The organism is Cryomorphaceae bacterium 1068 (assembly GCA_027214385.1).
In the GTDB taxonomy this organism is placed as follows: Bacteria; Bacteroidota; Bacteroidia; order Flavobacteriales_D; family Cryomorphaceae; genus JAKVAV01.
Map to the genome: position 1 here is coordinate 112,605 of JAPVXR010000005.1, position 57,671 is coordinate 170,275.

Annotated in this window: 51 protein-coding genes and 1 tRNA gene (1 of these 52 only partly in view); 19 read left to right on the forward strand and 33 right to left on the reverse strand. The window is 44.2% G+C overall.

Annotated elements, in window-relative coordinates; all coding sequences use genetic code 11:
- Nucleotides 1-3,314, reverse strand: the 5' portion of a protein-coding gene (locus tag O3Q51_08845) for a M1 family aminopeptidase (protein ID MCZ4408913.1). Its footprint begins 271 nt before the window's first position; 3,314 of the gene's 3,585 nt are visible here — the first part of the coding sequence; the start codon lies at nucleotides 3,312-3,314; its stop codon lies beyond the left edge, outside the window.
- Between the two features lie 3 nt (nucleotides 3,315-3,317).
- Nucleotides 3,318-4,199 (reverse strand): ABC transporter ATP-binding protein, encoded by an 882-nt coding sequence (locus tag O3Q51_08850; GenBank protein MCZ4408914.1) that lies wholly within the window; start codon nucleotides 4,197-4,199, stop codon nucleotides 3,318-3,320.
- Between the two features lie 715 nt (nucleotides 4,200-4,914).
- Here O3Q51_08850 and O3Q51_08855 point away from each other — a divergent pair.
- On the forward strand, nucleotides 4,915-6,375 hold the full coding sequence (locus tag O3Q51_08855) for a T9SS type A sorting domain-containing protein (GenBank protein MCZ4408915.1): 1,461 nt from the start codon (nucleotides 4,915-4,917) through the stop codon (nucleotides 6,373-6,375).
- Nucleotides 6,376-6,525: 150 nt separating this feature from the next.
- Here the strand turns inward: O3Q51_08855 and O3Q51_08860 are convergent, their stop codons facing one another.
- On the reverse strand, nucleotides 6,526-7,185 hold the full coding sequence (locus tag O3Q51_08860) for a hypothetical protein (GenBank protein MCZ4408916.1): 660 nt from the start codon (nucleotides 7,183-7,185) through the stop codon (nucleotides 6,526-6,528).
- Between the two features lie 83 nt (nucleotides 7,186-7,268).
- Nucleotides 7,269-7,886 carry a hypothetical protein gene (locus O3Q51_08865; GenBank protein MCZ4408917.1) on the reverse strand — a complete coding sequence of 206 codons (618 nt, stop codon included), beginning with the start codon at nucleotides 7,884-7,886 and terminating at the stop codon, nucleotides 7,269-7,271.
- Nucleotides 7,887-8,288: 402 nt separating this feature from the next.
- Here O3Q51_08865 and O3Q51_08870 point away from each other — a divergent pair, with 402 nt between their 5' ends.
- The 4 genes from O3Q51_08870 to O3Q51_08885 all read left to right on the forward strand — a co-directional run bounded on the left by O3Q51_08870 (nucleotide 8,289) and on the right by O3Q51_08885 (nucleotide 13,295).
- Complete coding sequence (locus O3Q51_08870) at nucleotides 8,289-9,680, forward strand: ATP-binding protein (GenBank protein MCZ4408918.1); 1,392 nt, start codon at nucleotides 8,289-8,291, stop codon at nucleotides 9,678-9,680.
- Nucleotides 9,681-11,012 carry an FAD-dependent oxidoreductase gene (locus O3Q51_08875; GenBank protein MCZ4408919.1) on the forward strand — a complete coding sequence of 444 codons (1,332 nt, stop codon included), beginning with the start codon at nucleotides 9,681-9,683 and terminating at the stop codon, nucleotides 11,010-11,012. It abuts the gene before it with no gap.
- Between the two features lie 512 nt (nucleotides 11,013-11,524).
- Nucleotides 11,525-12,451, forward strand: coding sequence for an Ig-like domain-containing protein (locus O3Q51_08880; protein MCZ4408920.1), 927 nt, complete (start codon nucleotides 11,525-11,527; stop codon nucleotides 12,449-12,451).
- A 1-nt stretch (nucleotide 12,452) separates the two neighbouring features.
- Nucleotides 12,453-13,295, forward strand: a complete 843-nt coding sequence (locus O3Q51_08885) for a hypothetical protein (protein MCZ4408921.1) — start codon at nucleotides 12,453-12,455, stop codon at nucleotides 13,293-13,295.
- A 17-nt stretch (nucleotides 13,296-13,312) separates the two neighbouring features.
- Here O3Q51_08885 and O3Q51_08890 read toward each other — a convergent pair whose 3' ends face one another.
- On the reverse strand, nucleotides 13,313-14,239 hold the full coding sequence (locus O3Q51_08890; GenBank protein MCZ4408922.1) for an AraC family transcriptional regulator: 927 nt from the start codon (nucleotides 14,237-14,239) through the stop codon (nucleotides 13,313-13,315).
- A gap of 156 nt (nucleotides 14,240-14,395) precedes the next feature.
- Between O3Q51_08890 and O3Q51_08895 the strand changes: the two genes are divergently transcribed.
- The 3 genes from O3Q51_08895 to O3Q51_08905 all read left to right on the forward strand — a co-directional run bounded on the left by O3Q51_08895 (nucleotide 14,396) and on the right by O3Q51_08905 (nucleotide 17,517).
- A complete protein-coding gene (locus O3Q51_08895) occupies nucleotides 14,396-15,928 on the forward strand; it encodes an aldehyde dehydrogenase (GenBank protein ID MCZ4408923.1) in 1,533 nt (510 codons plus the stop codon).
- 100 nt (nucleotides 15,929-16,028) lie between these two features.
- Complete coding sequence (locus O3Q51_08900) at nucleotides 16,029-16,412, forward strand: DUF779 domain-containing protein (protein ID MCZ4408924.1); 384 nt, start codon at nucleotides 16,029-16,031, stop codon at nucleotides 16,410-16,412.
- A 31-nt stretch (nucleotides 16,413-16,443) separates the two neighbouring features.
- Nucleotides 16,444-17,517: a BamA/TamA family outer membrane protein gene (locus O3Q51_08905; GenBank protein ID MCZ4408925.1), complete on the forward strand. Its 1,074-nt coding sequence runs from the start codon at nucleotides 16,444-16,446 to the stop codon at nucleotides 17,515-17,517.
- A gap of 1 nt (nucleotide 17,518) precedes the next feature.
- Here the strand turns inward: O3Q51_08905 and O3Q51_08910 are convergent, their stop codons facing one another.
- Nucleotides 17,519-18,277: a DUF547 domain-containing protein gene (locus O3Q51_08910; protein MCZ4408926.1), complete on the reverse strand. Its 759-nt coding sequence runs from the start codon at nucleotides 18,275-18,277 to the stop codon at nucleotides 17,519-17,521.
- A gap of 63 nt (nucleotides 18,278-18,340) precedes the next feature.
- On the opposite strand from O3Q51_08910, the gene O3Q51_08915 reads away from it, so the two are divergent.
- Nucleotides 18,341-19,048 (forward strand): TIGR04283 family arsenosugar biosynthesis glycosyltransferase, encoded by a 708-nt coding sequence (locus O3Q51_08915; GenBank protein ID MCZ4408927.1) that lies wholly within the window; start codon nucleotides 18,341-18,343, stop codon nucleotides 19,046-19,048.
- Between the two features lie 54 nt (nucleotides 19,049-19,102).
- Here O3Q51_08915 and O3Q51_08920 read toward each other — a convergent pair whose 3' ends face one another.
- From O3Q51_08920 to hisG, 9 genes are all read right to left on the reverse strand, one after another.
- The gene (locus O3Q51_08920; GenBank protein ID MCZ4408928.1) at nucleotides 19,103-20,089 is read right to left on the reverse strand and encodes an SRPBCC family protein; all 987 of its coding nucleotides are present in this window, start codon (nucleotides 20,087-20,089) and stop codon (nucleotides 19,103-19,105) included.
- Nucleotides 20,090-20,159: 70 nt separating this feature from the next.
- A complete protein-coding gene (gene hisIE / locus O3Q51_08925; GenBank protein MCZ4408929.1) occupies nucleotides 20,160-20,750 on the reverse strand; it encodes a bifunctional phosphoribosyl-AMP cyclohydrolase/phosphoribosyl-ATP diphosphatase HisIE in 591 nt (196 codons plus the stop codon).
- Nucleotides 20,747-21,493 carry an imidazole glycerol phosphate synthase subunit HisF gene (gene hisF, locus O3Q51_08930; protein MCZ4408930.1) on the reverse strand — a complete coding sequence of 249 codons (747 nt, stop codon included), beginning with the start codon at nucleotides 21,491-21,493 and terminating at the stop codon, nucleotides 20,747-20,749. Before hisF ends, hisIE begins: the two co-directional genes overlap by 4 nt.
- Nucleotides 21,487-22,203 carry a 1-(5-phosphoribosyl)-5-[(5-phosphoribosylamino)methylideneamino]imidazole-4-carboxamide isomerase gene (gene hisA / locus O3Q51_08935; protein MCZ4408931.1) on the reverse strand — a complete coding sequence of 239 codons (717 nt, stop codon included), beginning with the start codon at nucleotides 22,201-22,203 and terminating at the stop codon, nucleotides 21,487-21,489. The genes hisF and hisA overlap by 7 nt, the downstream gene beginning before the upstream one ends.
- A complete protein-coding gene (gene hisH / locus O3Q51_08940) occupies nucleotides 22,200-22,784 on the reverse strand; it encodes an imidazole glycerol phosphate synthase subunit HisH (protein MCZ4408932.1) in 585 nt (194 codons plus the stop codon). The genes hisA and hisH overlap by 4 nt, the downstream gene beginning before the upstream one ends.
- Nucleotides 22,781-23,869, reverse strand: a complete 1,089-nt coding sequence (gene hisB / locus O3Q51_08945) for a bifunctional histidinol-phosphatase/imidazoleglycerol-phosphate dehydratase HisB (GenBank protein MCZ4408933.1) — start codon at nucleotides 23,867-23,869, stop codon at nucleotides 22,781-22,783. The genes hisH and hisB overlap by 4 nt, the downstream gene beginning before the upstream one ends.
- A gap of 319 nt (nucleotides 23,870-24,188) precedes the next feature.
- The gene (gene hisC / locus O3Q51_08950; protein ID MCZ4408934.1) at nucleotides 24,189-25,223 is read right to left on the reverse strand and encodes a histidinol-phosphate transaminase; all 1,035 of its coding nucleotides are present in this window, start codon (nucleotides 25,221-25,223) and stop codon (nucleotides 24,189-24,191) included.
- Nucleotides 25,220-26,500 carry a histidinol dehydrogenase gene (hisD, locus tag O3Q51_08955; protein MCZ4408935.1) on the reverse strand — a complete coding sequence of 427 codons (1,281 nt, stop codon included), beginning with the start codon at nucleotides 26,498-26,500 and terminating at the stop codon, nucleotides 25,220-25,222. Before hisD ends, hisC begins: the two co-directional genes overlap by 4 nt.
- On the reverse strand, nucleotides 26,497-27,348 hold the full coding sequence (hisG, locus tag O3Q51_08960) for an ATP phosphoribosyltransferase (protein ID MCZ4408936.1): 852 nt from the start codon (nucleotides 27,346-27,348) through the stop codon (nucleotides 26,497-26,499). Before hisG ends, hisD begins: the two co-directional genes overlap by 4 nt.
- Before the next feature lie 294 nt (nucleotides 27,349-27,642).
- Here hisG and O3Q51_08965 point away from each other — a divergent pair, with 294 nt between their 5' ends.
- The 4 genes from O3Q51_08965 to O3Q51_08980 are packed head-to-tail and all read left to right on the forward strand — an operon-like array spanning nucleotide 27,643 to nucleotide 30,317.
- Nucleotides 27,643-28,455, forward strand: coding sequence for a MotA/TolQ/ExbB proton channel family protein (locus O3Q51_08965; GenBank protein ID MCZ4408937.1), 813 nt, complete (start codon nucleotides 27,643-27,645; stop codon nucleotides 28,453-28,455).
- A 5-nt stretch (nucleotides 28,456-28,460) separates the two neighbouring features.
- Nucleotides 28,461-29,057: a biopolymer transporter ExbD gene (locus tag O3Q51_08970; protein MCZ4408938.1), complete on the forward strand. Its 597-nt coding sequence runs from the start codon at nucleotides 28,461-28,463 to the stop codon at nucleotides 29,055-29,057.
- Nucleotides 29,041-29,556: a biopolymer transporter ExbD gene (locus tag O3Q51_08975; GenBank protein MCZ4408939.1), complete on the forward strand. Its 516-nt coding sequence runs from the start codon at nucleotides 29,041-29,043 to the stop codon at nucleotides 29,554-29,556. Before O3Q51_08970 ends, O3Q51_08975 begins: the two co-directional genes overlap by 17 nt.
- Nucleotides 29,556-30,317, forward strand: a complete 762-nt coding sequence (locus O3Q51_08980; GenBank protein ID MCZ4408940.1) for an energy transducer TonB — start codon at nucleotides 29,556-29,558, stop codon at nucleotides 30,315-30,317. The genes O3Q51_08975 and O3Q51_08980 overlap by 1 nt, the downstream gene beginning before the upstream one ends.
- Before the next feature lie 27 nt (nucleotides 30,318-30,344).
- On the opposite strand, the gene O3Q51_08985 is transcribed toward O3Q51_08980, so the two are convergent.
- The 5 genes from O3Q51_08985 to O3Q51_09005 form a co-directional block, all read right to left on the reverse strand.
- Nucleotides 30,345-32,120 carry a T9SS type A sorting domain-containing protein gene (locus tag O3Q51_08985; protein MCZ4408941.1) on the reverse strand — a complete coding sequence of 592 codons (1,776 nt, stop codon included), beginning with the start codon at nucleotides 32,118-32,120 and terminating at the stop codon, nucleotides 30,345-30,347.
- A gap of 146 nt (nucleotides 32,121-32,266) precedes the next feature.
- Nucleotides 32,267-33,910: a fasciclin domain-containing protein gene (locus tag O3Q51_08990; protein MCZ4408942.1), complete on the reverse strand. Its 1,644-nt coding sequence runs from the start codon at nucleotides 33,908-33,910 to the stop codon at nucleotides 32,267-32,269.
- Nucleotides 33,911-34,108: 198 nt separating this feature from the next.
- Nucleotides 34,109-37,084: a fasciclin domain-containing protein gene (locus O3Q51_08995; GenBank protein MCZ4408943.1), complete on the reverse strand. Its 2,976-nt coding sequence runs from the start codon at nucleotides 37,082-37,084 to the stop codon at nucleotides 34,109-34,111.
- 414 nt (nucleotides 37,085-37,498) lie between these two features.
- A complete protein-coding gene (locus O3Q51_09000) occupies nucleotides 37,499-38,305 on the reverse strand; it encodes a hypothetical protein (protein ID MCZ4408944.1) in 807 nt (268 codons plus the stop codon).
- A gap of 39 nt (nucleotides 38,306-38,344) precedes the next feature.
- Nucleotides 38,345-39,469: a choice-of-anchor L domain-containing protein gene (locus O3Q51_09005; GenBank protein MCZ4408945.1), complete on the reverse strand. Its 1,125-nt coding sequence runs from the start codon at nucleotides 39,467-39,469 to the stop codon at nucleotides 38,345-38,347.
- 96 nt (nucleotides 39,470-39,565) lie between these two features.
- On the opposite strand from O3Q51_09005, the gene O3Q51_09010 reads away from it, so the two are divergent.
- Genes O3Q51_09010 through O3Q51_09030 form a run of 5 tightly spaced genes read left to right on the forward strand, consistent with a single transcriptional unit; the run spans nucleotide 39,566 to nucleotide 44,723 of the window.
- The gene (locus tag O3Q51_09010; protein MCZ4408946.1) at nucleotides 39,566-40,519 is read left to right on the forward strand and encodes a glycosyltransferase family 2 protein; all 954 of its coding nucleotides are present in this window, start codon (nucleotides 39,566-39,568) and stop codon (nucleotides 40,517-40,519) included.
- Nucleotides 40,488-41,387 (forward strand): lysylphosphatidylglycerol synthase transmembrane domain-containing protein, encoded by a 900-nt coding sequence (locus O3Q51_09015; GenBank protein ID MCZ4408947.1) that lies wholly within the window; start codon nucleotides 40,488-40,490, stop codon nucleotides 41,385-41,387. Before O3Q51_09010 ends, O3Q51_09015 begins: the two co-directional genes overlap by 32 nt.
- 9 nt (nucleotides 41,388-41,396) lie before the next feature.
- Nucleotides 41,397-43,511, forward strand: coding sequence for a hypothetical protein (locus tag O3Q51_09020; GenBank protein ID MCZ4408948.1), 2,115 nt, complete (start codon nucleotides 41,397-41,399; stop codon nucleotides 43,509-43,511).
- Nucleotides 43,512-43,552: 41 nt separating this feature from the next.
- On the forward strand, nucleotides 43,553-43,975 hold the full coding sequence (locus O3Q51_09025; protein ID MCZ4408949.1) for a hypothetical protein: 423 nt from the start codon (nucleotides 43,553-43,555) through the stop codon (nucleotides 43,973-43,975).
- Nucleotides 43,962-44,723, forward strand: coding sequence for a deoxyribose-phosphate aldolase (locus O3Q51_09030; protein ID MCZ4408950.1), 762 nt, complete (start codon nucleotides 43,962-43,964; stop codon nucleotides 44,721-44,723). Before O3Q51_09025 ends, O3Q51_09030 begins: the two co-directional genes overlap by 14 nt.
- 578 nt (nucleotides 44,724-45,301) lie before the next feature.
- On the opposite strand, the gene O3Q51_09035 is transcribed toward O3Q51_09030, so the two are convergent.
- The 11 genes from O3Q51_09035 to O3Q51_09085 all read right to left on the reverse strand — a co-directional run bounded on the left by O3Q51_09035 (nucleotide 45,302) and on the right by O3Q51_09085 (nucleotide 54,594).
- Nucleotides 45,302-45,375: transfer RNA gene (locus tag O3Q51_09035), tRNA-Arg, on the reverse strand.
- A 47-nt stretch (nucleotides 45,376-45,422) separates the two neighbouring features.
- Nucleotides 45,423-46,364 carry a hypothetical protein gene (locus O3Q51_09040; GenBank protein ID MCZ4408951.1) on the reverse strand — a complete coding sequence of 314 codons (942 nt, stop codon included), beginning with the start codon at nucleotides 46,362-46,364 and terminating at the stop codon, nucleotides 45,423-45,425.
- Complete coding sequence (locus O3Q51_09045) at nucleotides 46,357-47,058, reverse strand: SGNH/GDSL hydrolase family protein (GenBank protein MCZ4408952.1); 702 nt, start codon at nucleotides 47,056-47,058, stop codon at nucleotides 46,357-46,359. Before O3Q51_09045 ends, O3Q51_09040 begins: the two co-directional genes overlap by 8 nt.
- A gap of 7 nt (nucleotides 47,059-47,065) precedes the next feature.
- The gene (locus O3Q51_09050; protein ID MCZ4408953.1) at nucleotides 47,066-48,709 is read right to left on the reverse strand and encodes an acyl-CoA carboxylase subunit beta; all 1,644 of its coding nucleotides are present in this window, start codon (nucleotides 48,707-48,709) and stop codon (nucleotides 47,066-47,068) included.
- A 43-nt stretch (nucleotides 48,710-48,752) separates the two neighbouring features.
- Entirely contained in the window at nucleotides 48,753-49,373 is a 621-nt protein-coding gene (locus O3Q51_09055) for a WbqC family protein (protein ID MCZ4408954.1), read from the reverse strand.
- The gene (lepB, locus tag O3Q51_09060; protein ID MCZ4408955.1) at nucleotides 49,366-50,901 is read right to left on the reverse strand and encodes a signal peptidase I; all 1,536 of its coding nucleotides are present in this window, start codon (nucleotides 50,899-50,901) and stop codon (nucleotides 49,366-49,368) included. Before lepB ends, O3Q51_09055 begins: the two co-directional genes overlap by 8 nt.
- Nucleotides 50,898-51,611, reverse strand: a complete 714-nt coding sequence (dapB, locus tag O3Q51_09065; protein MCZ4408956.1) for a 4-hydroxy-tetrahydrodipicolinate reductase — start codon at nucleotides 51,609-51,611, stop codon at nucleotides 50,898-50,900. The genes lepB and dapB overlap by 4 nt, the downstream gene beginning before the upstream one ends.
- 24 nt (nucleotides 51,612-51,635) lie before the next feature.
- Nucleotides 51,636-52,235, reverse strand: coding sequence for a DUF5683 domain-containing protein (locus O3Q51_09070; GenBank protein MCZ4408957.1), 600 nt, complete (start codon nucleotides 52,233-52,235; stop codon nucleotides 51,636-51,638).
- Complete coding sequence (locus O3Q51_09075) at nucleotides 52,225-53,106, reverse strand: ParB/RepB/Spo0J family partition protein (protein ID MCZ4408958.1); 882 nt, start codon at nucleotides 53,104-53,106, stop codon at nucleotides 52,225-52,227. Before O3Q51_09075 ends, O3Q51_09070 begins: the two co-directional genes overlap by 11 nt.
- Nucleotides 53,099-53,911: an AAA family ATPase gene (locus O3Q51_09080; GenBank protein MCZ4408959.1), complete on the reverse strand. Its 813-nt coding sequence runs from the start codon at nucleotides 53,909-53,911 to the stop codon at nucleotides 53,099-53,101. The genes O3Q51_09075 and O3Q51_09080 overlap by 8 nt, the downstream gene beginning before the upstream one ends.
- Before the next feature lie 2 nt (nucleotides 53,912-53,913).
- Nucleotides 53,914-54,594, reverse strand: coding sequence for a metal-dependent hydrolase (locus O3Q51_09085; GenBank protein MCZ4408960.1), 681 nt, complete (start codon nucleotides 54,592-54,594; stop codon nucleotides 53,914-53,916).
- Nucleotides 54,595-54,650: 56 nt separating this feature from the next.
- On the opposite strand from O3Q51_09085, the gene O3Q51_09090 reads away from it, so the two are divergent.
- Nucleotides 54,651-55,226: an NAD(P)H-dependent oxidoreductase gene (locus O3Q51_09090; GenBank protein MCZ4408961.1), complete on the forward strand. Its 576-nt coding sequence runs from the start codon at nucleotides 54,651-54,653 to the stop codon at nucleotides 55,224-55,226.
- Here the strand turns inward: O3Q51_09090 and O3Q51_09095 are convergent, their stop codons facing one another.
- Both O3Q51_09095 and O3Q51_09100 read right to left on the reverse strand, forming a co-directional pair.
- Entirely contained in the window at nucleotides 55,227-55,622 is a 396-nt protein-coding gene (locus O3Q51_09095; GenBank protein ID MCZ4408962.1) for a DUF3276 family protein, read from the reverse strand. It lies immediately after the preceding gene.
- Between the two features lie 61 nt (nucleotides 55,623-55,683).
- Entirely contained in the window at nucleotides 55,684-57,564 is a 1,881-nt protein-coding gene (locus O3Q51_09100) for an ABC transporter ATP-binding protein (GenBank protein MCZ4408963.1), read from the reverse strand.
- Nucleotides 57,565-57,671 lie beyond the last annotated feature (107 nt).

Consider the following 57,671-nt stretch of genomic DNA (forward strand, 5'->3'; position numbering starts at 1 on the left):
TCGTATTGTCCGTTTGCCAATTCGGTCATTCGAGTTTCTTCCAATCTAAAGTCGTACAGCGTAATGTTCTTGAACCAGTCTTCGATCAGGTAATTCAAACTGTCGGGAACGCGAGGTTCCAAATGCCTTAAAAAGTCGTAGGAGTTAGGATAGGGCGGCTCGGCATATCGGTATTCCTCAAGGAAAGATCTCAGTGCCGCATTGACTGAATCGGCTCCGATATAGTCTTGCAGTGCATAGAGAATCACTGATCCTTTTCCATAGTGGATATAGCCTTGGTTTTCTACCTTGTAAAGCGGCAGTTCCTTAAGGCGTTCACTGGTCCTTCCTCTCAGGTATCGGTTGAAGTCGTACTTCAAGAAGTTCTTCATTTTTATGTCATCCGACTCTTGCTTCATCGTCATTAAACTCGAATACTCTGAGAAACTCTCGGTGAGCATCGTTCCTCCTTGCATCTCTGCAGGAGTCTCTTGGTGTGCCCACCATTGGTGTGCCATCTCGTGTGCAATCACCGCATCGATCACGTTGTTTTCCGTTTCATCTTCCAGATTCACAATAAACCCGAAGCTTTCGGAATAAGGCATGGTGCCCGGGAAAGCTTGAGCAAATGTTGAGAAGCGTGGGAATTCCAAGATTCTCGCTTGTTTGTGGTAATACGGGCCGAAGTTTTCTTCGTAGTATTTGAGCGATTTCCTTACGGCATCGACCATCTTCGGCACATTCACGCTGTGTTCAGGATGGTAGTAAATTTCAATGTCGATGTCATTGTATTTCTCCCTAGCTACCTCATACCGAGCCGACATGAAGTTGTAGAAGTTCAAAGATGGCTGATCCAATTTGTAGTGGAAGTACTTGCGACCGTCTTCTTCCCATTCTTTGATAAGTGATCCGGGAGCTACCGCAATTTGATCAGCTGAGGTTGAGATAATAGACTCTACTTCGACCCAGTGGGAGATATCACCCGTGATGTAATTCTTATTGCACAACTCACCACAATTTAATTCCAAATCAGGGGTTCGTTTCTTCTCAGGTAGGTCATATTTCTTTCGATCGTTCTTGTCTGAAAGTTCAACCCCCGAGGCATAGCCCATCCCCGGTAAGATGCCGCTATTGTTCAGAAATGTACCATTGGCAACAATTGAAGTATTTCCTCTGGAATTCGTAAATCCTTTGGTGACGTAGTCATTCTTAATCGAAATTTCTCTCGTCTCTCCGGGCTGCCATGGTTCGTTAAGGGTGTAGATTTGAAAACCCATAATGGTATCGTCCATAGCAAGCTCCGCCCCTGGAATATTGATTTCAGTATCCCAAGACTGGTTGAGATTGAAATAAAGAGAATCAAGCGCTACATCCTCATCATTTACAAAAGTGGCATTAGCTCGGACAAAAATATCGCGCTCTTCCGGATGAATATCGATCTCATATTTTATCGACTTCATCTCAGGAAGTGGTCGATTTTCGTATTTCTTGTAAGCCAACTCGTAGTCCACCGCTTGCTGTTCACGTTCAGGAATACTGAGGTAGGGGTTAAGGATTTGCGTATTATAAAAAACCCAAGCTCCCACTGCTATCCACAGGCCAGTGACAATGAGCATACCTGTTCTAAAGCTTCCGCTAAAATTGGCCATTGCAGTCTTGACCTTTTCTTTAAAACCTGATACTGCACTTCTTGGCCAGTATAACGCGGCTTTAGCCAATAGAATTAGTGCAAATAGTAACCAATAGGTATTGAACCAAAGTGTTCCCGTCATACCGGGCCCGAAACCGCTCATATCGGAATAGAAGATGCCCGGTGAGCCACCGGGTATAAGCATATTCGAAGACCACTCGAAAACGGAGTTGATTAAAATACTCCACCCAACAAAGAATAAGATACTGGCGAAATAACCGATGTATCTGTTGCTCACCAATGTTTGGATCAATACGAAAATAGATGCCGTTACAATAAATCCGGGAAGTGTATCAACAAAGAAGTCTATAAGGTAAACATCGAGCTCTATGGCCGTATAGCCCCGCATCAGTTGGGAAACGACTCCCATAAAGATGAACACTCCCTGTAGCAGAGTAGCAGCTGCTACGAGCGAAACAATTCTAGCCAAAACCGAAGCAAATGTGCTATGAGGCGTAGCATTAATGACTTCTTCAATGTGGAACATACGGTCCCGCCACACCAATTCTCCGCTGAAGAATACCACGATAATGACCAGAAACAGACCTGTAGAACCGGCAATATCACTGATTACTTTGTAGGTTACCGGATAGCTTTGCAGTCCGAAGTATTCATAGCCCTCAATAAGGCTTACGAATAACAGAATAATCCCAAAGATCGATAAGATGCGAAATGCCGAGCTTTTCACAATACTTAAGAAGCTGGTTTTGAAAAAGCTGACAAATTGTAGCCATTCCGTGCTTCTTGAGAAGCCTTGTGCAACGGTGGGCTTTTCCAGATTAGCAACTACTGTAGTTACTTCGGGAATCAGCGCTTTCTTTTTACGGAATCTCATTTTCTCTTTAAAAGAGAATACCTTGAATGAAATGATCGAAACGATCACTCCAACAGTTAACCAAAGGAGACGATTTTGAAGAATGATACCTTCAAACTGCGGACTCAACGCGTTCCGCTCAGCGGGAGTAAAGTAGCGGCTATAAACGGCATATGTTCTAACCGAAAACATATCGACGATACCTGCAAGTGTTTCATTGTCAATGTCCGAGAGTAATGTTCCCGAAGCGATATAACCCACTATAAGCGCCATCGCACCTACAAAGGAGATGACTGTACTCTTGAACTTGTGCGCGAGAAAGAAAACAATCGATCCGGCGATAAACATGTTCGGTAGGATGAACATAAAATAGTTAGCAATGATTGTTTCGAAAAAGAAAGGCCCGATACGGTCAGCATCCAGCCAACCGGCTGCAGGGCCGATAATCGCACCCAGCCAAGCACCAAGGAAGACACCAAGCAGTGGAATACTTGAAAGTACGAGTGCCCCAAGAAAGCGACCCCAGAAATAGCCGCTCTTTTTAATCGGAAGTGAAAACATGATCTCGTTGAACTGATTGTTGTGGTCACGTAAGGCTGCATTATTAAAAAATGCCGTGGCAAATAACAATCCGAAAATTCCCAAGATCAAGACAAAATTGGTCAAGGTATGAGGACTGTTTTTATAGACATTTCCAATGGCACCACCAATCTGAACACTGTCGCTGGCCACCGCTCCAAAGGCCATTAATGCAACCAGGAAGAAAAAAACATACACCATCGGACTCTTGAAGGCCGACCTGAGCTCTAGCTTAAAAAATTCTCCAAACATGGCTTATACGGTTTCAGGTTGGTTGATCTTTACAAAGAAAACGTCCTCGAGATTGGGTTCGACGGACGTGAAACCTGCTCCGGGACTGCTGTCGCTCAGCACGTGTATTTGCGGACGACCTGCTACCATCTTATCGCTAATCACATCCATCGAGGCTTTTAGCGAATCGAGCTCCTCTCGATCCACCATCTTCATCCACACCTTACCGCGCAATTCATCGATCACCGTAAATGGCGATCCTTTGTACATGATCTTACCCAAGTTCATAATGGCCATGTCTGAGCAGAGCTCTCTAACGTCTTCAACGATATGGGTAGAGAGAATTACGGTTACTTCTTCGCCTACATCGGCCAGAAGGTTGTGAAAGCGGTTTCGCTCACCCGGATCCAAACCTGCCGTTGGTTCGTCTACAATGATAAGTTTCGGATTTCCAATCAGCGCTTGAGCTATACCCACACGCTGCTTCATTCCACCCGAAAAGCCCTTGACACTCTTATTGCGTTTGTCGTATAGATTGACCTTTTGCAGAAGATACTTTACCAATTCTTTACGCTCTTTGCTATTGGTAATTCCTTTCAGAATAGCCACATGGTCTAGCAGTTGCTCAGCAGTTACTCTGGGGTAAACACCAAACTCTTGCGGCAAGTATCCGAGTAGTTTTCTAACCTCAATGGGTTGATTCAGCATATCGATATCGTCCAGCATGGCGGTACCTGAATCTGCCTCTTGCAGGGTGGCAAGGGTTCGCATCAAACTCGATTTCCCTGCACCATTCGGACCTAATAGTCCAAACATTCCATTCTTGATTTCCAGTGAAACATTGTCCAATGCTTTCACTCCATTCGGGTAAGTCTTACTTAGGTTTTCTATGCGAATCGTGGCCATATCTTTGGTTTTAGAATGTGCAAAATAGGCATGGAACCGCAGAGACCTTTGTTTTTATGATAAATTGTTCTTCACAAATGAAGATTGGAAGTTTGAAAGGATAAGCGGTGGATGGATATGCCTCCTTTAAGAATATTTCGAAGAACAATTCTGTCTGTATCAGAATTTCGAGATTTCCACTTGGTGTATGTTATTTCTTAAAGTTGGCACTGTGGAAAGCCCTTATTCCAACCAAGTAAAGGAAGCCGCTATTGTGAATTTCCAGGACGAGGGTTCCGATAGTCGGATTCCTCTGTAGAATTTGAGAAGGTATCTCAATTCGGATAATTTGGCCTTGAGCCTGCTTCTTGGAGTCGATGTTAATGTATTCAATTATGTCAAGCAATCGATACGCTCTCGGCCTGGAGATTCCAAAGGTCCGACATAATTCTAGGATACTGTATTTTCCCGTACGCCATTCACAAATATACCTGACTGTCGGTAGATAGGTTCACTCTTTTGTTCCATTGTTGTACTTACTTTCCAAGGCATCCTAATCTGATTTTAACCTTAAATTACCCCCTAAAAAGTGTAAACCATGTCCATTTAACTTTGTAAACTATATCCCTTTAACGGACCAATCGTACATGTTAATTATTCCCTTTCTTTATATACAAAGGCTAAGCTTCATCTAGTATTTAATTCCTATTGTTGGCGTCGCTAATTGATACACACTATGAAAAAAATTCTAATCCTACTTACTTCCATTTGTATTGTCGGCTATTCAAAAGCCCAAACTACTTCCATTCCGGATTCCAACTTTGAACAAAAGTTGATTGATTTGGGATACGATGTAGGTATACCTGATGGAACAGTACCTACTTCCAACATTTCTGATGTAACCTCTTTAATAGTATTCAACGAGCAAATCAGTGATCTTACCGGTATCGAAGATTTTGCGGCCCTCATGTATCTCGACTGTGGTGCCAACAATCTAACGTCTTTAAACCTCACTCAAAATGGCTCATTGACTCAATTGGTCTGCAACGCCAATTCATTGACGGGCATTGACCTTTCAGGAAATCCATTACTGGAGAGAATCAATATTTCTTACAATGATTTAACTTCTTTGGATATCGCCCCATGTCAAAACTTGCAATTAATCAGGGCAGGCTATAATGATCTATCGGGCATTTCGCTTTCTCAAAATGTGAACTTAAATCACGTCGATCTCCAAGGGAATAATCTCGGATTAATAGATGTGAGTTCTAATAGCAACATAGATACCTTAAACGTAGCTCAATGTGACTTATCTTCTCTTGATGTCACGAATAATACTGAATTGAGAAGCCTCGATTTTTGGGGCAATTCCGTTACTTCCATAGACCTGTCTCAAAACACGAACATCGTCATTCTTTCGTGTTACCAGAATCAGCTCACTTCTTTAGATATCTCTGCTCTTACCGAACTCGAAGGCCTCTTTTGCTGGTTCAATCAGCTGACGAGTATCAACTCTTCTTCCAACCCTAATCTGAAGGCACTTTCTTGCTACAACAACAACATTACGAGCTTAGATCTAATCAATAACCTTCAATTGGAAGCGCTGGCTTGTGAGTTCAATAACTTGACTGCGCTCGATGTTTCCAACAATTTATTGCTCAATCAAATCAGGTGTCACGACAACCAAATAGGTGAGTTGAACTTGAGCAACAATTCACAATTGTTCAATATTAAGTGTCAAAACAATAATCTCACTTGCTTAAACGCAAGTACGGGCTCTAGCAGTACCATACAGACAGGCGGATTTAATGCAAATAATAATCCGGGGTTATCGTGCATAGAAGTGGATGACGTGGATTGGAGCACTTTCAACTGGATTAACGTGGATCCTGGCGTATCCTTTTCGCTGGATTGTAACAACGCTTGTTCAGGTGCTCCCTTATCTCTCGATTCAGAGAGTCACGTTAATGTTTTCAGCATTTATCCGAACCCTGCTTCGAGCAATGTGATAATAGAACTTCGTGCCACGGACATAGTAGAAGTCAGACTACTGGATCTTTCCGGTCGCTTGGTTATGACTGTCCGCCCTGAGCGATCGGTGGTGAAATTTAACGTGGATGCTGTGGTGAGCGGAACCTACCTGGTTCAAGTACTAACTGAGAATAGTGTCCAAACTCAAAAATTACTTATTGAGTGATGTCTGCCCTACCTCATGAATTGATGCCTTCTTTTCACATTTTGGTTGCTGTAGGAAGGGTTGATTGAGCGCAACGCCAACTGTAGGGTGCGGATCCCGGAGGGAATGTACTATACCCGTTGTTGCCGCATCGTGTTTTTTCATTTTAATTCAAAATAGTTGCGCTTCTCTAGTCAGTTCAGACTTTCGAACCCCTAAGAAGTCTACAAACCAATTTTCAAGTATTTTATCAAGCTCATTCTTATTAATTGTCTGAGAGTTTCTTCTGGATTTCACGTAGTTCTCTCTTGTCATTTTTTCGGATAACTCCCTAACAGTTTTGACATTAAGTTCGTTACCGAGTTTATTTGAAATCCAAATGCCACCTATTGCGAGCCCAAGTCCAATAAGTCCATATGGCCAATCAATGAAAAGCACGATAAATGAAGCTAATAACAAAATCGCTAAAAACCCTGTAACAAAATGAGGTGGTCGCAATATTGACAGCTTAAATCCCAAATTCATTTCAAGGGTTTTTACCTGATTTTTTCTAGTCTTCCTCGGAAATATTTCCGCAAGTTCTGTAGTCGGGGTGATTTCCTTTTTTTCAGTTTCTGTCGATTTTGTTAATGCTTCCCTTAGTTTATAAAAAGCTTGTTGAGTGGTGCAATCTTCAGAATGGTCGAGACTGATTTTGTCTTTTATCGCGTCACAGAATTCTCCATAAGTTCTAACATGGGCTAATTCATTAGTCTCAAATCTAATGTCGAACGAATCTTCGATTTTAAGAAGCATGTGTTCTAAGTCTTCTGAGTCTATTTTCAATTCCATGTCTGTCGTTTTTTGCATGTGCGCTAACGCTCAGAGTAAGATGTCGTAGCTGACGATAGGAAGCTATGCATTCTTATATAATGTTAGCGTGCATCTTTTTTTATTTTTATATCTCTATCATACACTCCAATTAAAAGTCTTAGAATTTCGTATTCGAATTTATCAAGATCACAGTTTCTAAAGGTCATTAAGCTGTCATTGTTCGAAAAGTCAATCTCACAGACATCATGCTCTAGTGATAATGTCAGACTATCGAATTCATGATAAAACTTCCCCCTGATCTTACTCGAATCATTATTAAACGTTAAATAATAATGATCAACTAATCTACCACTTTTTGTAGTCGCATAATCCCAATACTCTGCTTTAATGTCGCCGTTGTTATAATAATTTTCTACACGATCCAGGGATAGGGTATGGCCGCCGTAAAGATATTCCCATTGTCCTATTCTCATATCATCCTTAAAGTAGCCACGAATTTCGGCGATTGGGGAATAATGTGCATTATACCGACATCCTGCGTCACTTCCCAAGTCAGCGTATGAGCTAGAAGTTAATCTGTTTTTTTTATAAATCCATAATCCCTGTTTCAACCCAACCGAATCAATACAATTAACGGCTACCCCGTCATAAGTGTCGCAAGACTGCCCGAGACATGCTAGACTAAAAGCAAGTAAAAGTATTGTCAAAATTCTAGTCATATTCTTATGCTCGCTAACAATAGTATAAGCGCAATTACCTTCGGTGAGAACGCTCCGCTTAGTTGCGCTTATTCAGCTTATGGCCTTACCTGAAGTTTAGTTGTACTGGAAGGTCTCAGCTCTATTGTAAATTCTACCTACAAGTATAACGAATGTGAGGCTCAACGCGACATGGCAGGTGCCATTGCCTGTCATAGCCGTAGAATCGGATTATACGTATAAATATACGTGTAAATGGATTCTACACTTTTGTCCGTTTTGTTTGGTTAACAGGTTTTACAACAGTGCCATACCGTCGGCAGTTCCGACAGGTGAGCGTTGTTTTTGTGTCCATACAAGCTACTGCTTCTTCTTTTTAACCCATCGCCGCAGGTGGATTGTTCTATTGCCTAAATTTGGAAAATGAATCTGATCCAAGAATTTCGAAAGAACGAGTCGCTGCAGGATATAGCCGATAAGCATCTGCAATTCATGGTCGATCATGGAGAGGTAAGAAGCTACAAGAAAGGCGACTTTATTTTCAAGGCAGGAGATTCTGCAGACGAACTTCTTTACATCTTAAGTGGCCGTTTCCGATTGATCCTTACTCAGAATGGCGAACAGCGAGAAGTTGCAATGATGACGCAATACGATATTTCAGGCGTGTTGCCATACAGTCGAATGACCCATGCGCAAGGTGCTGCAGAATGCCGTGAAGATGCTGAGATTTTTGCCATGGATAGAAAACACTTTCGCGAAATGATTGTGAACCATGAACCGCTCGCCGAAGCCTTGGTTCATCATATGGCTTCGCGTATTCGGAGTTTTACCAAGTTGCGTATGCAAGATGAAAAGCTGATTTCTTTGGGAAAGCTCTCGGCAGGGCTTGCCCATGAACTGAATAACCCTGCCAGTGCCATGGTGCGTAGCTCAGAGGAATTGTCCAAGCATCTCAAGCTATTGCCCGATGGATTTAAGCAGGTGATGAAGTCAAACCTCGATCCTGACAAGGTTGATAAAGTGAATGATTGGCTTTTTTCTATTCTAGATCATGAACGCCCATCATTGACCCTGATGGAAAGAAATGATCGAGAAGATGAAGTTTCAGATCTTTTGGAAGAGTATGGCATAGACGATCCTTTTGAGCTTTCAGAAGAATGCGTGGATTATGGCCTGAGCGGCGATGATATTGAAAGCCTTCATGAACTCACCGGGGAAGGTGATTTTCACACAGTCATTCATTGGGTCGTCAATAACTTGAGCACCGAACGAATGGTGGAAGAGATTCATACGTCTGCTGAGCGCATATCGACCTTGATTGGAAGTATCAAAGAGTACAGTCACATGGATCGGAGCCAAGACAGGCAGGATGTTGACATCAACTCTGGCTTAAAGAGCACTATTACGATGTTGCGTCACAAGGCGAAGAATGCGCAAATAGAAATAGAAGAAGCCTATTGCGACGGTATTCCTCACCTTTCGGGAATGCCGGGAGAATTGAATCAAGTTTGGACCAATATCATCGACAATGCGCTCGATGCCATGGAGGGAGGTGGTACCCTGCGTATTCAAACCGATTGGGTTGAACCCAATGTTTGTATTAAAATTTCCGATACCGGTTCGGGGATCCCTGAAGAAATTCAAAGCCAAATCTTTGATCCATTCTTTACCACAAAATCTGTCGGTAAAGGAACAGGGTTGGGCTTGGACATTGTCAATAAAATTGTGGCTCGGCATAGTGGCCGAATTGATTTAAAATCAAAACCCGGGCACACCGAATTTACCATAACCTTACCTGCAGTAGAAGCGATATAGATGGCAAAGCAACCCTTGATTATAGTAGTGGATGACGACCCTCAGGTCTTGAGGGCTGTTTCGAGAGATTTGAAAAAGCAATACCGCAAAGAGTACCGCATCATTAGCACGGACAGTGCCAATGAAGCACTCGACTCTTTACTCGATTTAAAAAAGAAAGGAGATGAAGTGGCTCTTTTTCTCAGCGATCAACGCATGCCCGAAATGCCCGGAGTCGACTATTTGGAAAAAGCCGCCGAGATTTTCCCCGGAGCTAGGCGAGTTTTATTAACTGCCTACAGCGATACCGACGCGGCCATAAAGGCGATTAACGAAGTTCAGCTCGACTACTACCTGATGAAACCATGGGACCCTCCCGAAGAAAAACTCTATCCGGTCATTACGGATCAGTTGGAAGAATGGAAGGCAAACAACAGTGCGACCGTCGGTGGTCTTCGTTTGTTGGGCTATCAATATTCTCCCAAGTCGCATAGCGTTAAGGATTTCCTTTCGGGAAATTTATTTCCCTACAAATGGTTGGATGTCGAAAACGACCCCGCTGCCGCGGAAACGATGATGCTTCACGGCATCGATCACAAGACCTTGCCCGCGGTGATTTTTGAAGATGGCGAGGTCATTCTTGGAGATGACCTTAGTCCAATTGCCAAGAAGCTTGGGCTGCAGCCTACTGCTCAGTCTGAGATGTACGACGTGGCCATTATCGGAGCGGGGCCTGCGGGACTCGCGGCAGGTGTCTACGGAGGTAGCGAAGGGTTGAATACCGCATTGATTGAAAAACGAGCTCCGGGCGGACAGGCGGGTACAAGTTCTCGAATTGAGAATTACCTCGGATTTCCAAATGGCTTAAGTGGAGCAGATTTGAGTCGCAGAGCTATTTCGCAAGCTACCCGATTCGGAATTGACTTTTTAGTTCCACAGGCGGTAGATTCTATAGAATTCAATTCGGGCTACAAATGCTTAACTATGGCCGATGGAACTCATTTACACACCCATGCGGTGATCATAACCACGGGGGTATCTTATAGAATGCTCGAGTCTACAGGACTTCAGGATTTTACGGGTGCGGGTGTTTATTACGGTGCCGCGACTACTGAGGCTACCTCCTGCAAGAACAAAGACGTTTTCGTGGTCGGTGGTGGAAACTCAGCTGGACAAGGAGCCGTTTATTTGAGCAATTATGCCAAGCATGTTCACATCTTACTTCGGCGGGATAATCTGCATGATACCATGTCCAGCTATTTAATCGATCAGATTGACTCAATCGACAATATCACGGTAGAGCCTTTCCGAGAAGTGGTAAAGGCCACGGGTGATGACCGCCTGCAAAAATAGGAAATAAAGGACAATCAAAAAGACAATTCCTATGAAGTAGATGCCGGAGCACTCTTTATCTTCATTGGCGCCAAGCCTTACACGGAGTGGCTTCCTTCCTCAATACTAAAAGATCCAAAAGGTTTTGTCTTAACCGGTCGTGATCTTTTGAATCATCCCGACTTCAAGAAGGGTTGGCCGTTAAAACGTGATCCATTTTCCTTGGAGACATCAGTACCAGGAGTCTTTGCAGCAGGTGATGCACGCTCTGGTGCGATGAATCGAGTCGCTTCAGCAGTAGGAGAAGGGGCTATGGCGGTATCTTTTACGCATAAATATCTAGCGGAAGTTTAGTTAGCTGACATCTGACACTGTTCTGTGATATCTGAAACCTGTCTTCTTGCCGACACTTGGGAACTATCAGGGGGTGATCCCATTCGACATACTTGTATTCTTGTTGATCAGAAGCGATGGGGAACTTGTCTTCCATGCTTCTTTTGAACGGCTCAAACCTGATTTTCAATTCTATCAACATGAGAAAATATCCCTTTTTATTACTCCTAGTGCTGGCTGGATGCATTGGTACTGATGAAGTTGATGACCCCATTGTCGGCGAATCGATTGTATTGGATCAAGAACAGATTTCTCTTTTGATTGGAAATTCTGCTCAAGCCAATGCCACTTTTTACAATCGATATGGAATTGAAGAAGATATACAGCTTATTTGGAGTTCATCGAATGAGTCTGTGGCAACAGTTGATATGGCCGGATTGGTAACAGGAGAAGGAAGTGGGCAAGCAAATCTGACTTGTTCCGTCGGAAGCACTACTAGTCTTCCGCTGCTGGTAACTGTGGTTGAAGATGAACAAGATGTTGCTCAGGTATCCGTTTCGTCTCCGGTCGGGAATCAAATCAGCATAGGGCAGGAAGTCACTCTTTCGGTGCAAGTGCTCAACGTTCTCGGTGATCCGATTGAAGGACTGGAAATTGAGTACACCGCTCTGGACCAGGAAATCCTTTCAGTCAATCAAAACGGAGTTGCCACAGGAGTTGCCAACGGATTTGGCCGTATCATCGCTACAGTCGAAGGTGTGCAAAGCAATACTCTCGGAATCCAAGTCGGTCAAACTAGCAGAACAGGAACTTTTAGCGGAGCCAATGGATACGACGCTGAAGGATCTACTGAATTGTTTTTGGCTGATAATGGAGATTTGATGCTCAGACTTGAAGACAACTTTGATACCGACTTTGCTTTAGGAACATTTATCTATTTGAGTAATTCTACCTCGGGTAGCGTCACTCGAAATGAAGGACTGGAAATACAAGAGGTCAGTTCAGGAGGAGCCTACCTTTTCAATGTTTCGTCAATTGATCCTACTGTGACTATCGATGATTTCAATTACGTCATTGTCCTGTGTAAACCTGCAACCATCACCTTCGGCTATGCCCAACTCAATTAAAATGAAAAAGCTATTCTTACTTCTATTTCTGGGTTGTACTTCTGCATCTGTCGTGGCGGGCGGTGGCTGGACGTACGTCAAAGGAAAAGGCTTTGTGAAAGTAAGCCAGAATGCCATCTACAGCGATCAACTCTTCAATCCTGATGGAGAAATTATCGACATTACTACCATCGGCTACTATGCCACTTCTATATACGGAGAATACGGTCTGACTGACAAACTGACGGCTATAGCTTATGTGCCTTTCTTCACTCGCAATACACTCAACAAAACACGTTTTAATCAGTCGGGAATGGAAATCCCCGGCGATGAATTGAATTCTATCGGAGATATTGATTTGTCGCTACAATATGGGTTTTACAAATCAGACACTTGGGTGGCTTCGGTGCGCGTTCTCTTTGGACTGCCCACAGGTGAAGTATCAGGTGGTGAGACTGGCATTCTTCAAAGTGGAGATGGCGAATTCAATCAGATGATCCGCTTTGATTTGAGTCGTCCTATCTCAAAGAATGCATGGATTTCAGTCTATGCGGGATTGAACAACCGTACCAATGATTTCTCTGACGAGTACCGTTTGGGTGCCGAAATCGGTTCTAAATTTTGGACCAGTTTTCTAGCTATCGCTAAAGTGGATGTGGTGCAGTCTTTTTTCAATGGCGATGCGGATCCATCTCAAGGAGGAACGATTTTCTCAAACAATACTGAATTTGTCAGTCCATCGCTGGAGCTTGCCTACGAAATGAAAAATGAGATAGGATTTTCGCTTTCCGCTGCAGGTGCTTTTGCCGGAAAGAATATTCTCGCTTCGCCTAACTATGGGGTAGGGATTTACAAGAAGTTTTAGAAGAGACTCGATTAGGTTTATGATGTGATCGGCAGCTTAGACGCTCTCCAAGCGTTTGGCGACATTCCTTCATACTTCTTAAACGTTCGAGAGAAATAATTTAAGCTTTGAAAACCACTTTCGAAGCAGGCCTGCGTTACTGTACGACGATTTTGGAGCATATGCCTCTTGGCCAATCTCAGCCTTTCACGATTTACAAATTGCACTGGCGTCTCACCCATTTCACGTTGAAATTTTCGAAAGAATTGCGCTCGGGAGAGACATGCCTTATCGGCCAATTGTTCGATCGTTAGTTTGGAGGAGATATTCTGACGGATAAATTGAATTACCCCTGCAAGCCGATTTCGAGTCGAGAGCTCTTTCAGGTTTTCCAAAAGGAAATGACGCGCATTGGTCTGCATAAGAGCAGCTATAAGTTCCCTAGTGGTATTCGAAGCCATCATTTGCTTTCCGAAATTATCCTGCACCATTACTCGTATCAGTCGGTTCAATCCATCTTGAACTTGAAGATTGTTCATCAATAGAAAGTTGTCGTCAGTCCAATTCCATGTCCCCTTATCTACCTTCGGGAAATACTCATTGAGCCAAGCCATGGTGCTGTGCACAAACCCATGACTGATTTCCAGGGCCATACACTGGGTGGGATCATCTTGTTTTGCCTCAGGGAAATCGATATACATCAATTCCGAGGCGGGCATGACGATTGTCTCTCCGGGTGTAAATTCAAAAGGATCTTTTTCCTTCAGGTGCATTACTTTCTTTCCTTGGATCATGCTCACCACTACTGGGTTGTCGAATTTTAAATCGAAGCTATGTGTGATTTTTCTTGTCTCAAACACATTGAGAACAGCATGGTCTGCATTGTGCGATGTGCGATGCTCCACCTCAGTAGTCGGGCTACTGAAAATCTTGTGTTTCTCTTTTAAGTTAAATCGGTCAAGCATTTCTCACGAAAATAATACGGTGTTAAATATACACATATGAGCCACCATTTGAAATTTTTTGGGAGTATGAGACTATTGTGCTAGTCGTTGCGACTAACGTCAAAAGGGCAAGGAGTGTTATCCCTGACATTGCAGTCGAACTAATAAATTAATGTAATGTCAACACAAACAGCAGAAGCACCGAGCAGCACCGTACTGGCTCGGCCTGAATTTAAAGAGAAGTACGGCAATTACATCGGAGGAAGATTTGTAGAGCCCGCAGGAGGAGAATACTTCGATGCAATTTCTCCCATCGACGGAAAACCCTTTACGAAAGTAGCACGGGGAAAAGCAGCTGACATTGAAATGGCCATCGACGCCGCCCACAAAGCATTCAAGACTTGGGGTAAGTCCAGCGCCACTTTTCGCAGCAATGTATTATTGAAAGTAGCCGACAGAATTGAAGAAAACCTGGAGTATTTAGCTCGGGTAGAAACTGTAGACAACGGAAAGGCCGTTCGTGAAACCATCAATGCCGACCTCGCCTTAGTGGTCGATCACTTCCGTTATTTTGCGGGTGTCATCCGTGCTGACGAAGGTTCGGTTTCGGAACACGATGAATTAACGGTTTCCATGAACATCAATGAACCTCTCGGGGTAGTTGGACAAATCATTCCATGGAATTTCCCATTGCTTATGGCCACTTGGAAAATAGCACCTGCACTGGCTGCCGGTTGCTGCACTATCGTTAAGCCGGCAGAGCAAACGCCCGCTTCGATAATGGTGCTCATGGAACTCATCGGCGATCTTATTCCCGAGGGAGTGCTCAACGTAGTGAACGGTTTTGGACCTGAAGCTGGAAAGCCTTTGGCCCAATCTCCGCGCATTCAGAAAGTAGCCTTCACGGGTGAAACAACTACGGGTCGACTTATCATGCAGTATGCTTCAGAGAACCTCAATCCCGTGACCATGGAGCTTGGAGGGAAGTCACCAAACGTATTCTTTCCGTCTATCATGGAAGCCGACGACGCCTTTTTCGACAAGTGCATCGAAGGTGCGGTACTTTTTGCCCTCAATCAGGGAGAGGTATGTACCTGTCCGAGCCGAATGCTCGTTCATGAAAGCATTTACGACAAGTTCATGGATCGAGTGATCCAGCGCACCGAAGCCATCAAGATGGGCAATCCGCTGGATACGACAACCATGATGGGAGCACAGGCCTCAAAAGACCAGTTCGACAAAGTGATGAACTACATGGACATTGGTAAGCAGGAAGGTGCGGAGATTCTTACCGGAGGAACTTCAGCCAATCTGAACAGCGGTCTGGAAACAGGATATTACATCAAGCCTACGATTATGAGAGGCCATAACAAGATGCGGGTATTCCAAGAGGAGATTTTTGGGCCCGTAACTTCCGTGACGACTTTTAAAGACACCGAAGAAGCCATCGAAATCGCCAACGACACGCTTTACGGTCTAGGAGCCGGTGTTTGGAGTCGCGATGCACACGAATTGTATCAAGTACCACGCGCCATTCAGGCTGGTAGAGTATGGGTAAATTGCTACCACAACTATCCCGCGCATGCGCCGTTTGGTGGTTACAAGCAATCGGGCTTTGGTAGAGAAAATCACTTGATGATGCTCAACCACTACCGTCAAAACAAGAACATGCTTATTTCTTACGACAAGAACAAGCTGGGTTTCTTTTAGACCACGTCTAAAGGTGACCATATAGTTGACAAAACTTCCCGATCCGTCATGCGCGAATCGGGAAGTTTGTATTTTACTCTCTGACAAAAAAAGTGAATCCATGCCATACCAAAGAATAGACATTACCAACGATGCCAAAGCCTTGATCGATCAAATCAAAGCCGATCACGGTGAGCTTATGTTTCACCAAAGCGGCGGTTGTTGCGATGGTTCGACGCCCATGTGTTTTGCCAAAGGAGAATTCAAAACGGGTCCTTCCGACGTTCGCCTGGGCGAAGTATACGGATGTGAGTTTTTTATGAGTGCTTCCCAATTCGAGTATTGGAAACACACCCATCTCACCTTAGATTGTACAGAGGGTCGAGGCTCAAGCTTCAGCTTGGATATTCCTTACGGGAAAAGGTTTCTGATCAAGAGCCGTCTTTTTAATGAAGAAGAACAAAAAGACTTAGAGCCGACACTAAAAGGTGATGGGACCATGTGATTTGTTCTGATTTTTTCAATAGTTTGGGAGGGTGATCAGAAGGGTTATCCTCTTTGTCTTTTTAGGCCTTTTGGCCAATGATGTATTCGGTCAGAAACCTGACTCAAGCTCTGTAACCTTCGTCCCGCTTCCCGTTATTTTCTTCACTCCCGAAACCCGCTGGGGATTTGGTGCCTTTGCTTTTACGTCCTGGAGATTTAAGGATGAATCAGCCGAATCTCGACCTTCACAATTTCAGTTGGGCGGTGCTTACACGCTGGAAGATCAAATATTGGCCTATCTACCTTTTCAGCTCTGGTGGAAGGATGAAGAATACTCGGTTTTCGGGGAACTGGGTTGGTACCGCTACAATTACTTCTTTTTTGGAATAGGCAACGATCAACCACAAGACTTTGATGAAATTTATGGAGTAGAGTACCCGCGTATTCGTCTGAGCGCTATGAAGGAAGTCTACAAGGACTTCTACGTTGGGGGACGCTTTATTTTGGATGATTTTACCATTACCGATTTAGATCCCGAAGGCCAATTGGCAAATCAAACCATCTCTGGAAACACGGGAGGCTTGAATACAGGTTTGGGCGTGTTGTTCAATTTTGACAACCGCGACAATTATTTTGAGTCCTACAAAGGCTGGTACGCTGAGTTCACCGTCGATCGACACGGCGGTTATATCGGCAGCGATTTTGATTACACTCGACTTCGATTGGATCTTAGGAAGTTTTTCGAGCTCAGTCCAAAGGATCATCTCGCTACGCGCTTTTTCTCGGAATCGATTCATGGCGATGCGCCATTTATTTCACAAGCGTTATTAGGTGGTACTCGGTTGATGCGCGGCTTTTACGAAGGCCGCTACCGCGATGATAACTCGGCTGTGGTTCAAGCTGAATACCGACGGAAGCTATTTTGGCGCATCGGTGCGGTTGCCTTTGCCGCCACGGGTGCAGTAGCTCCCGAATATGGTGAGCTCGCGCTAAATAATTTGAAATACACGTACGGAGCAGGCTTGCGCTTTTCTATCGACCCTGAAGACCGAATCAACATAAGGCTTGACATGGGATTGGGGGAGGAACCGAATTTTTATCTCACCATCGGAGAGTCATTCTAGTCTACTGCTCGTTCAACTCCCAGCTATAATCCAAGAAATCAACATCTGCGCTTGGTTTCGCTCTCACTTTACTATAACGATTCACGTACTCCACTCGATTAGCGGCAATGTCTTTGAAGTCGCCCCAATACCAATCCATCAGTTTCGAGAGCTCCAGCTGATCGGTAGTAATCTTGTTTTTCTTGGGGTTATTAAAGAAGTATACCGCTTCTTCTTCAAGCTGAGCATCTAACTTTTCGGGAGTGAAAGCTTCATTTCGCAATCGAGGGCAACTTATGGCTGCGCAGACTAGAGCAAAGTGAATTCGGGGTTCGGAAAACTCCTTCCGGATAATGCCATGTTCCAAGTTATTCAGGTCGTAAGTCTCGCCTTCAATCTGAATGAACTTAATGTCCCAAGGGGTATTAATAAACGGTATTCCACCTGCGATGTCTTTGATCGATTCTACTGGATAATTTCGAATGATCAACCTCACGGTAAAGGCGTTATAGGCGTTGATCCAATACGCCAAGCGTTCGTCTTCACTCCAATTTTCCTTGTTGGGGTGATTTTTACTCAATAAGTCCAAGTATTTATTCAGCTCTAAGCTATCGCCAATCATGCCTTTGTAATTGACCATCCCAGTTTCGTCTACATGTTTTTTGAGAAGCATGTCCCAGGTGTCATGGCTTACGGGTTGAGAATCTGATTTTACATCACCAATGCCTGAGCAAGCGGTAACCAACAGTATGGCGAAAAGAAAAGAAAACAAGCGAGTCATAAATCTGAAGTGTTAAGTTGAACGTATTATAGTTACGTTCGCAAAGTCATAATAGATTTTAAAGTGGCAAATACCGTTCCCGAAATATCGATAATAATTCCAACGCTCAACGAAGAGGAGCATATCGGAAGGCTCATCCGTCATTTGACCGACAATGAGCGTAGCGTTGAGATCATCGTTGCCGATGGCAATAGCACAGATCGAACTGTAGAGATTGCAACGAAATTGGGAGCACAAACAGTTGCCGTCCATGAACCATCGAGACCTAAACAACTCAATGCCGGCGCTGATTTGGCGAAAGCTGAACTGCTTTACTTCGTTCACGCAGATACGCTGCCACCGAGGGATTTTGCCGCGCAAATTCTTGATGCTGCGAAGGATGAAAATACATTTGGCTCGTTCCGTTTTAAGTTCAATTCTGATAGGCCGAATTTAAAATTCAACTCCTGGTGTACGCGACTTCCGGTTATGATGGTCCGTGGAGGCGATCAGAGTCTTTTCATTTCGCAAAAGCTTTTTACTAAACTTGGTGGGTATCGAGAAGATCACATTGTCATGGAAGATTATGACATCATTCGCCGTGGTAAGAGAATTGCGAGATTTCAGCTTATACAAGACGATGTCATTGTTTCGGCCAGGAAATATGAAGAGAATCCTTATTGGTGGGTAAACATTTCCAATTTCATCGTTTTCTCTCTGTACTATTTCGGTGTAAAGCCCGATAGCTTGAAACGGCTTTACCTGCGACTAATCAATCACCCAAAGGCATAAAAAAAGGCAAACTGCTTGTGCGGTTTGCCTTTTCAATTTAAAGTATTGTGAATTTTACATTATCGGGTAGTATACGTGAGTGACCCACTTTGTAGAGTCAGGTTCCAAACCAGGGTCAGAAGCATATACTTCCCAAGGTGGACCTGCCATTTGAAGGTTGTTTTCTTCCATATAAGCAGCTATCGCATTGTGTGGTTTATCACCTTCTTCGTAAGGACCTGTATAGACACATTTCACCGCTTTTCCACCGTGAGACATTCCTTTCTTTATTTCTCCTTCTCCCTCTTTGTCCGACTCACAAGCCATCGCTACGGCAATTACTGCTTTATCATTTTCTTCATCCCATTCATTGTAAACTGCCAGAGGCATTTCTAACATATTCTGAGAATCGGCTCCTAAGTAAGCGCCAATCTTGCCATACCGCTCTCCGTAAAAGTCACTGGACATTTCCGAAATCTTGATTTCGTCTTCGATGTAATAAATGGGCATGGCTTCCACTTCTACTTCTGAAATAGGCATATCAGGTGCAGCAGAAGCCTTTTCTTCAGCGACAAGTTTGAGTTGATCAACGCCTTCTTGAAAATCTTCTCCCATCATTTCTTCAGCATCCATCCAGAAAAGATATCCCGGAAATTCTCCGTTTACCGCCCATGTCGCTTTCACTCCATCAGGTGTTTCTTCAAAGTCCCATTCTACAATGGATTCAGATTCCCAAGGTGAGGTGAAGGTTAGCGTGGCCTTAATGTATTCATTCGGAACACTTTCGGTTATCTCAAGGATTCCCGTTCCGACGCTATCGTTTCCAGTCCACTTATAAATGGCGCCAACTCCTGCCTCAGGGCCTTCGTAGGTTTTGTCCATATTGGGATCCATTTTTTCCCATGGACTCCATGCATCGCGCATTTTGTGGTTGTTCACTTGATCGAAGACCAATTTTGCGGGAGCATCAATTGTAGCGGATCGCTCAACGCGATACTCCGTAGGGCTGCAAGAAGCCATAAGGGCGACTCCTATGCCAGCAATGATTATTCTACTTTTCATGGTAAATTAAGTTTAGTTTGTACTCAAAAGTAGAAAAATACTTCAACCTTACTACCTGAAAAGAAGTGCATTAACCTTTTTGTCTACTTTGTAAAACGGCCTCTATATCTTTTAAAGCAAAGCCCTTCGCCTCTAGTAGAATCAAAAAGTGATACATCAAATCAGCCGCTTCATTTTTGAAGAGATCATCGTTGTTGTCTTTCGCCTCAATCACCAGCTCCACTGCTTCCTCGCCTACTTTTTGCGCAATTTTATTCATGCCTTTTTCGAATAGCGATGTAGTATAGCTTCCCTCCAAAGGATTGTCCTTTCGGTCTTTGATTGTCGCTTCTAACTCATACATAAACCCCTTTGCCCCCTTGTCGCCAAAACAGGTCTCTGTCCCTTGGTGGCACACTGGACCAGAAGGAATGGCTTTAATCAAGAGCGTATCTCGATCACAGTCGAGCTTAGCCGAAACAAATTTCAAGTGGTTACCCGATGTTTCACCTTTTGTCCAGAGTCTGTTCTTGCTGCGGCTGTAGAAGGTAACAAGCCCCTCGGCTTTAGTTCGCTCAAATGCTTCATCGTTAATATAGCCGAGCATCAGCACTTCCTTGGTTCGGTCATCTTGGATTACGGTGGGAATCAAGTCGTCGCCTTTCTCAAAATCGGGATTCATCGTATCGATATGTTTTGGGTTCTTAATGTCTTCTTTAATTCGGGAATAGGTATTTCGCCAAAGTGGAAAATACTCGCAGCTAATGCGGCATCGGCAATCTGAAATATTTCGGTAAAGTCTTCGATCTTGCCCGCACCGCCCGAAGCGATGATGGGAATATTGGTCGCATGGCTAATGGCTTTGGTCAAGTCGACGTCAAATCCGCTCTTGGTTCCGTCCTTTCGCATCGAGGTAAGGAGGATTTCACCCGCTCCGCGTTCTTCGGCTTCTTTGGCCCATTCTACGGCATCTCTCTCCGTGGGAGTGCGACCGCCGTGGGTAAAAACCACCCATCGGCCGTCCAGCCAATTCGCATCGAGCCCCAACACCAGGCATTGATTTCCAAATCGCTCGGAAATCTCGTTGAGCAATTCAGGCCGCTTCACCGCCGATGAGTTCACGCTCACTTTATCGGCGCCTGCTTTCAATAGAGCGGCGACGTCTTCCACACTCGAAATTCCACCACCGACGGTAAACGGAATGTTGATGCGCTCACCGATTCGCTCCACCAATTCAACAAGCGTTTTGCGCTTATCCACCGTCGCAGTAATGTCCAGAAAGACCAGTTCGTCTGCTCCTTCTTTAGAATAGGCTTCCGCCAATTCTACGGGATCTCCCGCGTCGCGTAGATTGACGAAGTTGACGCCCTTTACGGTACGACCATCCTTGATGTCGAGACAGGGTATGATTCGTTTCTTCAGCATAAGTTCGAGAGGTCTTTCAGGTCAATGCGCCCTTCGTAAATGGCTTTGCCAATGATGGCTCCGTACATTCCCATTTCCCGCAGTTTTTCCAAATCTTCCATGTCTCTGACACCACCACTGGCAATCAGGTTGAGATTTTCGATTTCACCTAATAGCTTTTTGTACAACTCGAACGATGGCCCCTCCAGCATTCCGTCTTTGGCCACGTCGGTGCTGATCACGGTTTTAAATCCCTTCTCCAAATATTCTCTCACAAAGTCGAAGATGTACTCATCGCCCGTTTCCGTCCAGCCTGAGATGGCGATTTTTTCTCCTTTTACATCCGCGCCAAGTATCAGCTTTTGATTTCCATAAATGCTGAGCCACTCTGTCACGAGCTCTCGGTTTTTGACGGCTACGCTTCCCACGGTTACTTTTTTCGCACCAGATTCAAAGGCGATTCGAATGGATTCATCCGACTTGATGCCACCGCCAAAATCTATTTCCAGCGGAGTCTTTGAAGCAATCTTTTCGAGCGTCTTGTGGTTGACCACCGCTCCCGTTCGGGCTCCGTCCAGATCCACCAAATGGAGGTAGCTCAGGCCTGCATCGGCAAAGCGCATCGCCATGTCGAGCGGATCGCTAGAATATTCTTTCTTCGTGCTGTAATCGCCTTTGGTTAAGCGCACACACTTCCCATCAATCAAATCGATAGCGGGTATTATTTTCATGGATTGATTTTTAAAAAATTCGATAGAATACGAGCACCTGCCTCTCCCGATTTCTCAGGATGAAATTGCACTCCATAGAAGTTGTCTCGTTGAAGCGCCGCCGTAAAAGAATGGCCGTAGCCGCTTTTCGCGGAAGTGTCGGAACCAAGCTCCACAAAATAGGAGTGGACGAAGTAAACGTCCGCTCGTTCGGACAAGCCTTCGAATAATGGTCCTCTCATTTCTACCAGTTCATTCCAACCCATATGGGGCACGCGCTTGTCGGCTTCAAAGCGTTTTACCCTTTCGGGAAAAATGCCAAGGCAATCGGTATCTCCTTCTTCGCTGTGGCTGCACATGAGTTGCATGCCCAGACAGATACCGAGAAAGGGTTGGTGCAGTTCAAGCAAGATTTTGTCAAGACCTCGTTCTCTTAAATTCTGCATGGCAGGTTTGGCATTTCCTACACCAGGGAATATCACGCGGTCAGCTTTCTTCAATAACTCGGGGTCTGAGCTTACTTCAGCTTCCGCTCCCAATCGGTGTAGGGCGTTCAGCACCGAGCGAACATTTCCCGCATTGTAATCAACGATGGCGATCATAAGCTTCCTTTGGTACTGGGGATTCGGTAATCGCCGTTATCGGCAATGGCCATGCGAATGGCGCGCGACCAAGCTTTGAATATCGACTCGATCTTGTGGTGTTCGTTTTCTCCCTCGGCCTTGATGTTGAGGTTGCACATGGAGGAGTCTGCCCAACTTTTAAAAAAGTGTGAGAACATCTCAGTGGGCATTTCACCGATTTTTTCGCGCTTGAATTCGGCATCCCAAATGAGCCAAGGTCTTCCGCCAAAATCGAGAGCAACCTGAGCCAAACAGTCGTCCATCGGCAAAGTGAAGCCATATCGCGAGATTCCCTTTTTGGTTCCCAACGCTTTTCGGAAAGCTTCACCCAACGCTAGTCCGGTGTCTTCGATGGTGTGGTGTTCATCGACGATGAGGTCGCCCTGTACCGCTATTTCTAAATCGATTCCGCCGTGCTTGGCCAATTGCTCCAGCATATGGTCGAAAAACGCCAGACCGGTAGAAATTTTTGATTGTCCCGAACCATCGAGGTTCAAAGCAATCTTGATGTCGGTTTCCGTCGTCGCTCGTTTTACTTCTGCTCTGCGGAATCTTCCTTTCAAAAACTTGTAAATGACCTCCCAGCTTTTGGTCGTCAAAGCCGCTTTATCGTCTTCTTCGTCGGTGATGTAAATGGCCTGCGCTCCCAAGTTTTCGGCGAGTTGGATGTCGCTTTTGCGGTCGCCGAGGACGTAGGAATTGGCCATGTCGTAATCGCCTTTCAAGTAGTGAGTGAGCATGGCCGTGCCAGGCTTCCGAGTGGGAGCATTGTCTTCGGCACGAGTTGGGTCTATGAGAATCTCGTCAAAGTGAATACCCTCGTCTTCCAAGATTTGGATCATCTTCATGTGAGGCGGCCAAAAGTTTTCTTCCGGGTGAGTCTCGGTTCCCAGTCCGTCTTGGTTGGTCACCATTACCAGCAGGAAATCGGTTTCACGCGCAATTCTGGCCAGATTGGTAATAGCTCCTGGGAGGAAACGAAGTTTTTCAATGCTATCAATCTGCTCGTCGGCGGGCTCTTCGATGATGGTGCCGTCGCGGTCTATAAAGAGGATTTTTTTCATTTGTCTTTTTCATGCAGCCTTAATAGGCTTAGTTTCTTTATGTTCTTTTCCCAAAGAAGAAAAGAACCAAAATTCATTTGTTTTCCTTAGGTGCGTCTTCGGTCGCTTCTAAAAAATGCAAGCGACCTTTTGACTCGCTCAGTCAAATTATTCGCTCCCTGTCGGTCGTCTGCATAATTTGCCTTGAGCTGCACTGGGGAAAACGTTGAGAATTCATCGGGCATCGAGCCGCGATGAATTTCATTTGGAATAGAGCGTGACAGGCAGAGTTCGATGTGATCAATTTGGTTCGTATTGAGCCTTGTAAGTGAGTTATACATCATGCGAAGAATTTTTTAATGGCTTCTAATAATGTTTCGTTTTCCGAAGGAGTACCGATGGTTATGCGCAGGGCATTTTTGACTTGCTTTGAGCGATCGCGCACCACGATTCCTTTTTCGGCGAGGTAATGGTAAAGCTCCGTGGCTCGATTGATTTCAATCAGCAAGAAGTTCGCTTCTGAAGGATAGATTTTTTTCACGACATTGAGTTTTTTCAATGCCACTTTCATTTCTGCTCGATCTTTTAGAATCATCTCAATTTCTGACTTTAAAGATTCTCCATCTTCCAGAGCTTCCAAAGCATAATTTTGCGTGAGCCCGTTCACGTTGTAAGGCGGTTTTATTTTATTCAAGATTTCGATTACTACCTCATTGGCGAAAGCCATACCCAGACGAATGGACGCCAGACCATATGCTTTGGACAGGGTTTGTAGCACAACCAGATTGGGAAATTCCTCGAGCCGTTTGGTCCAGGATTCTCTTTTTGAGAAATCGATGTAGGCCTCATCCACAATGACCAATCCCTCGCTGTTTCGCAAGATGGTTTCCACAGCCTCGGTATTCATATCGTTTCCCGTCGGATTATTAGGGGAGCAAATGAAGGTGAGTTTGGCATCCACTTTCAGCGCCTTTTCCAAATCAATTTGAAAATCTGACTTGAGCGGAACTTCTACAGTTTCCACCGCATTAATATCGGCCGAAATGCGGTACATCCCGTAAGTGGGGGTGAAGGTTAGAATGGATTCTTCGCCTGGTTCACAGAAAGCGCGGATCAATAGATCAATCGCCTCGTCGCTGCCATTTCCCAAGAAGATCGACGACTCTTCAACGCCTTTTAAAGCGCTGATTTTTTGCTTGAGTTTCCGCTGATAAGGGTCAGGGTAGCGATTCAGCGATTGGTGATCAAATGGATTCTCGTTGGCATCCAGACTGATCATTGCCTTTCCCGTAAATTCATCGCGGGCGCTACGGTAAGGCGAGAGTGCTTTCACATTCTCCCGAACCAGACTCATTATGTCGAATGCTTTCTTCATTTCAATCGCAGGCTTACCGCGTTTTTGTGGGCTTGCAGTCCTTCGGCTTCTGCCAATAGCTCTACCTCTCGACCGATATTTTCCAGCCCTTCTCTCGTTACTTCTTGGAAGGTCACTTTCTTCACAAAACTATCCAGCGATACTCCCGAGTAGCTTCTCGCAAAGCCATTTGTCGGTAAGGTATGGTTTGTTCCACTGGCGTAATCGCCCAAGCTTTCGCAACTCCATTTCCCGATGAAGACGCTCCCAGCCGTTTCTACCATTTCCGCCAGTTCACGTGCATTTTCGGTGGAGAGGATGAGGTGTTCGGGGGCGTATCGGTTGGAGAAATTCATTGCCTCTTGATCTGATTTCATGATCACTGCCAGACTATTTTGAAGTGCCTTACGAGCTACTTCTTGGCGTGGCAAAACTGAAACTTGCGATTCTACTTCTTCGAGAATTCCTCCCAATTTTTCCGAAGCATCACCTCGTTCTTCGCTCATCACCAAAACCACTTGGCTATCTGCGCCGTGTTCGGCTTGACTCAATAGATCAGCAGCGACAAAAGCCGCATTGCTTTCAGCATTGGCAATCACCAAGACTTCGCTTGGACCGGCGGGCATATCGATGGCGGTTCCTTCTTGTTGCACCAGCTGCTTTGCGAGTGTGACAAATCGATTGCCGGGCCCGAAGATCTTATCCACTTTGGCAACTGTTAATGTTCCGTAAGCCATAGCGGCAATTGCCTGAGCACCTCCCATACGGTAGATTACTTTCAGGTCGAGCTTTCGCGCAATGTAACGAATGGCCGGGTGAATGGAACCGTCGCGGTTTGGCGGTGTGCAAACGATGATTTCGCGGCAGCCCGCTAGCTTGGCTGGTACACCCAGCATCATCAAAGAGGAGAGGAGCGGTGCCGTTCCACCCGGAACGTAGAGTCCGACTTTTTCGATGGGCAGGCTTTTGCGCCAGCAAGTTACTCCTGGTGCAGTTTCGATCTTCTCGACCTCGTCGGTTTGGGCGCGGTGAAATCGCTCGATATTTTCGATCGCCAAGTTGATCGCTGCTTTCAGATCCTCGCTCAAGTCGTCTGTATCAGCTTCTAAATTTATTTTGATTCCATCGAGGTCTGCGTCGTCAAATCTGCGGGTGAAATTTAATACAGCAGCATCGCCGCCATTTTTAACCTCGGCCAGAATCTCCTCTACCGACTCTTTGATTCTGTCGTTTTCAAAATCGGGTCGCTGAATTAGCTCATTCCATTGCTCCTTGGCGGGAAATTTAACCGTTTTCATAGCACCATTTTTTCGATTGGACATACCAAAACTCCTTCGGCTCCAGCTGTTTTCAATTTATCAATCACTTCCCAGAATTCGTCTTCTTTCACTACCGAGTGCATACTGCTCCAGCCTTCTTTTGCCAATGGCAAAACCGTCGGACTTTTCATTCCCGGAAGGAGGGAAGAGATCTCACCAAGCGAAGAGTTGGGAGCATTGAGCAAGATGTACTTGAACTTGTCGGCTTTGTTTACCGCCCTGATTCGAAAGAGTAATTTCTCTACCAATCCGGCTTTCTCAGCGCTGAGATTCTTGTTTTGAATTAGCACGGCTTCACTTCGGTCTACAGTCTCGACTTCTTTGAGGCCATTCGCCAAGAGCGTACTGCCCGTGCTCACGATGTCGCAAACCGCATCGGCCAGCCCGATGCTCGGCGCGATCTCCACGCTTCCGCTGATTTCTTCGATTTCAGCGGTCAGTCCTTTTTCGTCAAGGAAGGTTTTGACGATATTGGGATAGCTGGTAGCGATCTTTTTACCGTTGAACCAATCGAGTCCCGGATATTCCACTTCTCGTTGAACGGCCATGGAGAGGCGGCATTTGGCAAAACCCAAGGCCTCGGCCACTTCGACATCTTTCTTCTTTTCTTTAACCACGTTCTCACCCACGATTCCAAGATCGGCGACCCCATCGGCGACGTATTGAGGAATATCGTCATCTCTCAGGTAAAGTACCTCCAAGGGGAAGTTGGTAGCTTCGCTTCGTAACTTACCGCCGTTGGAAACTTTGATTCCACAATTCTTTAAAAGCTCCACACTCTTTTCGCTTAATCTTCCGCCTTTTTGTACCGCAACTTTCAATTTCATTCTTTCGATTTTTATTCAATAAAAAAGCCCCTCCGAATTCGGAGGGGCTTTTGTTCGTTTATATGCACAACACCACTACCTCTGTTCGGAATCGAAGAGTAAAGTAAAATGATGATGTAAATGTGTTCTCATTATGCGAGTGCAAAGTAATTGCATTTGGTCTTAACCAACAAATAAAGTTGATGAAGGTTTTGAATCGATCGTTTTTATTATCAATCGTGAAGCATTAGGTGACTTAAATCATCTTTTTCACTTACGATTTTGTTTAACTTCGAAAGTACCTCAACCAGTGTTATGCAAAAATCTAAAAACCTAACAACGACATTATCGTCGATAATGGGAATTGTCGTTATCGTCGTATCTCTGATCGCTTCCTACTTTATTTATTTCAATGTTCTCGGACACCCTGACAACTTTGTGGGAGGCGATCCATCAAACGAACCTGTCGAAGGGAACTACCTTGGTGTGATATACAAGGGAAGTAGTATTGTCATCTTGCAACTTTCCTTCATTATCATTCTGATTACTTATACCGTGGAAAGGGGAATCAATTTGGCCCGTGCCAATGGCAAGGGAAAAAACAAAGAGTTTGCTCGCAATATCAAGCTCCTCTTGGGTCGTGGCGATATAGATGCCATTCATGAAGCTTGCGAAAAGCACAAGGGTTCCGTTGGAAACGTAGTCCGCAAAGGAATCGATTCCTACTTGCAGATTGTCAAGGTCGAGAAACTACGGCCCGAAGAGAAAGCCTTCCGACTGAAAAGGGAACTCGAAGAAGCGACTCACTTGGAACTACCACATTTGGAACGAAATATGGCCATCATTTCGACCATTGCTTCTGTAGCTACTCTGATTGGATTATTAGGTACGGTAACGGGGATGATTCGCGCCTTCAGTGCTTTGGCCCGGGCAGGCTCTTCAGATGCAGTCGGACTTGCAGGTGGTATCTCACAAGCTTTGGTCACAACGGCTTTGGGGATCAGCACTGCCGCGATAGCTATCGTGGTTTTCAATTTTTACAATACGCTGATTGATCGCATCACTTACGCGGCAGATGAAACCAATTACGCTCTAATGAGTCGATTTAAAGAAGAAATCGATAGCTGATGGCAATGATGCGCAACATAAAGACGAAGCCAAAACTCGACATGAATCCGATGGTCGACATGGCTTTTTTGTTGGTAGCTTTTTTTATGATGACTACAACATTTCGCCCTGAGCTACCCGAAGAAGTCCTCATTCCGCCGTCATCGGCGGAGGTGAAGCTTCCCGAGCGACATTTAGCAACTATCACAATTACCAAGACGGGAGTGGTCTTTTTTGGAATTGACAATAAGTTTGATCGAAGAGAGCTACTGGGCCGAGTGGGGCGAGAGTTTGGAGTCTTTTTCGACGAAAGTCAATTAAATACCTATTCACTCATAGCTACCGCAGGCGTTCCCGTGGAAAAGATGGGGGAATTTCTGGATGCAAAGGCAAGCAGAAGGCCATTTGCACAGCAGGGGATTCCATTAACGGAAGACTCTCAATTGTTCTATTGGATTAGGAATGCCCGCGCGGTCAATCCCAATTTGCGTTTTGCCATCAATGCCGATGGAGAGACAAAGTATCCCGTGATTCACGAAGTGTTTGAAACACTTCGCGAACTGGGAGTGACGCGATTCAATTTGGTAACCGAAAAAACGGAAGAAGATGTTACCAAATCTTGAAGATATCGATATAGACAAAATCCACGGTCGCGACGACGATGCTCGTAAAAAATTGAAGCGGGAAGTCGATGTGGACATGAATCCAATGGTGGATTTGGCTTTTCTCCTTTTGACATTTTTCATGTTGGCAACGACTTTCAGCAAACCACAGGCAATGGAAATACTCGTTCCGGCCAAAGCAAAAGACACGGCAGAAATCAAGGAGACTCCTGTCAAGGAATCCAAAACAATGAGCTTGGTTCTAAAGGAGAATGAGATAGTGTGGTACAGAGGGATTACTGAACCTGAAACTTTTGAAATTGACTATCAAGAAAAGGAGCTCCTAAAAATTTTGGCAGAAGCCAATGCGAATACCACGGATCTTGTGGTGCTGATCAAGCCGCTACCTTCCAACGAATACGCAGACTTGGTGCTGGTGCTAGACGTTTTGAGTTACTCGGGTGTAGAGCGCTACTCCTTGATCGAGCCTTCTGAATTTGATATGGAAATGGAGGAATAATGGACGCTGCCAAGACATATGGAGCTGAAGAATTGGAACGGAAATATCCGATGTCTGCCCTTATTTCTTTGGGGATTGCTCTTTTGCTGGTCACGGCTGCAGTGGTTTATCCGCTTATTGTGGATCGGTTAAACCGTAAAAGCGAAGAGGCCATTTCGGTAAAAGTGAAAAAGGTGATCAACTACTCCGAGCTCAAAGCTCCGCCACCCATCGATTTGGAGAAAGTACAACCACCCGTGTTAGAGGCAAAGCCAAAGGCCAAAGTGATCAAATACCTACCGCCAAAACCGAAAAAAGATGAAGATGTGATCGATGAGGATATTATCCCAACGATGGACGAGTTGAGTCAGGATTTTATTGGAACGGAGAATATCGAAGGCTTAGACAGCATTATGATTGACAGTGAGGAGGTAGAGATTGTATCCGAAAAGCCGGAGGAAGCCGTTGAGGTTTTTGAATTTGTGGAAGTGATGCCCGAATTTATCGGTGGAGTTGAAGCGATGAACACATATTTGAAGGACAATCTGCGTTACCCGTCAATGGCGAAGGAGGCCAAGATCCAAGGTCTCGTATACGTCTCTTTTGTAGTGACTGATAAAGGAACTATTGAAGAGATTCAAGTTGTACGAGGAGTCCATCCCTCATTGGATGAAGAGGCCGTGAGAGTCATTTCAGGCATGCCGCCATGGAAGCCAGGACTTCAAAACAGGCAAAAAGTAAGCGTGCGGTTTACGTTGCCGATTAGGTTTGTGTTGAAGTAAGGTCATTAATCACTTTGCTTTAACATTTCACTTGTCGACGACTACCTTCCCGTGGTAAATGGATTGATCTGCTTGCACTTGAATCAGGTAGATTCCATCAGCCAGATCAGATATGTCGATGCGTTGCAATCCCGAATTCAAGAATTCTTGTCGCACCACTTTTCCCGTAATGTCAATCATAGTGAGTTGCGCCGCGTTTTCATTTAATTCAAATGAAATGCTGCTGCTGCTCGGGTTCGGGAATACCTTCAGTGGTTTTCTTTCTTCGGCTCGATCAGTAGAAAGCACTATTGCAGGCAGGGGATCGCATTGCATTCCTTCCACTTCATCGGCAAAGCGTTGGAGGGTTTCAATTACAGTTTCTTCATCATCGAAAGATTCGCGTGCGAATATGTAGGCGAGGTCGATGTATTGCACATCGCCGGGAGCGAAGGTGAAAGGGCCTGAGGAGCCGATCATGCGACGATCTTGGGCGGGAAACCCTTCATTTTCTTCGGTCCACGAATAGTTCGGATTAATTCCATTGGTCCCTGCGAACAAAGGATCTGATTCCCCTGGAAACATATAATCAGTCATTTGACCAATTGATTGTGGCGTATAACCAGTTCCGCCAAATTTAAGCGGAGTACCATCCCGCCATATTCCGCGCATGTAATGATAATACTCTATTCCACTCTGAGGTCCCCATGTCGCTATGGGGCCATCTGAATTATTATACGACACAGATTTCGATAATCCCAATCGCTCGTTATCTAAAGTGCCGTCACTGTATCCACTTGTTTCGTTAGCATAGAATTCTAGATATTCAGCTTCATCATCGGCGCCGTTTGCAGGCGTCAGAGCGCCTGAAAGAACTTTTACACCCATGGCTGGCACATCGGAGCCATAACCAGGGCCAGCATCACTGCTTCCGTCAAATGGGCTGCCATTGTAACCGTAGAACATACTTCTCCCAACATCGGTGGCGACATAATCATCTGAGTAATTCCCAATATCAAAATCAGTCCAGAATCCTGTGTAGGTATCTGTTAGTGCGAAAGACCCCCTGTTAATTAGTTTGTGTTGCACGAACAGTGTATTAAATTCTGAACCTTGTTCTGAATTATAACCATAAACCGTCGTGTGTACTTCGAGTCCAATTTCATTTCCGTCAGAAGAAGCGCCATTTGCTCCGAGATCATTCCAAATGGCATACGAAGAAAAATCACCGCAAACTGCGGGATAATCGCCATTCTCAGGATCATAAACCCCATTGCTATTGTAATCCGTGTAGGGTGCCAGGTTTTCTGTAAAACCTAGCCCACCTTCGGCAGGCCATGAAATAAAATCTTCGGGTATTTCGTAGTTCGGAAATTCCAATGATTCGTCGCAAGAAGGGTTATTCATGCATTCTGCAAAAGCAATATGAGCTGCAATTTGATCATTGGTCACAAACCAAATCTTATTGTAATCCTCAACTTCTTCAGGAGTTGCCAAAGATCCATCAAGCTTAAGTGGGCCCCAATTCTCATAGCAGTTCTCATTCTCGTTTTGACAAAAGCGTCTAAAGGATATTTTAAGTTCATTACTCGCATCTATCCCTCCAACCCATAGGGCAGAGGCAAACATTGTGTGATTGAGACTATCAATAGGAACTTCTAAACCCTGCATCCCCTCTGACTCTTTGTAAAAAAGGCTCCCATTAGTGGTTTGTGTCCACCTAAAATTATTCCCTTCGAATACAAAGGTGTTCGCTTGTTCTTGTGCCAGCGCAGTCGAACTGATAGCGATGAATAAAACGACACAGAGTTGAATTGGTCTCATAGGCTTTGATTTGACAGATTAACAATTTCAAACCTAATGGGGATAAAAAGGAAAGCCAAATCGAATTCGGGCAATACTTAACAAGTCAAAAAAAAAGCCGTCCCAATTTCTTGGGACGGCTTTCAATTGAATGAGTGGATTCGAAATTATCTTACCACTTGTACTTTAACTGTTCCTTGAGTCGCTCCAACAGTAAGGTTCATGAAGTAGATTCCCTCGCTGAGGTCATTTACGTCAATGTACTCTCTGTTAAGACCGGCAGAACGTGTACCAAGATCTACAGACTTTACTACCTGACCAACGATGTTGATTAAGTCAACCGTCACTCTTTCAGAAGCATTAAGCTCGATGTCAAGTGTGAATTGGTTGTTTGTCGGGTTAGGGAATACATCAAGATCATTTGAAAGCACGAAATCGGTGCTTGAAAGAGGGTCTGTACAAGTCATGTATGGGAAACCATTGTCAGTTCCAGTGTTATCTGATTGGTTTCCACAAAGACCTTCCTCTTGAATGATCCAGATGTAGTCACCATCAGCAGGACATAGCCATGTGATGCTCAAACCTTCAGTTTCAGAAGCGATAACTTCTCCTGTAGCTGCATCGATAATTACGAAAGCAGGATCCCATGCGCCTGAAGCACCATCTTGCAATCCGAACTCGTAAGTAACTCCTTCTACACAATCAGCGGCAATATATCCTTCACTTGCCCAGTTTTCAAATGCGTCAATGGCGTTTACAGGACAAACTCCGTTTTCTTCTACCGGAGCACCGCCGAAAGCAGTAGTAAAGTCGTTGTAAGGACCACCCGCAAATACTGTGCACGTAGAAGGAACTAATACTGCGTCAATTACGTGAACAACTCCGTTGTCAGCAGGAATATCAGCCATAGTTACTTCCGCACCGTTAATGGTAATAACCGATCCGTTTATAGCAACAGTTACAGTCTCTCCTTGAAGTGTAAGAACCTCTTGACCATCAGATAAGTCACCGCTTAATGCAGTTCCTGCAACTACGTGGTACAATAATACATTTGCCAATGCACCTGTTGGGTCCATAAGCAATTCGTCAACAACCTCTTGGATTGCAGAAAATGCAGCATCCGTTGGAGCGAAAACCGTTAAGTCGGCTTCTAAATCTTCCAATGGAGCATTTAGTCCTGAAGCGAGAAGAGCTGTTTCTAAAGTGTTGTGGTCATCACTGTCAGCGATAATAGAGAAAACAGACGTTTGAGCTCCTTCTGCAATAGAAAAAGTACCCGCTAAGTCTGCTGCAGGATCTGAGAATTGATCACCACTTGCGAAAAAGTCACCTGTTTGCTCGCCCGAAATTCCAGCGTCTACAGTTACGTTGATTGTGAAGTTGTAAGTCCCTGGTGCAGCAATACCACCCCAGTTGTTATCATTATCTCCCCAAGTTACCGTTTGCCCATCGATTCCATTAAATTCCTCATCATCAAAATTAGGATCGTCGAATAGAAAGAATACGTCATCGTTAGACACACTATTGATTGTGAAACCAGCAGGGAAGGTGATTGACAATGAATCAACCCACTCGTCATCAAGATTGGTGATGTCTAATACAAATGGGATATCTAAGGTCATATCTGCCTCATAGCCATTTGCGGTAGATAATGTACCCGTTACTGTTTTTTCTTCTGATGTCCCTTTTTTAGCATTCTCAAAACGGTTGAAAATTGAATAGGTCTCATCGACATGCTTTGTACTCTGAGCCATTGCTGTTCCAGCGAAAAGGGCTGCAACCAATGTTAAAGAAGTAAAGTTTAATTTCATGAAATTAGATTTTTAGTTTCCACAAATTTAGACAGACTAAACAACTTTGCATTCACTATTGTGGTAAATTCTCACAACGTCCTCTTTATAACTTGAAATCCGTTAAAGTAAACTCAACCTCTTCGCTTTAAAGACTCGAAAAAAAAGCCATATCGATCATTGATCGATATGGCTTTCGCAATAACTATTTGTGTTGGCTTATCTAACCACTTGAACTTTTACAGTTCCTTGTGTTCCTCCAACAGTAAGGTTCATGAAGTAAATTCCCTCGCTGAGATCATTCACATCAATGTACTCTCTGTTAAGACCTGCAGAACGTGTTCCCAAGTCAATGGATTTAACCACTTGACCAACGATGTTAATCATATCAACAGTCACTCTTTCCGAAGCGTTGAGCTCGATGTCAACCGTGAATTGATTGTTTGTCGGGTTAGGAAATACCTTTAATTCGTCAACAGAAGTGAGATTGTCAACACTGCTTAGTGTTGGAAGCAATACTGCATCAATTACGTGAATTACTCCGTTTGAAGCGATTAAGTTGGCAACGATGACCTCTGCTACAACACCCGTTGCAGATGTGATTGTTACCACTCCTTCTCCATCGATACCTACGGTTACGTTTTCTCCCTGAAGGGTAGGAATGGATTGTCCATCTGTAAGATCAGTTGAATATACCGTTCCGTTTGCAACATGGTGAGTTAGAATGGTAGCTAGATCTCCTGTTGGGTCTTCTAGCAAATCATCCAACAAACCATCAGGCAATAGATCGAAAGCATCGTCAGTTGGTGCGAATACGGTGAAAGGACCTTCACCTGCCAGTACGTCGGCGAGCTCTGCTTCAATTACAGCAGTTTCCAAAGTGTTGTGAATCTCGCTAGCCACAACAATGTCAGTAATAGTCACATCGCTTTCACATGTCATGTAAGGGAATCCATTATCTGTATCAGCATTTTCAGTCTGGTTACCACAGAAACCTGCTTCTTGAATAATCCAGATGTAGTTTCCGTCTGCAGGTGCAGTCCAAGTGATGCTATTACCTTCAGTTTCGCTGGCTACGATTTCTCCCGTCAAGGCATCAATGATGATAAAGTCAGCATCCCATGCGCCAACAGCTCCACCTGAGAGACCGAATGTGTAAGTTGAACCACCTACGGCATTGTCAGCAAGGTATGCTTCACTAGCCCAAGACTGGAATCCCGTAATTGCGTTGAATGGGCAAATACCATCTGCTGCAACCGGAACTCCTCCAAATGTAGTCGTAAAGTTGGTGTAAGGACCTCCTGCAAATTGTGTACACAATTCAGGTACCAATACCGCATCAATTACGTGTACAACTCCGTTAGAAGCGGGGATGTCTGCAATAATTACTTCAGCACCGTTGATAGTGATTACACTACCGTTAATTGCTACGGTCACTGTTTCTCCTTGCAGGGTAAGTACTTCCTGACCATCAGATAAGTCGCCGCTAAATGCTGACCCACCAACAACGTGGTATAGAAGAACATTTGCCAAAGCTCCTGTCGGATCATCCAACAAAGACGTCAATACACCATCAGGAAGCGCATCAAATGCTTCATCAGTAGGAGCAAATAGTGTTAAGTCTACTGCAGGGTCATTAGTCACACCATCCAAACCAGAGGCGAGAAGTGCCGTCTCTAAAGTCTCGTGAACATCGCTAGCCTCTACAATTTCAAAAATAGTTGGATTTTCTGTTCCTCTAATGTTATCAGCGTAGAAGGTGTCATCCGTGTTGTTCAAGTCAAGATTGAAGAAAACAACGCAACGAACAAATTCATTTCCGATGTTGGCGTCATCTGAGAAATCGAAGGTTAATGTTTCCCATGCCCCTGTAACGGTTGTGTTTACAGTTCTTTGCATTCCTGCAGAAGCGGGATCATTGTTTGCAATTTCAAATCGAATGGTTACCTCCGTTAAGTCTTGTGGAGTCCAAACGTCCATTGCTACTAGTCCTGACTCAGAAAAATCAACAGGAACATTTAGGTCAATAACAGCACCTGCGAAGAGTTCAGCTGTATTTGCTGCATCTTGTGTTTGTTGCCAAACATTATCGCTGGTGTTTACCCCAGACGGATCAGGATTAGGAATTACTGAAGTATTCTGAGCTCCTCCAAATCCAATTATGTTGTAATTTTCAACAGGTAATTCGAAATCGAGTGGCAAAGAAACCACAGCAGGTGGAAGAAGAACACCATCAATAGCGTGAACGACGCCATTGCTTGCATCTAAGTTGGGAACAACTACTTCCTCTCCATTGATGAAGATTTGAGGATCAACTATCGACACGGTAACTGCAAATCCATTTGCTTCGAGTGTTTCGATTTCTTGACCATCAGTCAAATCGCCTGAAAATGCTTCAACATTGGCAGCGTGATATAATAGGATGTTACCAAGAGTTTCGGGATCATCAAGAAGATCGGCTATAATACCAGGGTTTGCAGCCTCTAGTTCGTCAAATGCTGCATCTGTTGGAGCGAATAGAGTCGTAGGGTCGAGATTTGCAAGAGCTACGAAAAGACCTGCAGCGTTTATTGCAGCTTCCAGAGTATTATGCACTTCACTGTTTACAACAATACCGTAAACAGATAGGCCTTCTCCAAGAGTCAAAGAACCTGCCAGATCTGCCGGGTTTGCAAACTGATCTCCGCTAGCGAAGAAATCTACTGTTTGATCTCCGGTCACACCGGCATCAACTGTTACTGTTACTGTGAAAAGGTAAGAGTTTGGAGCAGCAATACCCCCCCAATTGTTGTCGTTATCTCCCCAGCTTACAGTTTGACCGTCTATACCGTTGAATTCTTCATCGTCAAAGTCTGGACTTTCGAAAGCGAAGAATACATCATCGTTTGAAACAGAAATAGGCGTAATTCCTGCTGGAAAAGTAATTGAAAGGGAATCAACCCATTCGTCATCTACGTTTGTAAGATCGAAGAAAAATGGAATTTCAACTGTTGCGTCGGCATCATAACCTGTTAAAGCGGTCATTGTACCTTCTACCGCTTTAGCATCTCCCAAAGCTGTTGCCTTCTGCTTTTCCGCTTTGTACAAGCTAGTGAACGGGGAGTAATCCGCTACTGATGTTTTGGCATTCTGCGCGTTTGCCGTAGTCAGCAAAAAACATGTCAGAAGTGTTAAAAGAGTAAATTTGGTTTTCATAAATTTTGATTTTAGTTTTTGATCATTCGGCGTCATAACATGATCGGTTTGGTAATTGTTCTTTTTATGACCAAAGGATTTTTAAACTTCTTGGAGTCCTAGAAAACCTGAGTATTTGACTGTAGCTCACAGAAGGAGATGAGCAAATACTGAAGATGAGAACTCTTCGTGAAAACACCCTTGAATATCAGTGGAATATGATTTTTGTCTACAGGGAATAATCCCTACTTCTTTGGTGAAGAGATTTCGGCCAATGTTGTATTTTAATGATGAATAAGTTTTTTTAGACAACGTTTCGGGAAATCCTTTTCGGTTTTTTCGAGGCTAGTTAGAACTACTCATCGTCCCTATGCCTGGAAAGCCAAGTCTGGTAAAATTGGGTACTCTTATAGTGTCTTGACTACTTGTCTTGACTCATTGATCTATTTTCCCCGTGTTGAATCCTTCCAATGTTTTGTACTTATCGTCGAATGAGTCGACAAAACGCACGCTGTCATCTTGTAAGCCTAGCAGCAATGCAATAGAGTGTTTTAGCTGTGTCTTTAATATGGAAGTAATAGCTTCAAGTTCTTCAGGACCTTGTTTCACCTCTTCGTGTGTTCTCTTTTGAAGTCGCTCTTTGATTTTATTGGCCTCCAATTCCAACATAGGGTTGGTGCGCCGATGGTTGCCACCGAGGTAGGGCTTTTTATGCTCTAGTACTTCGCTAATGACCCAATTGTAATTGAGATCAGTAAACGATAGTGACTTGAGATGCATATTGGCGATTAGGACTTCGTCACCTTCCGTTTTGATGCGAAGGTCCTTGAGGTCTACGCCATACTTTGCAATAATATCCACCTTGAGGGCACCAATGAACTGGACGGTTTTACCCATGTCGGTGATAATCTCCTCATTCCAAGTGCGGGTGAAGTTGGTATCGAGTTCAAATAAACCCACATCGAGAATCTGCCTGATCGCCGAAACATTCAACTTGCGAGTACGAAGCTCTTGGTTCTCTTCTTTGACTTTTTCGAGTTGATCTTCTTCTTGGTTGAGTTTTGCCTTGAGCTGGTCTATTTCGGCATCTTTCGTTTTGAGAAAGGCATGGTACAACCCATAGAAAACGATCATGGCTCCGACGAATATTGCGGAATAGGCTAGGAATTCGTTAAAGATAATGGCCAAGGCTATTGCTACCGCAGCCATTATCAATAAAGCATTTCTAAGGTTTTTCATCATACCACAAAGGTACCCAATTCGTCGTGAGTGATGGTTAGTCTAGTCACGCAATAGTTTGGACAATCCGAAAACTTTGCCGTTTACGGCAGTCTCAATCAAGTAAAGTCCTTTTTCCAATTGACCGGTTTCAATCTCCACTGTTCCTGTTGCCAAAACACTCGTTGCGCTCACCACGCGACCTTGAAGGTCCAAAATTCTGATGCTAAGGTTTTGACCAATATAAGTGGTAGGTATTTCGATATAAACCTGATCGGTAGAAGGGTTGGGGTAAAGTTTTAACTGCTCTGGACGATTTTGATCAAAAACGCTCAAGAACTTTCCTTCGAAAGAGTTGGCCTCGAGGATTATTCCAGAGTCTAATGCAGTATCGACGGCATCGCAAATCGCAAATTTAATATGGTAGGTTTCGTTCTGCTCAACCTCAACAAAGGCTTCCAAATTCACTGTGAAACCATTAAACATAACATTGCTCACTACGTTTCCCGCATTCTCAATAAAGTACTGGCTGTCTTCTATCCAGTTTGGGTTGGCTTCTTCGCAAAATGTTGGATCAAAACCACTTGCGGTGCCCGAGTTCACGGTATTTATTGCAATAGGTGTATCACTTCCCGGAATAAGGGCAATGTTTATAGCTCCATTTTCGAAAGGGCCTGAAATACCCGGACCACTTATGAAAAGGCCGAAGGCATCATTAAACTGGGAGCAAGTAAAACTCTGGTATTCAATAGATGCAAATGTAAAATTGAATGCTAACGCTTCAGCCAGATTGAGGACGTCAAATTCCAGTACCGCACAGTCGTTCACATTAAAACCTGAAATGGCGATGATGTCAGGATCATCGGGTGTATCGCCCACAAAAAAACTACCTGTTTCGTTGGTGAAGAGACTAACCATATCTCCTGTGGTCATTGCAAATCCCGAGTCTACTGGCAATCCGTCGCTAAACCCATTTCCGAAGAGGCCGATTTGTATACTGGTCAAGGTGTCATCAGCAGGAAGTCCGTTAAAAGTCACATTTGATACCTCAACAAAAGTTCCTGTATTGAAAATTTCGTTTACCAATGTGCTTATGGGAATGGTATTGTCGGCATTGATTTGAGCTGAAAGCCCCGTGGCAGTTAAAAATGAAAGAAATAGAATCCCGATTTGGTAAAAGTGCTTCATGGCTAATTGGTTTTTGATTGTCAACAAGGTAAAAAGAAAAGCTTGCGTTGTAGAATGAACATGTCATTTTTGCGGTTTCCTTACCTTCGCGACCACATGAAGCTCTCACTAGTCATCACCCTAATGAATGAGGAGGATAACATCGCTCCTCTATTGGAAAGTATCAGCGCTGCTCTCCACTCTTATTCGTACGAAGTAATTTTAGTAGACGACGGTTCCACGGATCATACCGTTAAACGAATAAAGGAACTTGCCGACGAGCACGTGAAGTTGGTCGTTTTTCAAAAGAATTTTGGCCAAACCACGGCCATGCAGGCGGGTATCGATCACGCTCAAGGAGAATTTATCGTAACATTAGATGGCGATCTTCAAAACGACCCTTCTGATATTCCGATGATGCTGGATCTCCTCGAAAGAGAGAATTGGGACGTCGTTGCGGGAAACCGCAAAAACCGAAAGGATGGAATGTTTTTACGTAAAGTTCCAAGCAAAATTGCCAATTCAATGATCCGAAATTTGACAGATGTTCACATTCAGGATTATGGCTGCACCTTGCGTGTTTACCGCTCGCATATCGCAAAAGGAATGGAGCTTTATGGGGAGCTTCACCGATTTATTCCTGTGTTGGCAAAACTCCAAGGAGCCAGCATAACCCAAGTCGATGTAAAGCATCACCCTCGAATTCACGGTGAATCTAAGTACGGGCTCAGCCGCACCTTTAAAGTATTGAGCGACTTGATTCTCATGATTTTCATGCAGAAGTATTTTCGCCGCCCGATTCACCTTTTTGGCCCCATCGGGCTTATTACCTTTGGGGTTGGTGTACTCATCAACTTGTACCTCTTGGGATTGAAAATTTTTGGATACGACATTTGGGGTAGGCCACTGCTTCTTTTAGGGGTAACCCTCGTTTTGGCGGGAATTCAATTCTTGGTATTCGGATTGATCGCCGAGTTGATGCTGCGTATTTACTACCAGTCTCAGAACAAAAAGACCTACACCGTAAAAGAAGTTTTCATTGGCAAAGCCCAACGCGAAGTCAGCGCTTAAGTTTCTTGTCAAGATAGCCCTTTCGGCTCTTGCCATCTATCTGGTTTTCTCAAAGATTGAATTGGATGAGGTTTGGAGCTTGGTAAAGGAAAGCAATCCTTTCTACTTACTGGGTGCTTTGATTTTTTTCAATCTTTCAAAATTTATCAGCGCACATCGACTCCTCATTCTTTTTCGAGCAATAGGCGTGAGTATTTCGAGCAATTACAACTTACGCCTTTACTACATCGGGATGTTCTACAATCTCTTTCTGCCGGGAGGAATTGGTGGAGACGGCTATAAGATATTTCACCTGAATAAGAAAAGTGCAATCTCAAAACGAGAATTGCTGAGTGCCGTGCTTCTCGACAGAATCAGTGGAGCAGCACTGCTGGCTTTCTTAGCCTTAGCTATTGCCTCTTTTCAAGAGAGTATACTGGAGCTCTTTCCTTCCTTTTGGACGTTTCTGGTTTACATCGGGGCCGTTCTGGCCATTCCTGCTTTGGCCGTTTTGATTCGTTTGGCTTTCGCCAAATTCAAATCTGTCACCTTTCAAGCTATTCATTGGTCGTTATGGGTGCAGTTGTCACAATTGGTATGCGCTTGGTTTATTTTGTCCGCTTATGGAGTTCATGATCATTTCGCTATCTATTTCGTTCTTTTTCTTGTCTCCAGTATTGCCGCCATGTTGCCCATTAGCTTTGGAGGTGTGGGTTTGCGCGAGTTGGTCTTCCTTTATGCTTCGCAAGAATTGCCCATTGACGAAACGGCAGCCGTCGCTCTTGGACTAGTCTTTTTCCTGATTACCGCCCTGAGTTCTTTTATCGGCGTATTTTTGCGCTTGCCTTCCGGCGATTCCTTAAACAAGGAGGAGTCTTCGGGGTTTTAGATTGGCGTTTTGAAATACTATCCCGAAAATACCTTACAGCGATTTGAGTTTCCAAAAGTCTTGGCTCAAGTTGAGAAGCGTTGCAACAGCGAAAGAGCAAAGCGCTATGTGGAGGAGTTGCGTCCTACTGACGAGGTGGATTCTATTGTTCGCTTCCTCGAAGAAACGACCGAAGCAAAGTCCATTGCCGAAAATGGATTGTATTTTCCTGAAATCGCTTTCCCTAACATCAGCCGAGAACTTGGTATGTTGGGCATTGATAATGCTGTATTGGATGGACAGCAAGTCATTAAGTTCCGAAAAGTAGCCGAGGTTGCCGCGACGGTAATTCGCTTCCTCGGAGAGAAAAAAGAACTCTACCCACGACTTAGAGGAATTGTAGAAGGTTTGTATGCAAGCAAAGACTTAATCGCCTTAATCGACGAAATCTTAGAGCCCAATGGATTTGTAAAGACCTCTGCGAGCAAAGAGTTGGGAAAGGCGCGAAAAGCATTGGCAGAAGCTAAGCAGAAAGCAAATAAAGCCTTTGAGGCAGCTGTGCGGAAATACAAGAAGCTGGGCTGGTTGCGCGACTACGAAGAGAGCGTATACAACGATCGCCGCGTACTGGCAGTAACTGCTGAGAACAAGCGAAAGATAGAAGGAACCCTTCACGGTCATTCGGAAAGTGGAAATACAAGTTTTGTAGAACCCGGAAATCTGGTGAATCTTAACAATGACGTGGCAGAGTCAAGACAGTGGGAGCAACGAGAAGAGTACCGAATTTTACGGGAATTGACGCAGAACTTAAAATCCTATAAGGCCATATTAGAATCGTACGAAAATGCTCTGGGCTTTCTGGAATTTACCTTTGCCAAAGCGCGGTACGCCATGCACATTGATGCCGTTAAGCCCATTCTTTCGCGGGAGAAGGACCTTGAGCTGATGAAGGCTTATCACCCTGTCCTCCTTGAGCAGAATAGGAGTGAAGGGAAGTCGACGATTCCGATGAACCTATCATTGGATCACGAGAAGCGAATTTTGGTAATCAGTGGGCCCAATGCAGGAGGGAAATCAGTTTCCTTAAAGACTTTCGGCTTATTGCAAATCATGTTTCAGTGCGGGATGCTCATTCCCGCCGAAGGGCACAGCCGCATGGGTGTCTTCCGACAAATATTCGTCGACATTGGAGATGACCAAAGCATTGCTTACGAGCTGAGTACTTACAGTTCTCGATTGGTTAAGATGAAGCATTTCCTCTTTCACGCCAATAAGAATACGCTCTTCTTCATTGATGAATTTGGAACGGGTTCTGATCCGGAACTGGGTGGAGCCATTGCTGAGACCATCTTGGAAGAGTTGGGCAAATCCAAGGCATTCGGGGTTATTACGACACACTATGCCAATCTCAAAATTTTGGCAGAAAACAGTTCTATGATGCTGAATGGCTGCATGCTTTTCGATGAGGAAACACTGTTGCCTAAATACAAATTGGACATTGGTCAGGCTGGTAGTTCCTACACATTTGAAGTAGCTCAAAAAATCGGGCTCGACCCCGATGTGATTGAAGGCGCCAAGGCCAAGCTGGATGACAAGAAAGTGAATCTGGACAAATTGCTCATCACCCTCCAAACCAAGAAGAACCAGCTCAATAAGGAAACCCACATTCTGCAAACGGAGAAGTCGAGAATCAGAAAAGAAATAGAAGCTTCCAAACGGGAGGCACAGATTTTCAGAGAGAAACAGGAGGATCTCAATTTCAGTGAAAACAAGCGATTAATCCAACAAGGAAAAAAGTATGAATCCCTTTTAAACGATTGGAACGACCGCAACAAACGAAAGGAGATCGTAAGAAGACTCACCCTGACGAGCGAAAAAGAGGCTGCCAAGAAGAAAGAGAAAGATCTGACTGAACAGATGCGCGACAAGAAAGAGCGCATCAAAAAACAGAAAGAAAATCGCAGGAAAAACAGACAAGAGAGTAAGGAGTTGGCGGCTAAGCCGATAAACATCGGTGATAAGGTACATATGCCTGGGACCAAGGAGCCCGGGGTGGTAGAAGAGATCAATAAAAACAAGGCTACAGTGGTATTCGGGATGATTCGAACAATTGTTCCGATAAACAAGCTAAGATCGGCCGGTTAAGTGCGGGAATGTTTTAATTTTGCCTTCCAAATCTGATTTCCATGGAAGAAACGATCATAAGTAAAGAAACTCTCGAGAGCATTGATGAGCTAAGAGCATTTGTTCAGAAAAACGGTATCGTGAAAAGCGACGTCGTAGATAAACTATTGGCGCTTAGACCACATTTTATTGAGCACAACCAGCCGTTGGTTACACGCGTCATCCGAATGACAGCAGAATACATTGAGCACTTTGGCTACTTTAACTTGAATCTCCTCGCTGAAGAAATAGAGGCTGAGGACGACGAAGAAGGCGAAGCAATAGAAGTGGATGAAGAAATCGATATGGATGGTGAAGACAGTTTTACGGAGTCCAAAGAAAACTTCCTTTACTTGTTAGATCTTTTTGCTCACCCTGATAATCAGGTAAACAAAGAAGAACTCACCAGAGTGAAGCACTTGTACCTCGACCGTGATCTCTTTTAAATCTCTTTTTTGGGCAGCTGGATTAGCTGCCTTTTTCTTTTCCTGTTCTGAAAGCACTACGGAAGGCCGCCCGATATCAAGAGGCGAGGCTATTGTCGATAGTGCCATTGCCTGCCACGGCGGTGAACTCTATGAGAATGTCGATCTCTCATTTGGATTTCGAGGAAGAAACTATCAAGCCATTCGTCAGAACGGGAATTTCGAATACACGAACACTTATCGAGATTCATTGGGGAATCACCTGCGAAGATTGACAAACGACGGGTTCACCCAAGAGTTGAACAATGAGCGAATTCAACTTTCTGTAAAAGATAGCACAGCTCGCGCAGCATCGGTGAATTCCGTGATTTATTTTGCTCTCCTTCCGGGAATGCTCAAAACCGAGGCAGCAAAGAAAGAATTCGTCGGAAAGGAAGAAATTGAAGGAAATGAGTGCTTCAAGGTGCGCGTCACTTTTTCTCAAGAGGGCGGGGGCGAGGACTTCGACGATGTTTTCCTCTATTGGTTTTCAACTGATAATTACGCAATGGATTACATTGCGTACAGCTACCTCGAGGATGAAGGAGGCACCAGATTCCGCAAGGCATACAATCGCCGTTCAGTCAATGGACTGGTATTTCAGGATTACCTGAATATGGCAGGTCCTACTCCTGATTCGCTCTCGTTTGTTTCCGACATGTTCAAATCGGGACAGTTGGATACGCTTTCACGGATTGAGGTGGATCGGTTGGCGGTGAGTCCTTTCTAGAATTCCGAAGTTGGATTACTCTCCTTTCTGCTTAGAGATCTCTGTCGCTCCGAATTCCGAGAGGGTTAAAACCCTCGATGACAATCGAGGGTATTCTCATTTATAGAAACCATTGACTAAGAGACATTGGGATTACTCTCCCTTTGGTCGAGTGATCCCTTTCGCTCCGAATTCCGAGAAGCTCAAAACCCTCGATTGTCATCGAGGTGTTTTTCCGTTCATATCCATACGCTCGAGCAAGCTTTGGGAGTTGTGACTTCTTTAAAATCTCTTTGTTTTTCCACTGGGATTATCCTCCTTTCAGTCGGATGATCCCTTTCGCTCCGAATTCCGAGAAGCCAAAAACCCTCGATTGTCATCGAGGGTATTCTCATTTTTAGAAACCATTGACTAAGAGACATTGGGATTACTCTCCCTTCGGTCGAGTGATCCCTTTCGCTCCGAATTCCGAGAAGCTCAAAACCCTCGATTGTCATCGAGGTGTTTTTCCTTATCCAATAACCCTTTCAAGCAAGCTTAAGGGCTATTGGATACGAAAAAACCCATCACATTCGTGATGGGTTTTTTGCTTCTCTTAGTGACCGCGCAGGGATTCGAACCCCGAACCTCCGCATCCGTAGTGCGGTGCTCTATCCAGTTAAGCTACGCAGCCATTATTGGGAGTGCAAAGATAATTATTTTTCTAGTTTGAAGAAGAATTTACATGTAAATAGCTCGCAAGACGAATTGATGTTGTAAGCCGATCTCAGAAACTTCTCCGAGATTTATTTGCTGAAGATTCGCTACGTACCCAAAATCGATAGTAAATTTTCGGCCTAGAGTAAGTTGCAGTCCTACTGAGCCAAATCCGCCAAGTCCTACCCCGGTAAGTACATTCGCTTGGTTGTAAACTGAACCATCTACATTTCTTTGAATGGAAAGATCGACAATCGGATTAAAGAATTCGACGTTGTTTGTTCCCAAATCCAAATTAATGAAATTCGCCTCATACTTTGTGAATGTCAAAGTCCCGCCAAGATCAATGTATGGAAGAATTGATGGATTTTTCCCTTTCCTTTCTGCGGCTTCTCGTCCTAATACCTTGTGCATACCTATATTTATAATAAGGCGCTGTTCTTCACCACGGATAGCGAATGTTTCTAATATGTCATTCTGAATTCCTGTGTTATTGGTTCTTGTAATGGTAAACTCTCCGACAGTAACGGGAAAGGTTCCGCCCATTTCCATAAAAAAACCGAAATCGGAATTCAACATATATCGAAAATGTACATTGAATAAGAAGGAGGGGCGATAACGCATAATTCCAGGCATATCCGACTCGGTAAAACTCCATTCTCCGTCAGCTGCATTCATGGCATCATTTGTCCGCTGTTTGTTCTGGATAGGAGGTCCATTGATGGCGAAATTGAGCCAAGAGTTTTCAAAATTATTTAGAAATCCATCCCTTTGATAGCCATAGCCTCCATAAATTTGAGCTGTATTTTTATTGGCAAAGTAGGCCCCTATGGTTCCGCCAATATAAAACCCCTTGACACTATCAGGTGGGGTAGGTCCTTCGCCGTCGGCGTAATTGTATACTTGAGCTTTTCCCGAAAGGGTAAAGAGCAAGACGCCAATTATTAAAACGAGTCTCTTATTCATATAGCTTTGCTTTAACTTCTTCCAATATTTCATTCACCCAAAGTTCGTACATATCTCCTGATGGATGCAAATTATCCGGGGCGATCAAAGACGGATTGTCTTGAGCCATTCTGGATATCTCAGTTATATTGAAATATTTAACTGCATAAGATTCTGTGATATCTCGATTGATATCATTGTAAATGTCTATCTCCTGCGAAACGTCGGGATAACCTTGCCCAAAAGGAGTTACGCCGTAATCAGGTATGCTGAGAACAAAAATACGGTCGGTATCATTTCCGGCAAACTGAATGGCTGTTTGCAGCAGTTGCTCAAACTCCATCCCATATACATCAAGGGGTTGATTTTGGAACTGGTTGTTTACACCAATGAGCAGTGAAACAAGATCATATTCTCCAGCCAAATCAGCTATTTCTATGGCGCTGATGAGCTGATCTGTGCGCCAACCACCAAAGGCAACGATGTCGGGCTCAGAGCCCTCAAGAAGACTGTCTTCATTTAACCTGCCTACCAATTGGGTCGGATAGTTGCGACTGCTGTCAGGTAGGGCTGTACCTATGGTATAGCTGTCGCCAAGAGCCAGATAGCTGAAGCGAATCGTATCCTGCATGGGAGCGGTATCGGCTGGTGGGGTTGGACCTTCTTTATCATTGCAAGAGGCCAGGCTCATCAGGATTATAAAGATCAGTCCCATGATTCGACTATGTTTGAAGAACTCCAACATTGTAAGGTTTTTCAGCCGGTGAATTGTTGGCAGCTTCAATTCCCATAGCGATATGTTTTCGTGTTTCTGCAGGATCGATGATGGCATCTAGCCAAAGGCGAGAAGCGGCGTATTCCGGCTTGGTTTGTTCATCGTAACGGTTTTTGATCTTATCAAAAAGTTCTTTTTCTTTCTCTTCTGTGATTGTCGTTCCCTTTGATTTTTGTGAAGCTACTTCAATACTGAGCAGGACCTTTGCTGCTTGCTCTCCACCCATTACCGCTACTCGGGCGGTTGGCCACCCAACGATTAGCCTAGGGTCGTATGCTTTTCCACACATGGCGTAGTTTCCAGCACCGTAGCTGTTGCCCATCACGATGGTGAATTTGGGTACGACCGAGTTGCTCATGGCATTCACCAATTTGGCTCCGTCCTTTATGATTCCTCCGTGTTCACTTCGGCTACCTACCATAAATCCGGTAACGTCTTGTAAAAAAACGAGAGGGATGTTTTTCTGATTGCAGTTCATAATAAATCGTGCGGCCTTATCGGCAGAGTCGCTGTAAATCACTCCACCAAACTGCATTTCGCCTTTTGCACTTTTCACGATACTACGTTGATTGGCAACGATCCCAACCGACCATCCGTCGATTCGCGCATAAGCGCATACGATGGTTTGACCAAAGCCTTTTTTGTATTCGGTCATTTTACTTTCGTCCACGATGCATTTAATCACCTCACGAACGTCGTATGTTTTTCCTTTATCCGTTGGGAAGGCACGGTAGATTTCGCTGAGTTTTACTTTGGGCATTGTTGGCTCAGCACGATTGAAACCAGCCTTTTGGTTGGTCTCTCCAATCTTATCGACCAAGTCTCGAATGGTCGACAAACACTCCTGATCATCTTCAACCTTATAGTCCGTAACACCTGAAATTTCGCTATGCGTAGATGCTCCTCCCAAAGTTTCATTGTCAATGTTTTCGCCTATGGCTGCTTTTACCAAATAAGAACCAGCCAAGAAGATGGTCCCTGTTTTATTCACGATCAGCGACTCATCGCTCATAATGGGCAAGTAGGCACCACCAGCCACACAGCTACCCATCACGGCTGCTATTTGAGGGATGCCTCGGCTTGACATCACGGCGTTGTTGCGGAATATTCTTCCGAAGTGTTCTTTGTCGGGGAAAATCTCGTCTTGCATCGGGAGGAACACTCCGGCACTATCTACGAGATAGATGATGGGGATGTGATTCTCCATGGCGATTTCTTGAGCTCGGAGGTTTTTCTTTCCCGTTATGGGAAACCATGCACCAGCTTTTACGGTAGCATCATTGGCTACCACGATGCACTGGCGACCCTTGACATAACCCATCACTACTACCACACCTCCTGAGGGACAGCCTCCATACTCTTCGTACATTCCGTGTCCGGCGTATGCACCTATTTCAATGCGATCTGCGTCTTCGTCCAGCAGTAGGTCCACTCTTTCCCTTGCGGTGAGTTTACCCTGTTTATGCTGCTTTTCAATTTTTGCTTTTCCTCCTCCGAGGTAGATTTTTTCGAGTTCCCTTCTCACTTTCGACACCATTAATCGCATGGTGTCTTCATTTTTATTCAATTCCAGTTCTTTCGTATTCGCCATGAGCGCTTCGTGGTTTTTTTCAGTGGTGTCCAAATATACGGTTTCAACCCTTTAAGACAGACAGCGAGGCAGGGCCTTCGTTAAAGAGCAAGTCGAGAATCGATAAATTGGGTTGAAAGTCAAAGCGATCGCTAAAAACTTGAAGATACTTTTTAGATTGAAACTCAGCAGGAAACTGGTCCGGACTCTTGATTCGTGTCCTGAGATCATAATCAGCGTCGATTTCAACGTACTTGTCTTGGATGGAAAAGTTTGGTTCGAATTTGAGCAGTCTGAGCCACAGGTTTAAGCTTTCGCGAAAGAAGGCGCCGAAATCGGGATGTCGCGCTTCGAAAAGATTGATCACCTTAGGATAATAGTGATCGAAGAAAGGAGAGGAGCGATACGACGATTCCAGGGCTCGCTTGTGCAATCGTATCCACGGCTCATCATAGTCGATAAGAATATTCCCGGAAGGAGTTTTTTCGCCCTTTTGTCCGACCACATTAATGGTTAATGTTTGAACTCCGTTTGCCGAAAGAATGTGATACCGATTGCGTATGGTTTGCTTCACGTAATTCTCGGCGGTATCAAAATATACCTTGTGGCCTTTCGCCATAGCGACAAAAAGTCCAATAGGCGGAATCAAGCTTAACGGTGAAACGATGAGAAGCTCATCACTCATGGCCCACAAGCGAGAATAATCTACTCCAGCGAATTCCCGTTTCAGGATCTTTGCTAAACCAGATAAATACTGCTTTTCCCACGATGTGATCGAAAGGAACGAAGCCCCAAAACCGTGAATCGGCGGAATTGTGGCGGTTATCTCCCATTAGGAAATAGTAATCTTGCTTGAAGGTGTAGTTTGAAGCTACTTCTCCGTTGATTAAAATGGAACCGTCTTTTACAGCTAAATCATTGTGCTCGTAAACATCGATGACTCTGCGATAAAGTGGTAAGTTTTCCATCGTGAGATCAATGGTTTCTCCTGCTTTTGGAATCCATAGAGGACCGAAATTATCTTCTGTCCAACTGTAGTTGGGATGATTAGGAAAGATGTGCAAGTCAGCTTGTGGCCTTTTCATTTCGATTGTCACCGAGTCCACTGAAGACATTCCTTCGACGATCTCCTTCTCTCGATCGGTCAACGGCATTCGGTAAAACCGATTCGAAGCATAAAATTGACGTTCTGCATCTGTTATGTAGATGTCGTATTTCTCTTGAAGTACTTCCACGGAAAGCGCAGATTTGGTATACACTTCATATACGAATTGAACACCATTAGGTCTGCGAATCTGCTCACCATCGATGTGAACGCGTCGATCTATCACTTGGATTTCGTCGCCGGGAAGGCCAATTGTTCGTTTAATGTAATTCTCCTTTTTATCTAGTGGTCGAACGGTAATTCCACCTGTTTCGGCCATTCTACCTTCTTCGGTAATGAATCTCTCTTTCTGTAAGTTTTCTCGACCGAATTGTCGAGCGAGTTGGTAGTAGCTGCTTTCTTGAGCATTTACCACCACGGTATCTCCTTCGGGGAAATTGAAAACCGTAGCATCATAGCGGTTAACATCTCCGAAGCCGGGAAGCCTCATGTAGGGGAGTTTCTGCCATTCAACGTACGACTTGGTGTTGATCACAGGAATCGTATGGTGAGTAAATGGAAAGGTAAGCGGAGTCATCGGCAATCGAGGACCGTAGCTCAGTTTGCTGACAAAAAGATAATCTCCCACCAACAAAGATTTTTCCATCGATGGAGTGGGGATGGTAAATGCCTCAATAGTGAATGTGCGGATGATGGTAGCTGCAATAACTGCAAAGACGATGGCTTCGGCCCACTCTCGGCTTCTGCTTTTCTTTTCGGCTTTGTAATCAGGTAGGCCAATATATTTGATATCATCCTTAAAAGCGATCATTCCTAAAGCTAGGAATGGCAAGAAGATCGCGATCAAATAGTCCTTTGTCGTTCGCATGCCGAAAGCTCTTACCAGCTCTACATGCATGGCTCCAAGCAAAACAAAATTCACCCCAGGTACTATCAGAATCAATAGCCACCACCATGGTTTATTAATGACCTTGAGCCAAACGAATAGATTGTAGATGGGAATGAATCCTGCCCAACTCGGCTCACGGTCGGCCTTTTTGAAAATTTTCCAAAGGCAGACAAAATAGGAGAGGATAGTCAGATAAAAAATACCGTATGCTATGATCATAGTTGAATAAGGTTGTTCATGGAGTAAAAACCGGGTTTCTGTTTAACGAGAAATTCCGCGGCCATTATCGCTCCGAGGGCAAAGCCATCACGCGAAAATGCTTCGTGTTTTATTTCTATTGAATCGATTTCGGACTTGAACCGAACAATATGGGTTCCTTTTACATCTCCTTCGCGGTAAGCCGCAATAGGGAGTGAGCCTTCTTTAGTTTCTTCACCTTTGAGGTGATAGGAAGTGTAGTTTTTGTTCTCGGAAATGACTTCTTTTGCCAGTGTTGTAGCCGTTCCGCTTGGGGCATCTTTCTTTCCGGTGTGATGCCATTCTTCAATTTCTGACGTATAATTGAAGTCATTCATTATTCGCGAAAGCTCGGCAGTAAGATGATGCGTAATGAACACTCCCGGCGAAAAATTGGAGGCATAAAAAAAGCGGCCATTCAATTCGACACAGTTCTGTTCTACTTCATTCATTTCATCATACCAACCGGTAGTGCCTGTAACCAATGGAATAGACTGTTGGAGCACTTCTTTGAAATTTTCAATGGCTGAATTCGGTTGAGTAAATTCAATAGCAGCGTCACAAGAAGGAAGATTGTTGATCTCTGATTTATTTTCAGAAGTAATGGTAGCCACGATTTCGTGACCTCTGTCCTTCGCCAGTTCAGCAATTCGCTTACCCATCCGTCCGTAGCCGATTAGTGAAATTTTCATAGAGACGATTCCAAGCGGTCGAAGTTACAATTTAAGAGATAATGTTATTCCCGTTACCGGTTGAAGTGACGGAGTAACGAAAGGTTGAATATTCATCGTCAAATCTTCGCCCACATCGAAGTAAAACAAATGAGCATCGACATTTGCATCTATGATATTCAAAACATAGATCGCTCCAATGGCGATGTAGGAAAGATCGCGCCAAGTCTTGTATTGACTGATCAACTCTTCGAGTTGTGTACTTGTGAAACCTGTTCCGTTTTCAGTGGTGGGATCACCATCTGTTTCAGCTTTAAACGCGTCTTTGTAAAGGTCGATTTGCTTGAGGTTGTCGTTCAGGTACCAACCCGCTACTGCAAATCCACCATATATGATCGGCACTTTCCAGTATTTCTTGTTGTAAATCTGCCCTAGTCCAGGCAGGGCAGCAGACATGATGGTAGCTTTTTTAGGACTATGAGGTTTTAATTCTGATTCGGTAGCGACTTCAGCAACCGTACCCTCGATTGTGCCACGCTCTACTTCAAGTTCTACCTCCGTAGTATCTGTTTGAGCAAATACCATACTCGCACAGAAAATGATGAGAGTGGAGAGAAAAATGCGTTTTATGAATCTAGTCTTCAAGTGAATCAATGATGCGTCTTAGTTGATCATCTGAGGCAAAGGTAATCTCAATTTTTCCTTTTCCTTTCTGATCGCGCTTGATGTCAACTTTTGTGCCAAATCGATCCATTAAATCAGACTTTATCTTTTGGTGTTCAAAGGAAAGAGGCGCAGGTTTTTTCTTCGCTTTTTTACTTTTAGATTCTTTTCCAAAATCTTCAACTTGTCTTACAGACATCCCGTCTGCCAGAATCTTATCAAATGCAATTAGTATTTCCTCTTCACTGTCAAAAGCCAAGAGAGCGCGGGCATGGCCCATGGTTATCTTTGATTCCCTCAGCGCCATTTGCACTTGAGGAGGAAGTTTGAGCAATCGCAAGTAATTGCTAACCGTGGCTCTTTTTTTGCCGACTCTTTGGCTCATGGCCTCTTGGGTAAGGTTGCATTCTTCGATCAGTCTTTGGTAGGAGATGGCAATCTCGATAGGATCGAGATTCCTGCGTTGGATGTTCTCAACGAGAGCCATTTCGAGCATGGCTTGATCGTTGGCGACTCTGATGTAAGCCGGAATCTCCGTGAGTCCTGCTATTTGAGAAGCACGAAACCTTCGTTCACCACTGATCAACTGAAATCTATCGTGACCAAGTTTCCTGACCGTTACGGGTTGAATGATACCGAGCTGTTTGATGGATTGAACCAACTCCATAAGCGGCTCCTCTTCAAAAACTGTACGTGGCTGGAAAGGATTGGCTTCGATGGACTCTACAGGAAGCATAGCTACAGAACCAAGAACGCGTTCAGCACTTTCGGATCTTACTCCGGAGGTGATGTCGGTTTCGACATTCTCCAATAAAGCACTTAGCCCTCGCCCTAAACCTCTTTTTTTACTCATTTTCCAGTTCAATCATTTTATCCTCAGTCTTAATGCGAGTCAGATCATTCTTTTGAAGAATTTCCCTGGCGAGGTTGAGGTAGTTGATCGATCCTTTGCAAGAAGCATCGTGCATGATGATGGTTTCTCCATGACTAGGTGCTTCACCAAGTCTGGTATTTCTATGGATGACAGTATTGAATACCAGCTCCTGAAAGTGCATTTTCACTTCTTCCACCACTTGGTTGGCCAGTCTCAATCGACTATCAAACATGGTGAGTAGTATACCTTCGATAGCCAAATCAGTATTTAAACGCGACTGAACGATTTTAACGGTATTCAATAGCTTACCCAAACCCTCAAGAGCAAAGTACTCGCATTGAACCGGTATGATGACAGAGTCTGATGCTGAAAGAGCATTGACGGTAATCAAGCCCAGTGATGGTGAACAGTCTATGATGATAAAATCATATTCCTCTTTCAATTCTTGCAAGGCGTGCTTCATCATCTTCTCCCTATTCGGAAGGCTGATCATTTCAATTTCGGCACCTACCAAATCGATGTGAGCAGGGATAAGGTCCAAGTTGGGATTATCCGTATGTATGATGATATCCTTTGGGTCTACCTCGTTGATCAAGCATTCGTAAATGCTGGTCTTGATCGTTTTAGGATCTATGCCTACGCCGCTGGTGGCATTGGCCTGAGGATCGGCATCGACCAAAAGGGTTTTGTGCTCCAGCACACCTAAGCAGGCGGCCAGATTGATAGCTGAAGTGGTTTTTCCTACTCCACCTTTCTGATTGGCAATTGAAATTATCTTTCCCATATTCAAAGTTCGATCGATTCTCCTATATCCATTATCTTCAAGTCCAAACCGGCTTGAGTAAATTTATTTTTGGCTTCCTCCAAATCAATCGTGATCGGAGGAAAAGTATTGTAATGCATCCCAATAATGTTTTGCACATCCACAAATTCGCTTGCTACGATGGCGTCATCTACTCCCATAGTAAAGTTGTCGCCTATGGGCAAAAAAGCCCATTTGACATCAAACTCACGAGCGATCAGCTTCATATCATAAGTCAACGCCGTGTCACCTGCGTAGTAAATGCAAAGGTCTCCGAATTCTATGACAAATCCTCCGGGGTTCCCCATGTAAGTGCCATTGTCCAGAGATGAACTGTGAACGGCGTTTACATATTTCACTTTTCCAAATGGCTGTTGTACTGCGCCCCCGTGATTCATTGGGTGCACGTTATCTACTCCTTGATTTCCTAACCATTGATAAATTTCAAAATTCGTAATCACTTTTGCACCCGTTCTTTTGGCAATACTCACGGCATCGGCAATATGGTCCATGTGACCATGGGTGATCAAAATGAAATCGGCTTCGACTTTTTCAACATCTATATCTGCGGCCAAAGGATTCGGACTAATGAATGGATCGAACAAAATTCGACTATCATTGTGATTAATCCCGAAACAAGAATGGCCGTAATACGTTATCGTCATGAAATCTCTTTAACGAGGTTTAGGAAATTTAAAAGTACTTCATTTCGGCTTTTCAAATGGAGAATTCCAAGCCTTATTTTGCACAGTTTTTTGTTAATCCAGACATCCAAATGATCACCATTTTCAGTGCTACAAATCGTTCAGATAGCAACACCGAATTGATTGCTAGAAACTACAGGAAACTCGCTGAAGATCAGGGTTTCGAGGCCCGGGTATATTCTTTTTGTGACTTGCCTGGAGATTTCCTTTTAGCTGAAAATTACGGAGACTCTCCGGAAAGTTTTTCACAAGTTTTGAAGGAGATGATACAACCTGTTGATCGTTTTGTCTTCATTATACCCGAATACAACGGGAGCTATCCGGGAGTGACAAAGTTGTTTTTAGACACCATTAAGCCAAGTGTATGGCAAGGTAAAAAAGCTGCTTTGGTTGGTGTTGCGACTGGAAGGGCAGGAAATTTGAGAGGCATGGACCATTTGGCAGCTGTGCTCAACTACCTGAAAATGGAAGTGTATAGCCAAAAAATACCGCTTTCGTCTGTGCATCAGCACTTAAACGAAAGCGGTAAAATAGCTCTTGAGGAATACAATGACTTACTTTCCCAACAAATCAAGGGTTTTCTGAAGTTTTAATTAGCGCTTGTCGAGATCGTCGAAAGAAATATCAGTGAACGATTCAACAGGAGACTCTTCTTTTATTTCTTCCTGTTTTACTTCAGGATGATATTCTGAATGCTCTTCATCTGCAGGGTCAATAAATTCATTGTTCCCTGAACGGATATCTTTAATCTTGTCGATGGCCTCTGTCAAGCCATCTCTGAATTTTTCAAAGTCTTCTTTGTAAAGGAAGAGTTTGTGCTTCTCGTAAGAAGGCTCCCCATTTTTAAATTGTTTTTTACTCTCGGTAATGGTGAGGTATAAGTCATTTCCTCGCGTGGACTTGACATCAAAAAAATAAGTCCTTTTTCCGGCTCGTACCGCTTTTGAGAAAATGTCGTCTCGAATCGAATCGTCGTGTTCCGTTGACATAGGTGATAGAAATTAGATTAGTAGTAGTGTAGTGCTGCAAATATACAATTTCAGGTAGAACCTATGAATCTACCGCCTTTTTCTCCTCTAGGAGCTGCTTCTGATAAAGGTCGCGGTATTCGCCATCAAGGGCCAAGAGCTCCTCATGGCTACCTTTCTCAACTACCCTTCCATGATCAAGCACAATGATCTGATCTGCCAACTTTACGGTAGAAACGCGGTGACTGATGAGAAGGGTTGTTTTGCCTTTCATTATCTCTCTGAGGTTGCCTAGTATGATTTCCTCCGTCTCAGTATCAACAGCTGAAAGGCAATCGTCAAAAATGAGAATGTCAGGCTCTCTGGCAATAGCTCTGGCAATGCTCACTCGTTGCTTTTGTCCACCCGATAAGTTGATCCCCCTTTCTCCCAGAATGGTCTCAAATTTCTTTGGAAACTCATCAATATTGTGCTTAACATATGCCCGTTCGGCAGCCTGCTTAATGATTTCAGGACTTACATCTTCAGGGTTGAGCCCAAAACCGATATTGTTTGCAATGGTATCGCTGAATAGGAAAACATCTTGGGGTACGTAACCGATTGAACTTCTCAAGCTTTCAAGATTCAGGGAGTTGATCGGTTCATTGTCTACCAGCAATTGACCTTGATTAACATCAAAATTTCTGCAGATCAAATTGGCAATTGTACTTTTTCCTGATCCGGTTCTCCCTATAATGGCAAGGGTAGAGCCTTGAGGAATGGTGAAACTAACGTCATGCAAAGCTTCAATCCCGCTATCTGGATAAACAAAGTAGACATTTTTAAAATCGATTTTTCCCGAAATGTTGTCTTTATCGTTTCCGGGGTTGGCGATTTCGGGTTCGGTATGGAGAAATTCATTAATCCTTTCCTGAGAAGCAGCAGCTCTCTGAACCAATGAAGTGACCCATCCCACACTGGCAAATGGCCAAGTGAGCATATTCACATAAATCACAAACTCGGCTATATTTCCGATGCTGATTTCTCCTTGTATGGCTTTAATCCCGCCGACGTAGATGGTAATAATAGTACTCAACCCGATTAAGAGAATGATCGCAGGCATAAAAAGAGCGTCAACTTTTACTTGTGAAAGGGAGAGTACCTTATACGTATTGCATTCTCTGGTGAAATCCTTTTGAATGAAACTTTGACGATTATAGGCCTTGAGAACTCGTATTCCCGAAAAGGCCTCCTGTGTTAAGGTCGAGAGTCGAGATTGCTGTCGTTGTACCTTTTCGCTCCTTTGATTGATGATTTTGCTGACGTAGTATATCGAGATAGACAATAAGGGCAAGGGAAGCAAAACATATAGAGTGAGCTCGACATTGACTCTTAGCATGGCGCCGATGGCCAATATGGCGAGGACTACAAGGTTGATGCTGTACATTATCGCCGGGCCGAGGTACATTCTCACCTGACTTACATCCTCGCTAATCCTGTTCATTAAATCGCCTGTGTTATTCCGACGGTAAAAGGCTAAGCTCAGTTTTTGATAGTGATCAAAAACTTCATTCTTCAGATCAAACTCTATCAATCGTGACATGACTATAATGGTCTGTCGAGTAAAGAAAAGAAACACTCCTTTTAGAACGGATACTCCCAAGTAGATGACTGCCAATATGAGCGATAATCGAGTAATCAACCCTGCCAAAGAACTCTTTTCGTTAATGTTGCTGAACACGCTGCTATCGAATCCAAACAGGTCGTTAATCACTTTTACGGAGTAAGGCACCTCTATGGAGTAATCAGAAACCCCATCCCCTTGATAGGCTGCCATGGTTTCAGTCACCAAATTGAATGCCTCTCTTATGAGCACAGGAGCGTAAATTCCAAATAGATTGGATAGAACAATAAACAGCGTCCCAAAGACTATGTGCCATTTATATTTCCAGAGGTACTGATTAAGATGAGCAAGTGCTCTCATTGATTTTCCTTGATTTTCCTCGGTTGAGGTTGATCGAAAAAGCTTACTTTTGAACCTTTAACGGTCTGCAAAGCTAAGTCTAATTGAACCGATAAAAAACACCGAAG

What these genes read in the sequence shown, in the direction of transcription:
- hisG (MCZ4408936.1), bottom strand. Translation starts at nt 27,348, where the DNA reads ATGAAATTGAAAGTTGCGGTACAAAAAGGCGGAAGATTAAGCGAAAAG.
- O3Q51_09095 (MCZ4408962.1), bottom strand. Translation starts at nt 55,622, where the DNA reads ATGTCAACGGAACACGACGATTCGATTCGAGACGACATTTTCTCAAAA.
- O3Q51_09050 (MCZ4408953.1), bottom strand. Translation starts at nt 48,709, where the DNA reads ATGGCGAATACGAAAGAACTGGAATTGAATAAAAATGAAGACACCATG.
- O3Q51_08865 (MCZ4408917.1), bottom strand. Translation starts at nt 7,886, where the DNA reads ATGACTAGAATTTTGACAATACTTTTACTTGCTTTTAGTCTAGCATGT.
- O3Q51_08895 (MCZ4408923.1), top strand. Translation starts at nt 14,396, where the DNA reads ATGTCAACACAAACAGCAGAAGCACCGAGCAGCACCGTACTGGCTCGG.
- O3Q51_09010 (MCZ4408946.1), top strand. Translation starts at nt 39,566, where the DNA reads ATGAAGCTCTCACTAGTCATCACCCTAATGAATGAGGAGGATAACATC.
- O3Q51_08885 (MCZ4408921.1), top strand. Translation starts at nt 12,453, where the DNA reads ATGAAAAAGCTATTCTTACTTCTATTTCTGGGTTGTACTTCTGCATCT.
- O3Q51_08965 (MCZ4408937.1), top strand. Translation starts at nt 27,643, where the DNA reads ATGCAAAAATCTAAAAACCTAACAACGACATTATCGTCGATAATGGGA.
- O3Q51_08900 (MCZ4408924.1), top strand. Translation starts at nt 16,029, where the DNA reads ATGCCATACCAAAGAATAGACATTACCAACGATGCCAAAGCCTTGATC.
- hisF (MCZ4408930.1), bottom strand. Translation starts at nt 21,493, where the DNA reads ATGCTGAAGAAACGAATCATACCCTGTCTCGACATCAAGGATGGTCGT.
- O3Q51_08875 (MCZ4408919.1), top strand. Translation starts at nt 9,681, where the DNA reads ATGGCAAAGCAACCCTTGATTATAGTAGTGGATGACGACCCTCAGGTC.
- O3Q51_08975 (MCZ4408939.1), top strand. Translation starts at nt 29,041, where the DNA reads ATGTTACCAAATCTTGAAGATATCGATATAGACAAAATCCACGGTCGC.
- O3Q51_08850 (MCZ4408914.1), bottom strand. Translation starts at nt 4,199, where the DNA reads ATGGCCACGATTCGCATAGAAAACCTAAGTAAGACTTACCCGAATGGA.
- O3Q51_09085 (MCZ4408960.1), bottom strand. Translation starts at nt 54,594, where the DNA reads ATGACGATAACGTATTACGGCCATTCTTGTTTCGGGATTAATCACAAT.
- O3Q51_09055 (MCZ4408954.1), bottom strand. Translation starts at nt 49,373, where the DNA reads ATGAGTGATGAGCTTCTCATCGTTTCACCGTTAAGCTTGATTCCGCCT.
- hisB (MCZ4408933.1), bottom strand. Translation starts at nt 23,869, where the DNA reads ATGAAAAAAATCCTCTTTATAGACCGCGACGGCACCATCATCGAAGAG.
- O3Q51_09025 (MCZ4408949.1), top strand. Translation starts at nt 43,553, where the DNA reads ATGGAAGAAACGATCATAAGTAAAGAAACTCTCGAGAGCATTGATGAG.
- O3Q51_09000 (MCZ4408944.1), bottom strand. Translation starts at nt 38,305, where the DNA reads ATGATGAAAAACCTTAGAAATGCTTTATTGATAATGGCTGCGGTAGCA.
- O3Q51_08980 (MCZ4408940.1), top strand. Translation starts at nt 29,556, where the DNA reads ATGGACGCTGCCAAGACATATGGAGCTGAAGAATTGGAACGGAAATAT.
- O3Q51_09040 (MCZ4408951.1), bottom strand. Translation starts at nt 46,364, where the DNA reads ATGAATAAGAGACTCGTTTTAATAATTGGCGTCTTGCTCTTTACCCTT.
- O3Q51_08880 (MCZ4408920.1), top strand. Translation starts at nt 11,525, where the DNA reads ATGAGAAAATATCCCTTTTTATTACTCCTAGTGCTGGCTGGATGCATT.
- dapB (MCZ4408956.1), bottom strand. Translation starts at nt 51,611, where the DNA reads ATGAAAATTTCACTAATCGGCTACGGACGGATGGGTAAGCGAATTGCT.
- O3Q51_08920 (MCZ4408928.1), bottom strand. Translation starts at nt 20,089, where the DNA reads ATGAAAAGTAGAATAATCATTGCTGGCATAGGAGTCGCCCTTATGGCT.
- hisD (MCZ4408935.1), bottom strand. Translation starts at nt 26,500, where the DNA reads ATGAAAACGGTTAAATTTCCCGCCAAGGAGCAATGGAATGAGCTAATT.
- O3Q51_08910 (MCZ4408926.1), bottom strand. Translation starts at nt 18,277, where the DNA reads ATGACTCGCTTGTTTTCTTTTCTTTTCGCCATACTGTTGGTTACCGCT.
- O3Q51_09090 (MCZ4408961.1), top strand. Translation starts at nt 54,651, where the DNA reads ATGGAGAATTCCAAGCCTTATTTTGCACAGTTTTTTGTTAATCCAGAC.
- hisH (MCZ4408932.1), bottom strand. Translation starts at nt 22,784, where the DNA reads ATGATCGCCATCGTTGATTACAATGCGGGAAATGTTCGCTCGGTGCTG.
- O3Q51_09075 (MCZ4408958.1), bottom strand. Translation starts at nt 53,106, where the DNA reads ATGAGTAAAAAAAGAGGTTTAGGGCGAGGGCTAAGTGCTTTATTGGAG.
- hisA (MCZ4408931.1), bottom strand. Translation starts at nt 22,203, where the DNA reads ATGAAAATAATACCCGCTATCGATTTGATTGATGGGAAGTGTGTGCGC.
- O3Q51_08985 (MCZ4408941.1), bottom strand. Translation starts at nt 32,120, where the DNA reads ATGAGACCAATTCAACTCTGTGTCGTTTTATTCATCGCTATCAGTTCG.
- hisC (MCZ4408934.1), bottom strand. Translation starts at nt 25,223, where the DNA reads ATGAAGAAAGCATTCGACATAATGAGTCTGGTTCGGGAGAATGTGAAA.
- O3Q51_08860 (MCZ4408916.1), bottom strand. Translation starts at nt 7,185, where the DNA reads ATGGAATTGAAAATAGACTCAGAAGACTTAGAACACATGCTTCTTAAA.
- O3Q51_09045 (MCZ4408952.1), bottom strand. Translation starts at nt 47,058, where the DNA reads ATGGGACTGATCTTTATAATCCTGATGAGCCTGGCCTCTTGCAATGAT.
- lepB (MCZ4408955.1), bottom strand. Translation starts at nt 50,901, where the DNA reads ATGATCATAGCATACGGTATTTTTTATCTGACTATCCTCTCCTATTTT.
- O3Q51_08970 (MCZ4408938.1), top strand. Translation starts at nt 28,461, where the DNA reads ATGATGCGCAACATAAAGACGAAGCCAAAACTCGACATGAATCCGATG.
- O3Q51_08995 (MCZ4408943.1), bottom strand. Translation starts at nt 37,084, where the DNA reads ATGAAAACCAAATTTACTCTTTTAACACTTCTGACATGTTTTTTGCTG.
- O3Q51_08890 (MCZ4408922.1), bottom strand. Translation starts at nt 14,239, where the DNA reads ATGCTTGACCGATTTAACTTAAAAGAGAAACACAAGATTTTCAGTAGC.
- O3Q51_09080 (MCZ4408959.1), bottom strand. Translation starts at nt 53,911, where the DNA reads ATGGGAAAGATAATTTCAATTGCCAATCAGAAAGGTGGAGTAGGAAAA.
- O3Q51_08870 (MCZ4408918.1), top strand. Translation starts at nt 8,289, where the DNA reads ATGAATCTGATCCAAGAATTTCGAAAGAACGAGTCGCTGCAGGATATA.
- O3Q51_08990 (MCZ4408942.1), bottom strand. Translation starts at nt 33,910, where the DNA reads ATGAAATTAAACTTTACTTCTTTAACATTGGTTGCAGCCCTTTTCGCT.
- O3Q51_09100 (MCZ4408963.1), bottom strand. Translation starts at nt 57,564, where the DNA reads ATGAGAGCACTTGCTCATCTTAATCAGTACCTCTGGAAATATAAATGG.
- O3Q51_08855 (MCZ4408915.1), top strand. Translation starts at nt 4,915, where the DNA reads ATGAAAAAAATTCTAATCCTACTTACTTCCATTTGTATTGTCGGCTAT.
- hisIE (MCZ4408929.1), bottom strand. Translation starts at nt 20,750, where the DNA reads ATGAATCCCGATTTTGAGAAAGGCGACGACTTGATTCCCACCGTAATC.
- O3Q51_09005 (MCZ4408945.1), bottom strand. Translation starts at nt 39,469, where the DNA reads ATGAAGCACTTTTACCAAATCGGGATTCTATTTCTTTCATTTTTAACT.